The 41,911-nt window shown below is 31.6% G+C and carries 38 protein-coding genes, 6 tRNA genes, 1 pseudogene and 1 other annotated feature; of the genes and pseudogenes, 11 read left to right on the top strand and 34 right to left on the bottom strand.

What is annotated here, in order from left to right; genetic code table 11:
• Window positions 1-33: 33 nt before the first annotated feature.
• The 8 genes from B5E79_RS09090 (at window position 34) to B5E79_RS09055 (ending at window position 4,158) form a co-directional block, all read left to right on the top strand.
• Window positions 34-117: transfer RNA gene (locus tag B5E79_RS09090), tRNA-Tyr, on the top strand.
• Window positions 118-124: 7 nt separating this feature from the next.
• Window positions 125-200: transfer RNA gene (locus B5E79_RS09085), tRNA-Lys, on the top strand.
• Window positions 201-214: 14 nt separating this feature from the next.
• Window positions 215-303 (top strand) — tRNA-Leu (locus tag B5E79_RS09080).
• A 7-nt stretch (window positions 304-310) separates the two neighbouring features.
• Window positions 311-384 (top strand) — tRNA-Gly (locus B5E79_RS09075).
• Between the two features lie 3 nt (window positions 385-387).
• Window positions 388-463: transfer RNA gene (locus B5E79_RS09070), tRNA-Asn, on the top strand.
• 7 nt (window positions 464-470) lie between these two features.
• Window positions 471-546 (top strand) — tRNA-Glu (locus B5E79_RS09065).
• A gap of 106 nt (window positions 547-652) precedes the next feature.
• Complete coding sequence (locus tag B5E79_RS09060; RefSeq protein WP_087297763.1) at window positions 653-2,290, top strand: AAA family ATPase; 1,638 nt, start codon at window positions 653-655, stop codon at window positions 2,288-2,290.
• Window positions 2,291-2,301: 11 nt separating this feature from the next.
• Window positions 2,302-4,158, top strand: a complete 1,857-nt coding sequence (locus B5E79_RS09055; RefSeq protein WP_087297762.1) for a VWA domain-containing protein — start codon at window positions 2,302-2,304, stop codon at window positions 4,156-4,158.
• A gap of 22 nt (window positions 4,159-4,180) precedes the next feature.
• On the opposite strand, the gene B5E79_RS09050 is transcribed toward B5E79_RS09055, so the two are convergent.
• The 12 genes from B5E79_RS09050 to B5E79_RS09000 form a co-directional block, all read right to left on the bottom strand.
• The gene (locus tag B5E79_RS09050; protein WP_087297761.1) at window positions 4,181-4,459 is read right to left on the bottom strand and encodes a hypothetical protein; all 279 of its coding nucleotides are present in this window, start codon (window positions 4,457-4,459) and stop codon (window positions 4,181-4,183) included.
• Window positions 4,456-4,770 carry a hypothetical protein gene (locus tag B5E79_RS09045; RefSeq protein WP_087297760.1) on the bottom strand — a complete coding sequence of 105 codons (315 nt, stop codon included), beginning with the start codon at window positions 4,768-4,770 and terminating at the stop codon, window positions 4,456-4,458. The genes B5E79_RS09050 and B5E79_RS09045 overlap by 4 nt, the downstream gene beginning before the upstream one ends.
• A gap of 294 nt (window positions 4,771-5,064) precedes the next feature.
• Window positions 5,065-7,062 (bottom strand): penicillin-binding transpeptidase domain-containing protein, encoded by a 1,998-nt coding sequence (locus B5E79_RS09040; protein ID WP_087297759.1) that lies wholly within the window; start codon window positions 7,060-7,062, stop codon window positions 5,065-5,067.
• A 100-nt stretch (window positions 7,063-7,162) separates the two neighbouring features.
• Window positions 7,163-7,573 carry a hypothetical protein gene (locus B5E79_RS09035; protein WP_087243703.1) on the bottom strand — a complete coding sequence of 137 codons (411 nt, stop codon included), beginning with the start codon at window positions 7,571-7,573 and terminating at the stop codon, window positions 7,163-7,165.
• Window positions 7,574-7,630: 57 nt separating this feature from the next.
• The gene (locus tag B5E79_RS09030; RefSeq protein ID WP_087297758.1) at window positions 7,631-8,323 is read right to left on the bottom strand and encodes a tRNA threonylcarbamoyladenosine dehydratase; all 693 of its coding nucleotides are present in this window, start codon (window positions 8,321-8,323) and stop codon (window positions 7,631-7,633) included.
• Window position 8,324: 1 nt separating this feature from the next.
• Window positions 8,325-9,161, bottom strand: a complete 837-nt coding sequence (locus tag B5E79_RS09025; protein WP_087243701.1) for a tRNA 2-thiocytidine biosynthesis TtcA family protein — start codon at window positions 9,159-9,161, stop codon at window positions 8,325-8,327.
• Window positions 9,162-9,222: 61 nt separating this feature from the next.
• On the bottom strand, window positions 9,223-9,510 hold the full coding sequence (locus B5E79_RS09020) for a hypothetical protein (protein WP_087297757.1): 288 nt from the start codon (window positions 9,508-9,510) through the stop codon (window positions 9,223-9,225).
• 15 nt (window positions 9,511-9,525) lie between these two features.
• A complete protein-coding gene (locus B5E79_RS13935) occupies window positions 9,526-9,660 on the bottom strand; it encodes a hypothetical protein (protein WP_255376348.1) in 135 nt (44 codons plus the stop codon).
• 81 nt (window positions 9,661-9,741) lie between these two features.
• On the bottom strand, window positions 9,742-11,154 hold the full coding sequence (locus tag B5E79_RS09015; RefSeq protein ID WP_087297756.1) for an amidophosphoribosyltransferase: 1,413 nt from the start codon (window positions 11,152-11,154) through the stop codon (window positions 9,742-9,744).
• Between the two features lie 128 nt (window positions 11,155-11,282).
• Window positions 11,283-11,720: a PH domain-containing protein gene (locus tag B5E79_RS09010; protein ID WP_087297755.1), complete on the bottom strand. Its 438-nt coding sequence runs from the start codon at window positions 11,718-11,720 to the stop codon at window positions 11,283-11,285.
• A 12-nt stretch (window positions 11,721-11,732) separates the two neighbouring features.
• The gene (locus tag B5E79_RS09005; RefSeq protein WP_087297754.1) at window positions 11,733-13,028 is read right to left on the bottom strand and encodes an N-acetylmuramoyl-L-alanine amidase; all 1,296 of its coding nucleotides are present in this window, start codon (window positions 13,026-13,028) and stop codon (window positions 11,733-11,735) included.
• Between the two features lie 64 nt (window positions 13,029-13,092).
• Complete coding sequence (locus B5E79_RS09000; RefSeq protein WP_087297753.1) at window positions 13,093-14,211, bottom strand: aldo/keto reductase; 1,119 nt, start codon at window positions 14,209-14,211, stop codon at window positions 13,093-13,095.
• Between the two features lie 278 nt (window positions 14,212-14,489).
• Here B5E79_RS09000 and B5E79_RS08995 point away from each other — a divergent pair.
• Window positions 14,490-14,843: pseudogene (locus B5E79_RS08995) on the top strand (GNAT family N-acetyltransferase); the annotation flags it as partial.
• 20 nt (window positions 14,844-14,863) lie between these two features.
• Here B5E79_RS08995 and B5E79_RS08990 read toward each other — a convergent pair.
• The 19 genes from B5E79_RS08990 to kdpF all read right to left on the bottom strand — a co-directional run bounded on the left by B5E79_RS08990 (window position 14,864) and on the right by kdpF (window position 36,325).
• Window positions 14,864-16,765, bottom strand: a complete 1,902-nt coding sequence (locus B5E79_RS08990) for an FtsX-like permease family protein (RefSeq protein ID WP_087297752.1) — start codon at window positions 16,763-16,765, stop codon at window positions 14,864-14,866.
• On the bottom strand, window positions 16,762-17,523 hold the full coding sequence (locus B5E79_RS08985; RefSeq protein WP_087243694.1) for an ABC transporter ATP-binding protein: 762 nt from the start codon (window positions 17,521-17,523) through the stop codon (window positions 16,762-16,764). The genes B5E79_RS08990 and B5E79_RS08985 overlap by 4 nt, the downstream gene beginning before the upstream one ends.
• A gap of 100 nt (window positions 17,524-17,623) precedes the next feature.
• Entirely contained in the window at window positions 17,624-18,610 is a 987-nt protein-coding gene (locus B5E79_RS08980) for a sensor histidine kinase (RefSeq protein ID WP_158095492.1), read from the bottom strand.
• A complete protein-coding gene (locus tag B5E79_RS08975) occupies window positions 18,607-19,284 on the bottom strand; it encodes a response regulator transcription factor (protein WP_224762493.1) in 678 nt (225 codons plus the stop codon). The genes B5E79_RS08980 and B5E79_RS08975 overlap by 4 nt, the downstream gene beginning before the upstream one ends.
• A gap of 145 nt (window positions 19,285-19,429) precedes the next feature.
• On the bottom strand, window positions 19,430-19,975 hold the full coding sequence (locus B5E79_RS08970; protein WP_087297750.1) for a hypothetical protein: 546 nt from the start codon (window positions 19,973-19,975) through the stop codon (window positions 19,430-19,432).
• 102 nt (window positions 19,976-20,077) lie between these two features.
• On the bottom strand, window positions 20,078-21,070 hold the full coding sequence (gene argF / locus B5E79_RS08965; protein WP_087297749.1) for an ornithine carbamoyltransferase: 993 nt from the start codon (window positions 21,068-21,070) through the stop codon (window positions 20,078-20,080).
• A 9-nt stretch (window positions 21,071-21,079) separates the two neighbouring features.
• The gene (gene argB, locus B5E79_RS08960) at window positions 21,080-21,940 is read right to left on the bottom strand and encodes an acetylglutamate kinase (protein WP_087297748.1); all 861 of its coding nucleotides are present in this window, start codon (window positions 21,938-21,940) and stop codon (window positions 21,080-21,082) included.
• A gap of 12 nt (window positions 21,941-21,952) precedes the next feature.
• Window positions 21,953-23,170 carry a bifunctional glutamate N-acetyltransferase/amino-acid acetyltransferase ArgJ gene (argJ, locus tag B5E79_RS08955; protein ID WP_087297747.1) on the bottom strand — a complete coding sequence of 406 codons (1,218 nt, stop codon included), beginning with the start codon at window positions 23,168-23,170 and terminating at the stop codon, window positions 21,953-21,955.
• A 12-nt stretch (window positions 23,171-23,182) separates the two neighbouring features.
• Window positions 23,183-24,217, bottom strand: coding sequence for an N-acetyl-gamma-glutamyl-phosphate reductase (argC, locus tag B5E79_RS08950; protein ID WP_087297746.1), 1,035 nt, complete (start codon window positions 24,215-24,217; stop codon window positions 23,183-23,185).
• The gene (argH, locus tag B5E79_RS08945) at window positions 24,210-25,595 is read right to left on the bottom strand and encodes an argininosuccinate lyase (RefSeq protein ID WP_087297745.1); all 1,386 of its coding nucleotides are present in this window, start codon (window positions 25,593-25,595) and stop codon (window positions 24,210-24,212) included. Before argH ends, argC begins: the two co-directional genes overlap by 8 nt.
• A gap of 11 nt (window positions 25,596-25,606) precedes the next feature.
• Complete coding sequence (locus tag B5E79_RS08940) at window positions 25,607-26,827, bottom strand: argininosuccinate synthase (RefSeq protein ID WP_087297744.1); 1,221 nt, start codon at window positions 26,825-26,827, stop codon at window positions 25,607-25,609.
• 114 nt (window positions 26,828-26,941) lie between these two features.
• Window positions 26,942-27,146: a binding site (T-box leader), on the bottom strand.
• Window positions 27,147-27,239: 93 nt separating this feature from the next.
• Window positions 27,240-27,602 carry a tetratricopeptide repeat protein gene (locus B5E79_RS08935; protein ID WP_087243685.1) on the bottom strand — a complete coding sequence of 121 codons (363 nt, stop codon included), beginning with the start codon at window positions 27,600-27,602 and terminating at the stop codon, window positions 27,240-27,242.
• 93 nt (window positions 27,603-27,695) lie between these two features.
• A complete protein-coding gene (locus tag B5E79_RS08930) occupies window positions 27,696-28,406 on the bottom strand; it encodes a response regulator transcription factor (RefSeq protein ID WP_087297743.1) in 711 nt (236 codons plus the stop codon).
• A complete protein-coding gene (locus tag B5E79_RS08925; protein WP_087297742.1) occupies window positions 28,399-30,933 on the bottom strand; it encodes a sensor histidine kinase in 2,535 nt (844 codons plus the stop codon). Before B5E79_RS08925 ends, B5E79_RS08930 begins: the two co-directional genes overlap by 8 nt.
• Window positions 30,934-30,938: 5 nt before the next feature.
• Window positions 30,939-31,652, bottom strand: a complete 714-nt coding sequence (locus B5E79_RS08920) for a response regulator transcription factor (protein WP_087243682.1) — start codon at window positions 31,650-31,652, stop codon at window positions 30,939-30,941.
• Window positions 31,653-31,771: 119 nt separating this feature from the next.
• Window positions 31,772-32,395: a potassium-transporting ATPase subunit KdpC gene (kdpC, locus tag B5E79_RS08915; RefSeq protein WP_087243681.1), complete on the bottom strand. Its 624-nt coding sequence runs from the start codon at window positions 32,393-32,395 to the stop codon at window positions 31,772-31,774.
• A gap of 10 nt (window positions 32,396-32,405) precedes the next feature.
• On the bottom strand, window positions 32,406-34,463 hold the full coding sequence (gene kdpB, locus B5E79_RS08910) for a potassium-transporting ATPase subunit KdpB (protein ID WP_087297741.1): 2,058 nt from the start codon (window positions 34,461-34,463) through the stop codon (window positions 32,406-32,408).
• A gap of 20 nt (window positions 34,464-34,483) precedes the next feature.
• On the bottom strand, window positions 34,484-36,232 hold the full coding sequence (locus B5E79_RS08905) for a potassium-transporting ATPase subunit KdpA (RefSeq protein ID WP_087297740.1): 1,749 nt from the start codon (window positions 36,230-36,232) through the stop codon (window positions 34,484-34,486).
• 15 nt (window positions 36,233-36,247) lie between these two features.
• Complete coding sequence (kdpF, locus tag B5E79_RS14035) at window positions 36,248-36,325, bottom strand: K(+)-transporting ATPase subunit F (RefSeq protein ID WP_143746615.1); 78 nt, start codon at window positions 36,323-36,325, stop codon at window positions 36,248-36,250.
• Between the two features lie 278 nt (window positions 36,326-36,603).
• On the opposite strand from kdpF, the gene B5E79_RS08895 reads away from it, so the two are divergent.
• Complete coding sequence (locus tag B5E79_RS08895) at window positions 36,604-38,562, top strand: DUF4118 domain-containing protein (protein ID WP_191492496.1); 1,959 nt, start codon at window positions 36,604-36,606, stop codon at window positions 38,560-38,562.
• Between the two features lie 190 nt (window positions 38,563-38,752).
• Here B5E79_RS08895 and B5E79_RS08890 read toward each other — a convergent pair whose 3' ends face one another.
• The gene (locus B5E79_RS08890; RefSeq protein ID WP_087243677.1) at window positions 38,753-39,442 is read right to left on the bottom strand and encodes a response regulator; all 690 of its coding nucleotides are present in this window, start codon (window positions 39,440-39,442) and stop codon (window positions 38,753-38,755) included.
• On the bottom strand, window positions 39,417-40,880 hold the full coding sequence (locus tag B5E79_RS08885; RefSeq protein ID WP_158095491.1) for a sensor histidine kinase: 1,464 nt from the start codon (window positions 40,878-40,880) through the stop codon (window positions 39,417-39,419). The genes B5E79_RS08890 and B5E79_RS08885 overlap by 26 nt, the downstream gene beginning before the upstream one ends.
• Window positions 40,881-41,359: 479 nt before the next feature.
• Here B5E79_RS08885 and B5E79_RS14030 point away from each other — a divergent pair, with 479 nt between their 5' ends.
• Complete coding sequence (locus B5E79_RS14030) at window positions 41,360-41,455, top strand: AraC family transcriptional regulator (RefSeq protein ID WP_087297738.1); 96 nt, start codon at window positions 41,360-41,362, stop codon at window positions 41,453-41,455.
• A gap of 99 nt (window positions 41,456-41,554) precedes the next feature.
• Here B5E79_RS14030 and B5E79_RS08875 read toward each other — a convergent pair whose 3' ends face one another.
• Window positions 41,555-41,779: a hypothetical protein gene (locus tag B5E79_RS08875; RefSeq protein ID WP_241146945.1), complete on the bottom strand. Its 225-nt coding sequence runs from the start codon at window positions 41,777-41,779 to the stop codon at window positions 41,555-41,557.
• Window positions 41,780-41,911: the final 132 nt, after the last annotated feature.

Here is a 41,911-nt window from a genome sequence, read left to right as displayed (position 1 = left end):
GAGGGTTCAAGTCCTTTAGCCGGCACCATATACGGGGAGGTAGCGAAGTGGCTAAACGCGGCTGACTGTAACTCAGTTCCTTTCGGTTCGGTGGTTCGAATCCGCCCCTCCCCACCATTCTTTTGACCCGCTAGCTCAGTAGGTAGAGCATCTGACTTTTAATCAGAGGGTCAGGCGTTCGAGTCGCCTGCGGGTCACCATTAAAAGCACATATGCCCAGGTGGCGAAATTGGTAGACGCACAGGACTTAAAATCCTGCGGACCTTAAAATCCGTGCCGGTTCGACTCCGGCCCTGGGCACCATTCTTTTGCGGGTGTAGTTCAATGGTAGAACTTCAGCCTTCCAAGCTGACTACGTGGGTTCGATTCCCATCACCCGCTCCATACGCTTGAATAGCTCAGTTGGTAGAGCAATCGGCTGTTAACCGATCGGTCGTAGGTTCGAGTCCTACTTCAAGCGCCATTTTTATGGCCTGTTGGAGAAACGGTTAACTCACATGCCTTTCACGCATGCATTCACGGGTTCGAATCCCGTACAGGTCACCATTTTTCAAGCAAACGATCTTATGATCGTTTTTTTATTTATATAAGCACATAATTTGTGATATGTCTGATACATGTTATAATATGAAACAGAAAAGGAGTAAGATATATGATACTTGATACACTTAAACAATTTAAACCCTATTCGATCTCACCAGGATATCATAGTGACATGATTCTATATGGGACTGAAAGCACAGATGAGCTCATCCCTCACACAACATATCCTTATCAACATGATACTGCTAAAGCTATACAAGGTATTGTTCATAGTCACTATCAACATGATTTTGTTTTTGTTTTTATCCATGAGCATTCTCTTTTATTTCAAATCACTCATCAAAATAAAATAGAAGCTTATTTAGAATATTCTTTTCATGAGCATCGTTTTATTATGGCAACTATCAATGAAGAAAGCGATAGTCTATATCGTTTACTTTTAACAGCTATTAATTACTTATATAATCAATATCAGATTGAAGAATTTGCTGATATTTATGAAAATTGGCGTCATATTGATATGTCACAACATGAGCATGGTCAACAATGGGATGCCAATGAATATAAATATGTTTTACATATAGCAAATAGGCTCATTGAACTTGTAAAAGAAATGATGAATCAACCTGACTGTTTCTTATCTTTACATTATGATTCTGTTGAAGAATTTATGCAACATCAACATATTACATTTAACACACAATCATTATGTGAAACCTTTCTGTTTCAAAAAGATCCTCAAAATCTCTTACTTGATTTACAATCTCAAGAAAAATTTTATGAATCTTTATCCACAGCTTCTTATACTATTTTAGATATCAATCCTCTTTATAGTGATCAGGAAAAACAAAAGCTTCCATTATTTTTACAGGAATCTATCAAAGATAATGAACACTTATATATGCAGAATCGTCATTTTTTAGATCAAAATGATTTTGATTTAATCAAATCATTTCAAAGAGGAAAAACTTGGTCTTGTTTATACTATGGTCCTTCAGGAACAGGTAAAACAACAAAATTACTTTGTGTTGCTGGGGCATTAGGTTTACCATCACTGAAAATGGTTGGAAGTCGTTCTATTGATGAATCAACATTATTTGGAAAATATGTTTTAAGAAATGGTGAAACTGTTTTTGAATATGGTCCTTTAAGTTTAATGATGAAATATGGTGGAATGTTTATTTTTGATGAAATTAATATGGTTGATAGTGATATTATTTCTTCATTAAATGATGTTCTCGATGGTACAAAGCAAAAAATACTAGATAATGGTGAAATTATTCATGCACATCCTTTGTTTAGATTTGCTGAAAGTATGAATATTGGTTATGCTGGAACGAATGAAATGAACCTTTCTCATAAATCACGTATTCAAAATAAAATAAAAATCAGTCAATTACCTATTGATAAAATGGCACAAATTATTGTCAAGGAAACAGATATCGACTTAAAAACAGCAACTCAAATGGCATCATTACTCGATGCTTTCAATAATGTTATTATAAACGAAGGAAATGAAACAACACAAAGAATTGACTTGAGAACCTTATTAAACTGGGCTAATAAAACAGTTGACTTAGATGGCGATGTATTACGTGCCAGTCTAGTCACTATTATTTCTGAATTAGCTGAGGAAGATGATGAAATTCTTAATCTGGAAGATGTTCGTCAAATTTTATCAACAAACGGTGCTGCTTCTTCAGTGATGTCATTAATCGTTCATGAATTTGTTGAACAGGAAGCATAAAGGTATAAAATATGTTATCACAAGATGAAAAAAGAAAACTTAAAAAAAATGCTGCTCTCTATGCCAGAATGCCTGTTCAATTACAAATAGATACAAGCAATCAGCATTATTCACAAATCCAAAATCAAAAAGCACTCATTATTTTAGGTGAACAAGCCCCTTATCGTTATCTTGCAAACTTTCATCCTCAAGGTTATGCCATGTTTATGGAAGGTCTGGAATTACACGAACTGGCTTCTTTGTTATATACTGATTTTCAAGTGCTATCCCATGTCTATCAAAAAGCCACTGAAGCTTTAGATATGGCCAATCAGAGTGCCAAAGCATATTTAAATAAAGAAATCAAATATCGTGATTTGAAAGATATTCTTTTCCATTATGTCTATCAAACCAATCTTCCATTAGTCTTAAAAGCCATTGAAGAAGGTGCAGTTGAAAATGCTATGGGAATAGAATATCCTGAAACATGGAATGCTTTAATGTATGCCAGACAAGCCATCATACTGGCTTTTATGAAAGAAAACCATAATCATCATGACACCTCATTTCTTATGGATAAAATCATTAAAGAAATAATGGCTATCTGCACTTATGGTTATCGCTTTAAATTAAATGATAGCATTGTTTATCTGCCACGCTATTTGCATCAGCATTTTAATGAAATAAGAAAACTTGCTATTAAGGGACGTTTACAAACCCATAATACAACTGAGCGTTTAGAAATAGCTCAAATGATTTTACAGCTCTGTTCCCCTATTATGGAAGAAACTGTCAAAGAAATCATTGATACTATTCAAAACGGCTCTAAAATATCTGGCATCTCTAACAGTCTTTTTTCTCAAATGTCCAGTGAAATTGCTGTTCAATTTCAAAAAAGTACTTCCAATGATACTCAACCGCAAGAAACACCAACAAAGTACAAAATGAATCTTTCTGATGAAGAATTTCAACGTATTGAATCTCTAGAAAATGAAGCAGAAAAAACAAATAATCATCAAATTTTACAAGATATTCATAGACGTGAAGAAAAACAAAGAAAACAATCAGAAAAAAGGCTTCAAACCCAAACATATCAATCAACTATTGAACAATCTATTGTTTTATCTCCTTTAGAAAGAACAACACCAACTCAATATGGTATTATTGCTTTAAGAAGTCAACATGAAAGTATAGTCCGAAGTAATAAACTGGCAAGACTGTTTAAACGTGAAAGAATGTATGCTTCTAAAAGTCGTACAAAACATAGATTAGAATATGGTAGACATTTAGATCAGCAAAATCTTTACCGTGCTACTTTAGATGGTCGTGTTTTTAAGGAACATAAACAAGGCCAAAAGAAAGATTTATGCGTTTATATTCTTGTCGATACAAGTGAATCAATGAGCGGAGAAAAAATAATCAATACTATGAAAGGCTGTTTTGAACTGGCAAGAGTATTACAAACTTTAAAAATCCCCTTTTGCATCTCATCTCATAAAGCTTTAGGACAAACCAAAGTACAACTCACTGAAATTATATCTTTTCAAGACTGTCAAAAAAGATATATGTTAGATCGTATCTTTGCAATGCATACATCTGGTGGAACACATGAGGATATAGCTTTAGAATATGTATTAAAAAAACTTGCTGAATATAAAAGACAAAGAAAAGGTTTTGTTTTTGTATTATCTGATGGTGATACTCATGGTGTTGAACATATTCATGAATTAACACATCTTTATAAAAAAGATAAGAATATAGATGTCATTGGAATTGGTATTCAAACTGCCCCATTAATTACAAAAACATATCCTAACAGTTTATTTATAGAAGATATACAAACTTTACCTGATATGCTCATTAATAAATTAAAAGAAATTGCAATATAAAAACATCTCATTTGAGATGTTTTTATATTGCATATCCAATAACGAATAATGACATCATCACAACCAACAGCATTCTGATGGCTAACCAAATTGTTGGATAGCGACGAAATAAACGAAAATAAGTATATTCTACATTTGCAATACGACTTCCTCTTGCCCAAAAAGCATTGCATAATATGGAAAATATCCATATGATAATGACTAAATTCTGATGCGCTCCATGAAGCAATAAAAATATACCTGCTATCAAAATAATAAACCATTGTATCTTTATAAATAATTGATCTATTTTCCTATTCATTTTCCATAAACTCCTACATAAGAAATCTTTCCATTATTTTCCTGCATTCTTAAAATAACTTCTCCCTGTTTTTGGTTTTGATCTTTGAATTTAACTGTCAAAACTTGACTATCACCTTCTTCAATAGAAACAGATTGAATTGTGACAGGTAATGAATACGATGATAACTCATTCATGATAAATGTCACAATTTTTATTTGGACATCTTTAAGTGTATCTTCTTCCATGACATCTTGAAATTCAGCTTCCATATCCTGATAGATTTGTTCTTGTGATGCAATATCACTGGGATCTTCTTCTGCCTTTTGCATGACTTCTTGTGAATAACTGACTCATTTTTCTGCCACCTCTACCATATCAACCTGATTGTCATTGACTTGACATCCACTCATAGCAAAAGCTAAAACTGCACTCAATATAAACATTCCTATTCTTTTCATACCTTTTTCACCTACCTTATCTTTATAATATATTATTTGATATGAAAATAATTTAAATATTTAAAATAATATCTCTTCTCACTATCAGTATAACATATTCATTTTTATAGTAAAGCTATTTTATATTTTCAAAAAAAGTATTTAAAAAACGGAGTCATCACTCCGTTATTTTTGTAAATATGACATCAGTGGCTGTTTAACACCATTAACAACATAATTACTTCCACCACGACCTTTGACATCTTCTACCATTGTTGTAATGACAATTGGTTTTGATGAATCAGTAGAAGCAACAGATAACCATCCAAGCTCTGTTCCTGTTGTATCATCTTGTGAATTCTTAATCTCTCCTGTTCCTGTTTTTGCAGCTAACTGATATTGACTGTTATTTAAAGCATGTGCTGTTCCATTATTGTCTTCAACAACTTGAATCAAATCAGATTTGATTTCATCCGTTGTTTCTTTAGAAAATGGTTCTGCCCAAACTGATGTTTCTGTTGATTTCACAACATGTGGTGTCATCATTTTACCATCATTCATAAAAGAACTATAAATAGATGTCATTTGAACTGGATTCATAAGAATCTGGCCTTGTCCATATCCACTATCTGCAATCAGTATTTCATCATCAAATGAATCACTTGTATATTGTGATTTTGTAAGAGCCAATTCAAAAGGAATATCTTCTCCAATCATTAAAGATTTATATCCTTTTTCAAGATTATCTTTTCCAATTTCTAATGCTGCTTTCGCAAAATAAACATTATCAGAATAAATTAAAGCATTTCTTAAATTATTTGGATTTGGTGCATGTAAAGTTGTGACAAAATAATCTCCCCAACTAGAATCTTTTTGCCATTTCATTTCAGCTCCAAAATCTTTAGATGCATCTAAAGAATCAGTTTCCAATCCAATGGCTGCTGTTATAGCCTTCATTGTTGAACCAGGCACCCAAGTCGCTCTAAAACGATTTGTTAATGGTTGATCTTCATCATTGTTTAAATCATCCCATTCTTCCGTTGAAAAACCATAAATAAAATCATTGCTGTCAAAAGATGGTGTGCTGACTAAAGCCAAAACTTCACCATTTGTTGGATTCATCGCAACTGATGCACTTTGATCTTCATCAAACGCATTATATAAATCTCTTTGTAAATCAACATCAATCGTTAATGTGATATCCTGTCCATCCTGTTTTTCCTGCGTAGCAACTGTACTCTTTGTACTTCCATTTTCATCAACAATAGAAATTGTTGCCCCATTCGTTCCTTTTAACTGTTTTTCATATGCTGCTTCAATACCGCTTCTTCCAATCATTGATGTTTCTGTATAACCTTCACCTTGATGTTTTTCTAAATCTTCAGCAGTCACCTGTTGCATATATCCAGTTAAATGTGATGTCACTTCACCATATGGATAAGTACGAACTTCAACTGTATTGAGCTGTACTCCTGGAATTTGTAGTAATTGGTTTTCTAACTGTGTATCTGTTGATGGAATTGTTGTTAATGGAACAAAGGAATCATCTTGAATCCATGATGCACTCATTGTTTTTTGAATGCTTTCTTTTGTTAAACCTAACAACTCAGCCAGTTGGTCGTAATCATTTTCACCATTCAGTTTACCTCTTACTAAACCAACAGAATAAGCTTCTCCTTGTCCTGCCAACATTTTTCCATTACGATCTAAAATTTGTCCTCTGATTGCTTCATCTTCTGAAACTCTCACTCTATCATTTTGTGTTAAATCTGGAAAAATAAATGAATCATCCCACACAATTTTTCCATCTTCAATCGTTGTTTTATTTTCAAAAGTAACTTCTCCAGCAATTGTATTCATTTTCACATTATACGTTAATTCATTATCAGTTTCATCTGTAACTTCAATTTGAAAATCACTTGCTTCAATACCTTCATAAATATTCTGATTTCTTTCCACAAATGTTTGCTGATCATAAGATTTCTGTGATTCGCTACTTAGACTATTGTACATATCTTCATATTTCTTTTCAGATATTTGTGCATAAAAATTCTTTAATGTGGATTCATTATTATTCCCTGATAATAAAAAGAATAACACTACTGCTACAATCACAACAATCGCTACAAGACCTCCAATAGCAATATATTTCTTTCGATTACGATTCGTATATACGACTCCCATATCTTCTCCTCCTTTGCAAGCTTAGTATATCACTTTTCAAAAATAAAGAAAATATTTAGTCAATATTTCTAAAAGAATACAAAAATGACTAACAAAACTGTTAGCCATTGGTCTGTGGAGTATTCAAATTCGTAATAATTGCTAAAACTGTTAAAATATGTCCAAGCTTTGTATCAGAAATAGCTCTCACTGTTTCTCTAAACTCATTGTTACTTTGATTGTATGTGAGTTTACGATATTCAAGATAAGAACTGATTTCAAGTTTCAATATTTCATTTAATACTGCCCTGTATCCTCCCTGTAAATTAATCTCTGGGACCATTGGATCAAAGTTAACACCATATTCTAACTTATAAAAATAATTCAAGTAATTGGCATTTGTTTCAGCATTTTGAGCAAAAGCCAATAATGCATTTTTTTCTTCCTGTGATGAAGCTAAAGCTGCTGCTCGACGATAAAGTTGAGCTAAAAATTTTTCTGTATAAATATAAGATTGAAGTTGTTCACGCATGTTTTACACCTCAATTTAACATATGTCAATAATCCATAAATGTGAAAAAAGATTTGTTTATTTCAACAAATCTTTAACAACTTCACTGGCAATTAAAAGTCCCGCACTAGAGGGTACAAAAGCTGTACTTCCTGGGATAGCTCTTTTATGGGTTATTTCATCTGATGCATAAGGTTTCATTGGTAATTCTTGAGAATAAACAACTTTCAAGTGTTTGACACGACGTTTCTTCAATTCTCTACGCATCACCTTAGCAAGTGGGCAAACAGATGTTTTATAAATATCACTGACTTGTAATAATGCTGGATTCATTTTATTTCCTGTTCCCATTGAACTGATCAAAGGTATCTTTTGGTCACAACGAACAGCTAATTCTATTTTAGAAGTGATTGTATCTATGGCATCAACCACATAATCATATTGTGATAAATCAATTTGATTAGCTGTTTCAGGTAAATAAAACATATCCAATGTTGTCACGTCACACTCAGGATGAATTGATAATATTCTTTTTTTCATCACATCAACTTTCTTTTGACCAATGGTTTCCTGTGTTGCGATAATTTGACGATTTAAATTCGACAAAGAAATAACATCATTATCCACAATCGTGATATGTCCAATACCACTTCTCACCAGTGCTTCAACAACATATCCACCAACACCACCAACACCAAATACAATGACATGAGCCTGATTTAACTTTTGGATATTATCTTCTCCTATTAATAATTCAAATCTTGAAAACATTTTATTCTCCTTTATCATAATCATCTAAAAAATGATGTCTTCCTGATTCATCGCTATATGAAATAATGGTTGCCAAATTCACATTTTCTACACTTTTAAAAACATTCTTTTTCACATTAGGATTCATTGTTTCTAAATATTTTAATAAGTTTTTCATTTCTTCTCGTTTAGAAGTATGATGCACTTCTCCTAATTCTTCCATTTCTTCAGTAAAACGACAGGCACATTGAATAAAAGACAAATCATTATATTTACACCAATTGATAATATCTTTTTCTTCTATTAAATACATCGGTCTAATTAATTCCATTCCTTCAAAGTTTGTACTATGTAACTTAGGCATCATCGTTTGTATTTGTGAACCATAAAACATTCCCATAAGAATTGTTTCAATGACATCATCAAAATGATGTCCTAATGCGATTTTATTGCATCCTAATTCTTTGGCTTTCGCATATAAAAAACCACGTCGCATTCTTGCGCATAAATAACATGGTGATTTTTCGATATTTGTGACAACCTTAAAAATATCTGATTCAAAAAACTGAACAGGTATTCCCATAATTTTTGCGTTCTCTTCAATTTTTTTACGATTTTTTTCATTATATCCTGGATCCATTGATAAGAAAACCAATCCAAAATCAAACTGTCCATGACGTTTAATTTCCTGTAGTAACTTAGCCATTAACATAGAATCTTTTCCCCCAGAAATGCATACTGCAATATTATCACCTGGTTGAATAAGATCATATGTCTGAATAGCCTTCACAAATTTTCTCCATATTGGTTTTCGATATTTCTTTATAATACTTTGTTCAATCTGTTTTGTTCTATCCATGTATTTCTCCTTTAATTTCACACATCCAAACTATATCAAACATCTTATCATTTGACAATTTTTATTTATTTTTATTGTCACAAACTGGTAACGTTCCTTCTGGAAACCAATCTTTATAAGAAGATTCATAAAGTGCATCAGATTTTTCCTTAGCCAAACGTTGTTCTCTAACAAAATCCAAGTCCATTGTATCACCAAAGAATTGAAGTGTCATAGCATAAAAATCATCAGGAGATATACGCGTTATAATCGCACCTATGCATCTTACATTTTGATATCCTGCATCTCTATATTTTTCTCTTGCGTCTTCTACATTCTTTTTATATACTGGTTGAATTTCACCAGTCAATTGATGATTGACAGTTCAATCTTCTAATCCAAGTGTTTTAAATGGAATGTCTGCCTTTTTTAAATAGGGCGTTATCAGAGGAATTAATAAAACGGGTAAAAAATGTGTATAAACTGATTTTGTTTGTGTTATATTCTCAAATGTAATCATTGTTTCACCTCTTTATTCTTTATATATTATATTTTGAAAATAATCAAATAAAAATGATTAAAGCATACGCTCTAATCACTTTTATTCTTTTCCATCCCAACAATAAGTACATAACTTACAAGGTTCAATACCAATAGATTCAATCAAATCATCTAAACGATGATATCTTAAAGATGTGAATTTTAATCTCTTACAGATTTCATCTAACATTTGTTGATATTTTTCACTATCAGGATTTGCATATTCAGCTAATATTTCATCAGTGACATCACCTTGTTCTAAATCTTTAATCACACGACGTGTAATTAAATCTAATTCTGAATTAGAACGTGAGAAATTCAAATATTTACATCCGTATAAGATAGGTGGACAGGCTGGTCTCACATGAACTTCTTTAGCCCCAGATTGATATAAAAACTCTGTTGTTTCTCTTAATTGTGTTCCTCTGACAATAGAGTCATCAATCAATAATAAACTTTTATTTTTAATTAATTCTTTTACAGGAATGAGTTTCATTTTTGCGATTAAATTTCTTTGACCTTGACTTTGCGGCATGAATGAACGTGGCCAAGTTGGTGTATATTTAATAAATGGTCTTGCAAATGGGATACCAGATTCATTAGCGTAACCAATCGCATGTGCCAATCCTGAATCAGGAACTCCAGCGACACTATCAGGCTCAACTGTTCCTTGATCACGTTTCGCTAACATACTTCCACAATCATAGCGCATCTTTTCAACATTGACTCCTTCATATGTTGAAGTTGGATATCCATAATAAACCCATAAGAATGAACAAATTTTCATTTGATCGTTTGGTTTAACTTTTTGTGTAAATCCATGAGGATAAATAAATCCAATTTCTCCTGATCCTAAATCTTTATAATGATGATAACCAAGATTTAAGAAAGCAGAACTTTCAAAAGTGACACAATAAGCATCATCTTTTCTTCCAATAATAACAGGCGTTCTTCCTAATTTATCTCTTGCACAATAAATCCCTTCATTCGTCATTACCAATATACTCATTGATCCTTTGACTAATTTTTGAGCATGTTGAATTCCTTCCACAATTGACTCTTTTTGATTAATTAATGCAGCCACCATTTCTGTTGGATTGATTTCTCCCCCGCTCATTTCCAAGAAATGTGTCTTTCCCTGTTCAAAGCATAACGTTCTTAATTCATCTAAATTATTAATTCTTCCAACTGTTGTAATCGCAAATGACCCTAAATGCGAATTCACCAACAATGGCTGTGCTTCACTATCAGAAATACATCCAATTCCAATATTTCCAGCAAATTCTTCAACATCTTTTTCAAACTTTGTTCTAAAAGGTGAATTTTCTATATTATGTATAGAACGTTGAAAACCATCCTTTCCATAAACAGCCATACCACCTCTTCTTGTTCCTAAATGTGAATGATAATCTACTCCAAAAAACAAATCCATGACACAATCATTTTGTGACGCTACCCCAAAAAAACCACTCATACTGTTCCTATCTCCTTTGTCTTCTAATTTACATCCCTATTCTAATCAATTTCATAAAAAAAGTCTACAAACTTTTTATTATTTTACGACTTTTTTATCGCAACTAAAAAATAGTCATTTTTTCATGACTATTTTGATAAAAAGATTCGACTACGTTTTTCTAATTCTTGAATAAACTCTTGCTTTTTAACTGGTGAAATCAAGACTTCACTATTTCCATTTCTCCCCTTTTGTGCTTTATATATGATATCAAGACGATCAAGTGATAAACCACAGGAACCCAGTGGATTATGCGTTTCTTTAAAAGAACGGATATCATGATATAGGATATCTTCATGAAAGAAATAACCATTTCTGACTTCCAAATAATCATCATGAAACTCATAATATGTCCAAAAAGTACATATCACAAATAAAACATCAATAGGAATGAAAATGAGTAATGTTAACCACATACCCCAATCATCTAATCGCCATGTAACTGGCTTTAGTAACATATAATTGCACCAAACAATAACAGCGATAGCTATCATCCATATAACTCCAATCTTTGAATAATAACGCATATGTTATCCTCCTTAAAAATAAGCATCTATTCCATCAGCAATACCTTGTGCACATTTTGTTTGAAAAGCATCATCATTTAAAAGTTGATCTTCTGTTGGATTCGTAATAAATCCCATTTCAATATAAATAGCTGGGACTTCACTCCAATTTAATCCAGACAAATCATTACGATAAGATACTCCACGACTTTTAATTCCTGTCTTGGCACAATAAGAACTAATCACATTTTGGGCTAGTCTTGATGAAGCACTATAAATAGATGAACAATAAGGATTATCACTTGCAGGTGCAATCGTATGTGCTCCTCTGGCACTTGATCCAGCTCCATCACAATGTAAATGAATCACTGCTGCAGCATTATTGTTGTTACCAATCATAGCACGCTCTTTATTAGAAATATTAACACCTTGACTTGTTCTTGTCATAATGACAGTATAGCCTCTACTTTGTAATTCATTTCTTAATTTGAGACCAATTTCCAATGTTGTCTGTGATTCAGGAATACCTGTTGATGTTCCTGTTGCTCCACCAGCAACTTTTGCTTTCTTTGTTGATGCTCCTGGACCAATAGGTTCTAAAGAGCTGTTCCCCTGTCCCTGATGTCCCGGATCAATGACAATCACTTTATTATTGGGTGAAGCGACATATTGTTTTGATGAAGATGAAGAAGATGTTGTTGATGATGAACTTTGAGGTTTTATTACTTCTTCTTTAACTTCCTCTTTTACTGTCACTTTCAATGTTTTTTCAGCTTTGTTTTGATTTTTATCGACTGCTTTCAAAACAACTTTATATGTTCCAGCCTTCTTTGTATTGACATTACTTTCATATGTATAGTAGTTATTTTGATCATCTTTAACTTTATCTTGGCTGACATATGTTAAATCGCCATCTACTTTATCCCTCACCGATTCAATATATTGTTTCATATCAAATTGATCACCATAATCAAGTGTTACAGACTCTTTTGTCAATTTAATTTCTGGCAACTGTGTATCCTTCACTTCTATTTCATGTGAAAATGTTTTACTTAATTCACCTTTAGAAACTTTATATTCCAAAGTCTGCTTTCCTATTGTCATTGTATCCATTTGAGGAACTGATAATTGTCCACTTTGTTTTGCGACTAAATCCTCTGCCTGGCAATCACTTCCATACTCAATTACTGTCTGATCAGTAAAAGTCAGTTGAATAGAATCGAGTATTTTTTGTTTTTGACCATTTTGATACCAGATATATCCACCAATTCCTCCTGCAACGACAATCACAATAGATAAAATCAATATGATCCATTTCTTTTTCGTCATAATACCTTCTCCCTTCAGTATATTCATTTTATCATCTTTCCGATATAAAAAAAAGAGAGATGGATTATCTCTCAAAATCTTGTACAACACGTTTTAAATCCTTTCTAATTGGTAATTGTTGTGGACACATTCTTTCACATGCTCCACATTGCTGACAATGACTGGCCTTAGCCTGATCTTCCATTTTCTCATATTTTCCTTTAAATAATTTTTCATCATCATAAACAAAACAATTATTCCAATATCTAAAGTTAGCAGGTATATCAACACCAAAAGGACAAGGCATACAGTATCCACAACCTGTACATCCATTTCTTGTACGAGCATGTAATGTATCTGCAACTTTTTGAACGATATTCATTTCTTCATCATTTAAATTCTGATAATCTTCAAAAGTTTTTAAATTATCTTCAACCTGTGATAATGTTGACATCCCACTTAAGATGACTTTTACACCAGGCAAAGTTCCTACATATCTTAATGCCCAAGATGCTAAAGTTCTGTTTGCATCATAATCCTTAAACATTTGTGTCACATCTTGTGGTAAAGTAGCCAAACTTCCACCCTTAATAGGCTCCATAACAACAATAGGTACTCCTAATTGGTTGGCTAAATCAACACCCTTTTGTCCAGCTTGAATATTCATATCCATATAATTTAACTGTAACTGACAAAAATCCCAATCATGAGCTTTTAATATTTTTTCAAAAACAGGATATTCATCATGGAAACTAAATCCTAAATATTTAATTTTTCCTTCCTGTCTTAATTGTTCACATAATTCAATAATATGATATTCTAATACTTTTTCCCATTTCTTTTCATCTAAAGCGTGCAACAAATAAAAATCTACATATTCCACATCTAATCTTTGTAGTTGTGATTCAAAGATTTCTCTGGCTTCCTGTTGACTATTGACATTCCAGATTGGCAATTTTGTCGCTAATGTATATTGATGTCTATCATATTTTTTCAAGACTTTCCCAACAAATGGTTCACTATCTCCATTATGATATGGATATGCTGTATCAATATAAGTGACTCCATTTGCAATCGCCATGTCTAACATCTGTTCAGCTTCTTTTTCTTCAATATTCCCATTTTCATCTAAAGGAAAACGCATGCATCCAAAACCTAGTAACGATGATTCAATCCCTAATTTTTCAAACTTCCTTTTTTCCATCCTATTTCACCTCTATGATTATCATACTACTTTTTTATCAAAACATATAGCTTTAGATTTTATTTTTTTATATGCCATATATATTTTCAAAATAAAGTTAACACTTTATAATCAATATAAATCTATTAAATATGAGGAGAAACTTTATGATGATACGTCATGCTCGTCTAGAAGATTTATCTATGCTTGTGCAAATATGTAATGAGTGTTATCCGCCTGAAGAAAGAATATCAGAAATTGAATACAAACACAGATGAGAAACATATCCTCAACACTTTTGGATTATGGAAGAGCAAAAAGAAATCCTTGCTTTTATCAACGGTCCTGTGACTGATCATTCTCGCATTCAGGATGTTATGTTTCATGATCCTCGTATTCATAATGAAAATGGAAAGTGGCAAGCTATTTTAGGTGTCAATACATCATTAAAGCACCAAAATCATGGTTATGCTTCAAAGCTGATGTATCAGCTGATTGAGGATGCAAGAAAACAAAATCGCAAAGGTTGTATTTTAACTTGTAAAGAGGAACTCATTCATTATTATGAAAAGTTTGGATTTATGAATCTTGGTCTATCTCAATCAACACTTGCGAATGAAACTTGGTATGATATGGTTTTATATTTTGAATAAAAAAGATTCTAGATGAGATACTAGAATCCTTTTTCATAAATACCTGCATTTTGACAGTATATAACAACTGATAAGCCATAACATACAACAAAGAATATAGCAATGACGCCTACACTCAATATATTGACCGATAACAAATCAGTCTGCATCATATTAGCCAATGCATGCACTGAAAAATAAGAAGAAAGACTCATAAGTAAAAATGGGACAATATATGTCAATAACAATTCTTTTTGGACACCTGCTCTTAATGTTTTTGAGCCAATCCCTATTTTTCTTAGAACACGATAACGTTCTTTTTCTTCAAAAGCATCATTATAAAGTTTCATAAAAATGATACTTCCACTCGCAAAAATAAAGACCATAAACATAAAGATACAAACAGGATAAAGCATTTGAATCCATTGCGTAGAATCATTTTGAGGATCAATTTTAATGAGACCTACACAATCCTGATGTTGTTGAATATCATCAACAGATGCATTTAACATTTTGGTATTCTCAATCTTATAATTATAGACATATAAAGATGCTCCTGCAGATTTCAATCTTTCATATTCTTCATCACTGACACAGTAGAAAGAAACTTGTTCCTGTAAATAACCTAAATATGGTACTGTTGTTCTTTGAATTGTATCATAGACTTGATTTTGTATCTGAATATCTTCTAATTCATCCGTTGTAATTAATGAAAGGATATATTGATGAGCTAAATCAATCACTTCATCATTTTGTGGCTGTTTAAGTTCAAATGTCTGATGAGAATCCTGGGCTAATTTTTTGAGTTGAGAATAAGGAATCAAAGCAAATGTATTCTTTTGATGGGTTGTACTGGCATAACTCCCTTCAATCTGCAACATTTCAATATAGGAACTATACTGCACATCATTATGTTCTTCTATCACTTGCATAAATTCATTTTGGAGATTAGCCTGTTGAGAAAAAATCTGATACGTATAGACATTTTCAAAATCATGTATCATCTGACAACGTTCATGCATAGCCACACCTGTAGCTAATGCTGTGAGGGCACATATCATTAATACTGTCACAATCGCATAAGTACGATAATTTTTCTTCATACGAAAGATAATCTGATTGATCCATAAAGTTCTTTGTTTCTTGTATAGAAATCTTTTATTGGAAGCCAATGTCTGATAAATCAATGGAATGAAACCACCAAAGAGCAAATAGACACCAATGATGACCAAAATAACTGCTAATAAGGCATTAGCCATTGTTTCCATGCCACCTTCTTTAATGGCATAATAATATCCTAAAACCAGAATGATAATTCCAAGTATGGCTTTTAAAAAGAGAATCACTTTATTTTGTTTCACATATTCATTTTGACGATTGGCACTGACCATATCTAAAACACTGCTTCTTACTAAATTGATATATCCTTTGAAAACAAAAATCATATAAACAATAAAGTAAATCAAACTGCTCCATAAAACGGCTGACAATGAAATTTCAAAAGAAAGATTGACTTCGATATCAGAAATCGTTACTAAAGTCATTGTAAACAACTGAGATATTAAAATGCCAAAACCGATTCCCATAACCAAAGCAACAAGACCAATCAGCATTGTTTCCAACATATAAAGTTTTCCAATTCTTTGATTTGTGAGTCCCATAAAAACATAGACACCAATTTCTTTTTTACGTTTGGTTAAAAAAACGTTTGTAGCATACCAGATAAAGAAAAACATAAAACAGCTTAAAACAACAATCATACATTGAATGACAATCTTTATATTTTGACTATTTATTTTTCCTAATGATTCCATAATAGAAGAATCCATAAGATTAAAGAAATTAAAAATAATAAGAACTGTAAAAGCTAATGATATAATCAGTGAAACATAGTTTTTAAAACTTGCTTTGAAGTTCATGATGGATAATTTGGCTAAGCTCATGAAAAATCACTTCCCATAGACACTTGCATATCAATGATACGATCATAAAATTCTTTACGAGAATCTCCTCGCGTTAAACGACATTTCATCATACCATCACTTAAAATATAGACATCTTTAGCATACGAAGCACTTAAAGCATCATGTGTCACCATTAAGATAGTGGCTTTTCCTTCATCATTGACCATTTTAAGACGTTCCAGTAAATCACGACTTGATTTTGAATCGAGAGCGCCCGTTGGTTCATCTGCAAATATGATTTCAGGTTCACTGATTAATGCACGACAAGTGGCTCCTCTTTGTTTTTGTCCGCCTGATAATTGGTAAGGATATTTCTTTAAATGCTCCTTTAATCCAAAAACCTGTGCTAAAGCCTGGCATTTTGATATACATTCCTGAGAAGAAACACCATTTAATGATAATGGCAAGGAAATATTATCTTGTAAAGTCATTGTATCCAACAAATTATAATCTTGAAAAATAAAACCAATCTTATCTCTTCGTATCTGAGATAATTCTTTATTTTTTAACTTTGTAACATCTTTACCATCCAATAGTACTGTTCCTTGTGTCGGTTTATCAATCGTTGATAAAATATTCAACAACGTTGTCTTTCCACTTCCACTCGGTCCCATAATCGCAATAAAATCATTTTCATAAATGGTTAAATCAATACCTTTTAAGACTCTTGTTTGAAAACCTCTTGTTCCATAGTTTTTGACTAATCCTTTGATTTCAACAACTTTTTTCTTATCCATAAATCATTCCTCCTAACACTTTCCATTTTAAGATATCATTGATGAGAAATCCTTACATCTTGATAACAATATCTATTTATATCTTACATTGACTGAAAGGTTAGCGATAAAAATAATCTCTTTGATCCCGAAATGTTATATGAACACGGGTAAACTTTTGAAAAACACTATCTACTTCAATAGAATGACCTAATTGAGAAATGACTTTTTCCACCATATATAATCCCATTCCAGTAGATTTATATTGTCCATTATGATGATTTTGACCAGTAAATCCTTTTTCAAAAATTCTAGGCAAATCTTGTGATTGAATACCTTCTCCATTGTCTTCAATATATAAATCTATCTGCTCTTCATGATGTTCACTCCAGATTTTTAATTGAGGTGACTCTTTGGCATATTTAATGGCATTATTAATAATCTGATCCAAGACATAGATGAGCCATGTTTTATCACTATATATCTGTAAATTCTCTACATTTACATCCATTTCAAAATGCTTATTAATCAAAAAGAATTGATTATTCTTGATGGATTGATAAACACTGTCTTTTAATGAAACAGGTTTAATGTATATATCATGAATCTGACTTTGAATACGACTCACTACCATGATTTGATTCAGATACTGGTTCATTTTTTCTAACTGTTCCTGCATATTTTGTTTTTGTTGATAATCTGTATTTTTCTGATTGATCAATAAACTAGCTGATAATGGAATTTTAATTTCATGGCACCATTTTGTCATATAATCCTGTAAATCATTATTGACTTGATATATTTCATCTAGCTGCTTTTGAAGAACATGAACATCGTGATAAGCAATATCAATATTATCAAAATGATCAAACTCAAAACAAATGACTTCTGTTGATTTTAAATAATCCTTTTTCTTATCTAAACGGTTTTTTTCATGCATAAAGTCTAAAAAAATGAAAGAAAGAAGACATAGCCCTACAACAACATCAAAATAAATCAGATATTGTGTATTAGCTCCAGGAACAAGATAAATAAAATAGAGATTATACGCCAATATAATCAAGGTTATGACAAGGATATAGCGACTATATTTTCGTAAATAAATCATGATATATAATATCCCTGTCCTTTCTTTGTACAAATAATATCCTGATGACATTCATCTTTTAATTTTGTACGCAATCTGGAAATAAGCACTGTTAAAGAATTATCTGAAATAAATTCATCGGTATTCCACAACGCTTCCATTAATGCCTGTCTTGTGACTATGGCTCCTTGAGATTCTAATAAAAGACAAACTATCTGACTTTCTGATTTTGTCAGATGAATCTCATGTTCATGATAAAACAAGCTGCCCTTTGTTTTATCATAATAAATATCGGCATTGATTCTCATTTGATCTTTAACTTTATATTGATATGTTCTTCTTAAAATAGCTTCAATCTTAGCCTTCAACAATTCCAAATGAAATGGCTTATCGACATAATCATCACCACCTTGAAGAATGGCTCTGATTTTATCATGATCATCATTACGACTGCTTATAAAAATCAAAGGAACTTGTGATGTATTTCTAATTTGTGTACACCAGTAAAAACCATCATAATACGGTAAATTAATATCCATTAAAATAAGATGAGGTTTATAATTATAAAAATCTTCAACAATATTTTCAAAATGTGTTGCGATAACAGCATAATATCCCCATCTCATCAAAAAATCTTTTATTTCTCTAGCAAGTGTTTCATCATCTTCTACAATCATGATGTGCATTTTTTCCATTTCCATCACCTCTTAAAAATATTATATATTTTTCAAATCTTCACGAAAAGAAAAAAGCACAACATTACAAAAATGTAACATTATGCTAAGTCTATTCATAGATCTTCTTGGCTATCAATATTGAAAATATAATAAGTTTCCTTTATCATGAATTTTCATTATATTTCAATAAAACATTAATATTTAATGCCACAAGATATGTGTGATGATTCTCGTCTTTAAATGTTATATATTGGTCAGTGTCATAGCCACTTAAAGCTGTTGTTTTTTGTAACTTGACATCTTGATTCAAGAAAACTTTCGCAAAAGTCTTTGCTGTTTCTTTGGCTTGCTGTTCGCTTGTCATACGTGTTGGTAATGTATCTAAAAAACCATATTCCTTATTAACAAATTGAACCAATTGACCATCCTGATAAGCAAAATCCAAGCGTAAAGTAGGGTTATTTTGATCATTGCCAATTGTGATGATATCATCTATTTCATAAACCACTTTTTTATTTGTTAACTCCTGATATATCTCTTCAGGCATTGTCTGTTTTATCCCATCCATAAGCTGCTTTTTTTCAGCTTCTACAACTTTTTGTTTGTCATCTTGTTTTATGGATTGACTATTTTTTAACGGATCATTTTGAATTGTTTGTGTACACCCACTTAAACAAACAACAAGTAATACTAACAATAATTTTTTCATTTGTTTATTCTCCCATCTTTTATACACTATGATTATAAGTCTTTGATGTGGATAATATATGAAAAAACTGTTAATCAGTTTAGAAATTAACAGTTTCTTTTTCTAATAATTACCAATTGTGGCTACCATGACAGCTTTAATTGTATGCATTCTATTTTCAGCTTCATCAAAAACAACAGATTGTGATGATCTGAAAACTTCATCTTCAACTTCTCTAATATCAATTCCCTGTTCATACTTAGCCTTAGCGACTTCTGTTTCAAAGTCGTGAAATGATGGTAAACAATGCATAAAAAGTGTAGACTCTTTTCCCGTTTTTTTCATCATTTCTGTTGTCACTTTATAAGGTGATAACATTTTGACTCTTGGTTCATATAAAGCTTCATCTTCTCCCATGCTAACCCAAATATCTGTATAAATGACATCAGCATCTTTCACCGCTTCATCAACATTATCTAAAACCTCAATTTTTCCACCTGATTTTTGTGCTTCCTGTTGACAATACGCTAAAACTTCAGGATCAATTTGTAAATCTTTGGGTCCTAAACATACAAAATGCATTCCCATTTTCATTGCACCATACATCAGCCCATAACAGACATTATTCCTAATATCTCCTGTAAAAACAAATTTGACTTCTTCTAATGGTTTATTCAAATGTTCTTCAATAGTCATAAAATCAGCCAATGTCTGAGTTGGATGATCGACATCCGTTAATCCATTCCATACAGGAACACCTGAGTATTTGGCTAAATCTTCAACAGTCTTTTGTTCAAATCCTCTAAATTCTATACCATCATACATTCTTCCTAAAACTTTCGCTGTGTCTTCTAAAGATTCTTTTTTCCCCATCTGTGAATTGCTTAAAAAAGTCACATGTCCACCTTCATCTAAAGTGGCAACTTCAAAGGCACAACGTGTACGTGTTGATGTTTTTTCAAATAATAAGACTACATTTTTTCCTTTTAATGCTGTTCCAACTCTTCCATTTTTCTTTGCTTTTTTTAAACGATGTGCCATATCTAATAAATAACGAATTTCTTCTTTAGAATAATCTTTTAATGTTAAAAAGCTTCTATTTTTTAAATTGACCATATAATCCTCCTATCTTGTAAACATTGTTCCAATACCATCTTTAGATAACATTTCAATTAAAATAGAATGAGGAATACGACCATCAATAATCACTGCTTTTTTTACATTTTCACGAATGGCCCTCACACAACATTCTACTTTAGGAATCATACCACCACTAATAATCCCTTTATCTGTTAATCCTTTCACTTCATAGACATGAACCAAAGGAATCAATGTTGATTCATCATCTTTATCCATTAATAATCCTGGTATATCACTCACCAAAATCATATTCTCTGCTTGGATTTGGGCTGCAATTTCAGCAGCTGCCGTATCAGCATTAATATTATAAGTCTGTCCTGTTTCATCAGTCCCCACACTTGAAACAACTGGAATATAGCCTTTATCTAATAAATCTATAATGATATGAGCATTAATTTTGACAATATCTCCTACATATCCTAAATCATCTTGAGATTCATGTTTTTTCGCAACTATCAGTTGATTATCAATACCACTGATTCCTACTGCATTACCACCTTTTTGCATAATTAATTTTACAAGATCTTTATTTGTTTTACCTGCCAAAACCATCTGCACAACATTCATTGTTTCATCATCCGTATATCTTAAACCATGAATAAACTGAGATTCAATATTCATCTTCTTTAATGTCTGATTAATTTCTGGTCCACCACCATGTACTAGAATGACTTTAATCCCAATTTCTGATAATAACACGACATCCTGAATCACATTCATCTTTAATTCTTCATTAATCATGGCATTGCCACCATATTTAATCACAACAACTTTATCATGATATTTTTGAATATATGGTAATGCCTGAGATAAAATTTCTGCTTTAATCACTGCTTTTTGATTCATAATTATTCCCCTTTATGTGCGATAATCGCCGTTAATTTTGACATAGTCATAAGTTAAATCACATCCCCAGGCAGTTGCCTGATCATCTCCATCATGTAAATCTATGATTATTTCTATCTCATCTTCACTTAAGATCTGAGCAGCTTCTTCCTCACTAAAAGGATATCCACCACCATTTTGACAAACACAAATTTTCCCCTTTTTACTTTTAAAATCAACATCAATTTTTTGAATATCATAATCAGCATCACTATAACCAATAGCACATAAGATACGTCCCCAATTTGCATCTTCACCAAACATAGCAGCTTTCAAAAGTGAACTTGTAATAACAGATTTAGCAACAATCTTTGCATCCTTTTTTGTCTTTGCATGTAAAACGCTACAAGTTAAAAGTTTTGTTGCTCCTTCACCATCTTTCGCAATCGCTTGAGATAATTTCGTACAAATATACATCAATGCTTCTTTAAAAACATAATAATTTTCATCTTTTTGCGTAATTTCATTATTTTGAGCTAGACCATTACACATTAATGTCAACATATCATTAGTAGAAGTATCCCCATCAACACTCACCATATTAAATGTATCATCAACAACTTCATGAATAACCTCATTTAACATGTCTTTAGAAATCGCAACATCACTTGTCACAAAAGCTAACATTGTTGCCATATTGGGATGAATCATCCCACTTCCCTTTGCGATTGCTCCAATATGACAAGTCTTGCCATCAAGTTCAAATTCAACCGCATATTCTTTTTTCACAGTATCTGTTGTCATAATACCTTCACAGGCATCCTGACTTCCCTTCGTTGATAAAGCATTGATTAAATCTGACATATGATTTTGAAAAGGTGTCAGACTTAAAGGCTGGCCAATGACTCCTGTTGAAGCCACAACAATGTCATTTGCATCAATATGAAGTTCATTTCCACATAATTGACAAATTTGATCTGCTATTTCAATGCCATTAGGATTACATGTATTGGCATTACCACTATTACAAATAATAGCTTTGGCTTCAAGATTCTTTAAATGCTGTTGTGTGACATAGATGGGTGCCCCTTTCACCTTGTTTTGAGTATAGGTACTCGCACAATGACACATAACATCACTGACAATTAAAGACAAATCTTTTTTACTTTTATTTTTTCTAATACCACAATGGATTCCAGAGGCTTGAAATCCTAGAGGGGCACACACCCCTCCATCAATATCTTTAAACATATATTTTCCCCCTTAAAATGATGCTGGTACCATCATTAATCCTTCTTTTTCATCAAAACCATACATCAAATTCATATTTTGGATAGCTTGTCCAGCTGCCCCTTTCACCATATTATCTATTGTTGAAACAACAATCAGCTGATGATATCTCTCATCATAATGTAAAGATATATCACAGAAGTTAGAATATTGGACAAATTTTAAATCAGCAACTTGCCCTTTTGGTAAAACTCTTACAAAATACTCATCCTGATAAGTCTTTTGATAGATATCATAAACATCATCAAAATCAACATTATCTTTTAATGGAACATATATTGTTGAAATAATCCCACGATTAACAGGTAATAGATGTGGTGTAAACATGACATGAACAGCCTGATGAGCCATCTTTGATAATTCCTGTTCAATTTCTGGTGTATGACGATGACTTGCTATTTTATATGGATGAAATGATTCATTACATTTAGGAAAATGGGTATCTTCTGTTAAAGACTTTCCAGCTCCTGTTGTTCCAGATTTGGAATCAATGATAATCTTTTCATCTTTATGCATATGATTTTTTAATAATGGATATAATCCTAAAGTAATGGATGTTGGATAACACCCTGGATTTCCAATAATTGATGCCTGTTTAATCTGTTCACGATTGACTTCACTTAAACCATAAACCTGTTTTTCATGTAATTGTGGATATTGATAATCATGTTGATACCATTGTTGATAATCTTTTTCTTGATCCAAACGAAAATCTGCACCTAAATCTATAAACTTCTTTCCTTGTTCATCACATTGTTTAGCATATTTTTCACTGAGACCATGAGGCAATGATGCAAAAATCATATCAGCTTTTTCAATGACTTCCTGATCATTCGTGAATGTCATATCAAAGACTCCATAAAATGATGGATATAAATGTGAAATCATCTTTCCTTCATAACTTTGAGAGCTGATTGCAACAATTTCAACATGTGGATGATTCAACAACAAACGATATAACTCTGCCCCAGCATATCCACTGGCACCGATAATTCCTACTTTAACCATGATTCAACGCCTCCAATTGTTTTTCCATTCTTGCGATTGCTTTTTGGCATGTTTGAGGAGCAGGTCCTCCATCAACAAGTCTATTTTCAACGCAGGTTAAAAGTGATATAGCCTGATAAACATCTTTTTCAAAAACTTCATCAAAAGACTTATAGATATCAAGTGGAAGAGTTTCAAGAACTTCATCATGATCAATGCAATAAGCAACAAGCTCTCCTGTTGTTTTGTAAGCATCTCTAAAAGCTTTTCCTTTTTTCACAAGATAATCTGCACAATCCGTTGCATTAATAAATCCTTTAGCTGCACATTCTTGCATACGCTGTTTATTCACTTTCATTGTGTTGATCATATCACTAAAGACTGGTAAACATAATTTCACCTGATCAATCGCATCAAATAAAGTTTCCTTATCTTCCTGCATGTCCTTATTATAAGCAAGCGGTAAACCTTTCATCATTGTCAGTAATGTAGAAACATCATTGATGACTCTGGCACTTTTTCCTCTGACCAGTTCAGCAATATCTGGATTTTTCTTTTGTGGCATGATGCTTGATCCTGTCGCATAAGCATCATCCAGTTCAATATATTTGAATTCCCATGAACACCATAAAATGATTTCTTCACTTAAACGTGATAAATGCATCATAATCATAGCCAAATCATTGGCTAGTTCAATTGCATAATCACGATCACTGACACCATCTAATGAATTATACATAATATCATTCATATGAAGTTCCTGTGCTACAAAATGACGATCAATAGGATATGTTGTCGTCGCTAATGCCCCACTACCTAATGGTGAAACATTGAGTCGTTTCATGCAGTCATCCAATCTTGTATAATCACGATAAAACATTTCAACATAAGCCATTAAATGATGGGCAAATGTTATGGGTTGAGCACGTTGCAAATGTGTATAACCACACATAATGGTATGTGTATGCCCTTTAGCCTGATTGATAAGCACTTGCATCAATTCCATTAACATACCCTGAATATCTTTGATTTCATCACGTGTATATAACCTTAAATCTAAAGCAACCTGATCATTACGTGATCTGGCAGTATGAAGTTTTTTACCACTTTCTGGGTATCGCTTTGTGAGTTCTGCTTCAATAAACATATGAATGTCTTCAGCATGAGGATCAAACAGCAAATCACCATTTTCTAATTCACATAATATGTCATCCAATCCTTTTAATATTTCAGTTAAATTCTGCCTAGAAATAATGCCTTGTTTCGCTAACATTTTAGCATGTGCCTGACTCCCCATAATATCATGTTTATACATTCTTGCATCAAATGATATAGATGAATTAAAAGCATTCACATTAGCATTGATTTCTTTTTTAAATCTCCCTGCCCATAACGCCATATTTTCAACTCCTATTTCTTTCTTTGTTGGTCTAATAAAGCTTTCACTTTAATAGGTAAACCATATAAATTAATAAATCCTTGAGAATCCATTTGATTATAATCTTCATCTTCTCCAAATGAAGCTGTCTGTTCACTATATAAAGTATCTGGTGAAGTCATACCAGCACCCATAATATTTCCTTTATATAGTTTTAATTTCACCTCTCCATTGACTGTCTTTTGTGTTTCATCAATAAAAGCAAGTAATGCTTTTGTTAGTGGTGTATACCATTGACCGTTATATAAAATATCGGCTAGCTTTTGAGAAACCTGATATTTGAAATGTTGTGTTTCTTTATCAATTGTGATTTCTTCCAAATCAGCATGTGCTTTATAAAGAATTGTTCCACCCGGTGTTTCATAAACACCTCTTGATTTCATACCAACTAATCTGTTTTCAACCATATCAATGATGCCAATACCATTTTCTCCACCAATTTTGTTTAAAGCAGTAATCAAATCAATACCATTCATTTTTTCACCATTTAAAGCAACAGGTACTCCTTTTTCAAAAGTTAAAGTAATATATGTTGGCTTATCTGGTGCTTTTTCTGGTGTGACACCTAATTCAAGAATCTTATCATACATTGGTTCATTTGCAGGATTTTCTAAATCCAATCCTTCATGTGATAAATGCCATAAGTTTTTATCCTTAGAATAATTTGTTTCTTTATTGATTTTTAAAGGAATATTTCTCGCTTGGGCATATTCAATTTCATCTTCTCTACTCTTTAATTCCCATACTCTCCATGGTGCAATAATATCTAATTCTGGCGCAAAGGCTTTAATTGTGAGTTCAAATCTGACCTGATCATTTCCTTTACCTGTACAACCATGACAAATGGCATCTGCCCCTTCTTTTTTAGCAATCTCTACTAATTTTTTCGCAATGATCGGTCTTGCTAGAGAAGTTCCTAGTAAATATTTTCCTTCATACACAGCATTGGCTTTAATAGCTGGAAAAATAAAATCATTCACAAACTCTTCCTTGCAATCAGCACAATAATATTTAGATGCTCCTGTAGCTAAAGCTTTTTCTTCTAATCCTTCAAGTTCATCTCCTTGACCAACATCCCCTGCTACAGCAATCACTTCACAACCATAATTTTCTTTTAACCATGCAATAATAATTGATGTATCTAATCCCCCTGAGTAAGCTAATACGACTTTTTTATATTGTTTCTTTTCCATTGTTCATTCTCCTTTTCATTATTTTGTATTTCTCTTTTATTATATTTATTCATTCTTTCTATCAATCGCCGCAATTCAATCACCCTCTCTATAAACAAAAAACCTCTGGATTTCTCCAGAGGTGCATATACACGGTACCACTCTAGTTGTTAGAAAAACTAACCACTCTATCCCTTAACGCAGGTTACGTTCCATTATACTCCTATTTCCAATGGACTCTCACAGGTGCGTTTCATTCCTTTCCACTTAGTAGCCTTCCACTCTGTACTACCTCGCTTGAAGCGTTCAAGAAATTACTCTTCCTGATCAACGATTTTTTAAATATGCGTTTATGATACATGGATAGCTTTCTTTTGTCAATATATTTTTTTATTTTTTCCAAATATAACAAGTTTTTTTATGAAAATGCAAATTATATAATAATTTTTCTTTTAAACAATCCTTGAGAATCTTGCGTTTCCATCTCACAACACTCTTGATCATAATAATAACATTGAAAACTTGATAAAGATACCAATCGATCAATATTTTTTCTTGATGGTCGGTAATTAGGAGATAATGACCAAGCTGCACGATAATGTTTCATTGCTAGGGCTAAATCTCCTTGTTTTTCTGCTAAAATGCCTAGTAAATTCTGTGGTTGAGGTGCATGTGGATAATTCACTAATGCCTGAACAACTAACTCCTGACATTCAGAACGATCCTTTTCAATAAGACTTTTAACCTTTTCTCCTAATTTTTCTAAAACTATATATTCATTTCTATTTTGTTTCATATAACTCACTCCTTATCTTCACTATTATTATAAGAAATATATTGTGAAGTGAGTGTGAGAAAACAAAAGCTTGTGTGAGAATGCTGTGAGAATTTAATCACTCTTTTCAATCTTCATCATACGATAACCTATCCCTACATGTGTCTGAATATAACTCACACCACTTTTTTCCGGTTCAATCTTTTTACGCAAATTAGCCATAAAAACACGTAACGAAGCGACATCGCTATCAAAAGCACTTCCCCATATTTCTCGTGTTAAATAAGTATGCGTTAAAATTTTTCCGATATTTTTTGATAACAAATTTAATATCTTATATTCAATAGGTGTTAAATGAATTTCTTCTCCCTTAAGAGTCACACAACTTGAAGCATAATCAATTTTTAAATCTCCATTTTCAAATATATGGTTGTTTTTTGCATCACTATTCCATATATATTCTGTTCTTCTTAATGCGACACGCAATCGAGCCAATAATTCTTCTACCGAGAATGGTTTTGTCAAATAATCATCTGCTCCAGCATCAAGAGCTGCCACTTTGTCACTTTCTTCTCCTCTGGCACTAAGAATAATGATTGGAATTTGTGATTTTTCACGAATTTTTTGAATCACTTCCATTCCATCTATATCAGGTAATCCCAAATCTAGAAGGATAACATCAGGATGTTCAGAGGCAAACTCTAGAAGAGCTGATTCTCCACTATCAGATAATATATATTTATAATTTCTTGTCTGTAATGTAATAGCAATCAAATTACGAACGGCTTTATCATCTTCCACAACTAATATTTTTGGACTATTCATGTATTTCTACCTCCTGTGCCGGTAAAGATATCTGAAAAACTGTTCCATGAGGCGAATTATCATAAACTTTAATTTCCCCATGATGTGCCTGTATAATGGACTGACAAAGAGATAATCCCAATCCTAAACTTCTGCGACTATCTGCGACTTGACGATTAACAGTATAAAACATATCAAAAATATGCTTCTTATCCTTATCATTAATGCCATTTCCTTCATCAGCAATATCAATATAGATGTTTTTATCTTTAAGATAACTCTGTATAGTTATTGTTGTATGATCAGGTGTATATTTGATAGCATTATCTAAGATATTCATAATGACTTGAACAATCAGTCTAGCATCTATTTTAGCAAGTAATATATTTTCATCTTGAATAACTTGAATATGATGTTGTATTCTGCGTGTATTGATATGCTTAAGTGCTTCATTAATCACATCTTCTATTAATTCTACTTTTAGATTCAAATTCATTGATCCATTTTCTATACGAGTTACAGACAATAAATTTTCTACAAGATTAATAAGCCATAAAGAATCATCATAAATATCGCTGTATAACTGCTTTTTTTTATCTTCATCTAAGATTGTACCCGTACTTAATAAAATTCCTGCATTACCAGAGATAGAAGTCAGAGGAGTTCTCAAATCATGAGATATAGAACGTAAAAGATTAGCTCTGAGTTGTTCATTTTTGGCTTTTAAATCTGCGGTTGCTTTTTCCTTAATAACACTTTCATTTTCTAAAGAAAGAGCTAATTCTCCTAAGATAGAAAGCATAATATTATTTTCATATGAATCTAAGGGTTTGTCATCTATATATATACCGATAATACCATAAATTTTTTCTCCAATACGTACTGCTAAATAAAGGCATAATGCATTGGATAATGTTTTCGTTGTCGCTCCAGCATGTTTATTATTTTTGAGAACCCATTTTGCAACAGCTTCTTCATTTTGAAATATGGATCTATCCTTTGGCGATTGGCAAAAAATAAGTGGTTTTTCTAAATTATTCTTTGAAACAGGATAGAAAATAATATCCCTTTGTAATAATTTCATAAGTGAATGACATGTTACAGAAATAATTCCTTCTTTATTTTTTTCCTTCTGTAGTTTCTGATTTGTTTCTAATAATATTTTCATACGATAAGCATTTTGTGCTGAATCTTTTGCACTTGTTTGTAACTTATTTGTCATACTGCTTGTAATAAAAGCAACAATAAACATGATTATAAATGTCACGATATACCTTGAATCATAAGCTCTCAATGTTAATCTTGGACTTGTAAAAAGAAAATTAAAAATCAAGACACTAATGAATGAAGATGCTAAACTATAAATTCTTCTTGTCGTAATCAATGCAGTCATTAAAACACCTAAAATATAAATCAGTATAATATTAGATTCTTTAAAATCAAGATAATAAAAGATTCCACCAATCAATGTGGACAAAATCAACATACCTGCTGTTCGCATGAAATCTTGACGATTAAGTGTTAATTGTGGTCTTACTAACTTAAAAATAGACCTTTCATCAATATAAGGTATAACATATATTTCTAGTTGTGGTGCTAATCGAACTAATTGCTCAGATAATGAAGAACGTTGAAAAAAATGCGTTGGACTTTGACCTAGCACAATTTTGGTAACCCCAGAGATTCTAGCATATTCAGCTATTTCAAATACAACCTTATTATCATTAAGCACTTCAATTTGTGCTTGTAAGTCTTTTGCTAGAGATATATTTTCTTGTAGATACTGATATTCTTTTTTAGAAAGCTTTTTATCCAATGGTGCAATATATAAAGCTGTTAATCTTGCTTGATATGTATTTGCAAGTTTTGCTGCTGTTCTTATGACTTTCGCATTTGAAGGTGATGGTGACAAGCAGACTAAGATATGCTCAGAATTTATAAAATGAGATTTAGAAGGTAAGGAAGTTAACTTTTTTATTCTTTGTGCACAACATTTGATTGCTAACTCTCTTAATGCTTTTAAAGTTTCTACTGAATAATGATGCTCATATTGTGGCTCATTATCAATAAACTTAACTTGATGTGCTTGTTCAAAAAGATAATCAGGTATTGTTTCACTTGAATGCTCTCCAGTTATCTTATTAATATCATCTTGTAAGCTCACTATATCTTGTACATTGGCAGTTGTATAAACATCAATTCCTGCTTCAAGTATTTCAAGAATATCTTGATAACGTTTTAAATGCCTAGAGCCATTTCTATTTGTATGAGCCATATGATCAATCAATACTATATGTGGATGTCTCGCTAAAATAGCATCTATATCTACCTCTGGTGAAGATAGCATTAACTGACGATTGGGAACACATTCCAACCCCTTTAAAATCGTCTCTAACCCTTCTACATTTTCTATATACCCCACAACCACATCATTAGACATATCCGTCAATTCCTTAGCTTCTTGTAACATTGCATATGTTTTTCCAGTATGCATTGCATAGCCAAAAAATATTTTTAAACGCCCTTGATGTTTTTTTTCTTCATTCATGAATATTATTCACCACTCTTTTTTTGTCTAACCATACGATAACCAATACCTATATGCGTTTGAATATATTTTTGATCATCCGCATACTGTTTATCAATCTTTTTTCTTAATGTTGTCATATAAACACGTAATGAGGACAAATCTGATTCCAATGCATTTTTCCATATTTTATCTAAAATAAACTGATAAGTTAAGACTTTACCAACATTTTTTGCTAAAAGGCAAAGCAAATTATATTCTATTGGCATTAAATGTATTTCTTTTCCTTTTAAAGATACTGTCGCTGATAAATAATTAATTTTTAAATCACCATTTTCAAAAACCGTTTCTTCTTGAGTCGTCATATTTTGTAAATATTCAGCTCTACGTAAAGTTGAACGAACTCTTGCTAAAAGTTCATCAATATTAAATGGTTTTGTTAAATAATCATCTGCTCCTGCATCCAATGCAGCTATCTTATCTTCATTACTACTTCTTGCACTTAAAACAATGATGGGAATAACCGAAAACGTACGAACTGTTTTGATAATATCTATACCATCTTGATCAGGTAATCCTAAATCTAATAAAATAATATCGTAATGATGTGATGTCATAGCCAATAAAGCACTCTCACCATTAATCATAGCATCAAATTGATATCCATGTGTCTGCAAAGTTGTAGACACAAGATTTCTAACTGAATGATCATCTTCTACAACCAATATATTCGCCTGCATATTTTCTTCCTTTTCCCCTTTAAATATATTTATATTTTACTATATAGCTATTACGAAAAAAAGTCTTTTCTATATAAACAAGACCAAAAAACTCCACTTGGATAAAGTGGAGTTTTTCATTAAATCATATCTATTTCTTGTGCAACCATTAAGTTTAATTTTAAAACATTGACAGTTTCTTCTCCAAAAATACCTAAGAATTTTCCTGAAGTATTTTCTTCAATCATTTTTTCTAATTGTTCTTGAGATAAACCTGTATTTTTAGCAACTCTATCCATTTGTACTTTAGCAGCTTCTACTGAAATATGTGGATCTAATCCTGATCCTGATGCAGTAATAATGTCAGAAGGAATATCTTCTTTGCTTACTGTAGGATTTTCTTCTAAGAATTTTTCAATATCTTCATCTAATCTTTCTTTCAAAGCAGGATTACTTGGTGCATAGTTGTTACTTCCAGATGATAAACCTGCATATTCTCCACTATCTTTTTGTTCTTGTGTATAAGTATTGTAGTTGTAAGCTGAAGGTCTGCAATGGAACAATCTTTCATCAGTAAAATCTTGTCCAACAATTTCAGAACCCACTGCTTTTCCATCTACTTCAACAAGACTTCCATTTGATTGACTTGGAAATACAACTTGTGAAACTCCTGTTAATACCATGGGATAAATAAATCCACATATCACAAACATTGCTATTGCAAATAGAAACGCCAATCTAAAGTGTCTTAAAAACTTTTTCATAGTTTACCTCCTATAATCCTAATAAAACTAATAATGGTGCAATAATCATATCAATAATCTTAATTCCTAAAAATGGACAAATCACTCCACCTAATCCATAGATTAGCATATTTCTTCCAAGCATTTTAGATGCACTCATAGGTTTATACTTAACACCTTTCATTGCTAGTGGAATCAAACATGGAATAATCACTGCGTTAAAAATCAATGCAGATAAAATAGCACTTTCAGATGTTTGTAATCCCATGATGTTAAGAACACTTAATTGTGGTATAACAGCTTGGAACATGGCTGGTATAATTGCAAAGTATTTTGCAATATCATTAGCAATTGAGAAAGTCGTTAATGATCCTCGAGTAATTAACAACTGTTTACCAATTTCTACAACTTCCAAGATCTTTGTAGGGTCAGAATCTAAATCAACCATGTTTGCAGCTTCTTTGGCAGCAGATGTCCCACTATTCATAGCAATACCAACATTAGCTTGGGCAAGTGCGGGTGCGTCATTTGTTCCATCACCAGTCATGGCTACAATCTTTCCTTCAGATTGTTCTTTTTTAATTGCTTCAATTTTATCTTCTGGTTTACATTCCGCAATATAACCATCAACACCTGCTTCAGCAGCAATAGTCGCAGCAGTTAATGGATTATCTCCAGTACACATAATAGTTTTAATACCAATTTTACGCAAACGTTCAAAACGTTCTACTAAACCAGGTTTTACAGTATCTTTTAAATAAATAACACCTAAAATTCTATAATCTGCACATACAACCAAAGGTGTTCCACCAAATTTTGAAACTTCATCTACTTTTAATGTTAAATCATCTGGTACCTTACCACCATTTTCTTTAACATATTGAATCATAGCGTCACCGGCACCTTTACGAACAACATGTCCATCAGTCGTATTCACACCACTCATTTTACTAGCAGCAGTAAATTCAATAAATTCAGCATTTTCATAATTTTTTCTTTGTAATTGACAACCGAATTTTTCTGCCAATTCAACAGTAGATTTTCCTTCAGGTGTGTCATCACCTATAGATGCAATCCAAGCGTATTCAGTGAGTTCTTCTTTTTTAATACCTGATACAGGGATAAAATCACTAGCCAAACGATTTCCAAAAGTAATAGTTCCTGTTTTATCAAGAATCATTGTATCAACATCACCACATGCTTCAACTGCTTTTCCTGACATAGCAATAACATTAAAACGTGTTACTCTATCCATTCCCGCAATTCCAATAGCACTTAATAAAGCTCCTATTGTTGTAGGAATCAAACATACAGTTAATGCGATTAATGTTGAAATTGGTATTTGTACTTCTGAATAATTAGCCATTGGATAAAGTGTTACAATAACGATTAAGAAAATAATTGTTAATGAAACTAATAATGTGTTTAGAGCTATTTCATTAGGTGTTTTTTGACGTGAAGCCCCTTCAACTAAAGCAATCATTTTATCCAAGAATGAATGCCCTGGTTCAGAAGTAATTTCCACTTTAATCCAGTCTGAAACAACCGTTGTTCCTCCAGTGACTGAAGCAAAATCTCCCCCACTTTCCTTAGTGACTGGTGCCGATTCACCTGTAATCGCAGATTCATCAATACTCGCAATTCCTTCGATGATTTCACCATCATTTGGAATTAATTCTCCAGCTTTTACGAGAACAACATCACCTTTTTGTAATTCACTAGCTGAAATCATTTCTTCTGATCCATCCTCGTGGATAAGACGAGCTTTTGTATCTTTCTTTGTTTTCTTTAATGTTTCAGCCTGTGCTTTTCCTCGTCCTTCTGCAACAGATTCAGCAAAGTTAGCAAACAATAAAGTAATAAACAAAATAATCGCAACAATCGCATTATATAAACTTAAATTATCTCCTTTATCATTAAATAAATGTGGGAAAAAGACAAGAATAGTACAAATGACAAATCCAACTTCAACAACAAACATAACTGGATTTTTCATCATATACATAGGATTTAATTTTACAAAAGCCCCTTTGATAGAAGAACCAAGAATATCTTTTGTAATAAATTTTGTTTTTTCTTGACGACTCATATATTAAACTAAACCCCTTTCTATAGACCTAAGGTCAATCCCTCTGAAATTGGTCCAAGAGCTAAAGCTGGTAAGAATGTTAATGCTGCAAAAATATAAACAACAAAAACTAAGATAATAGCGAAAGTCCAAGTATTTGTTTTTAATGTACCAATTGACTCGTTCACATCAATTTTATTGAATAAACTTCCAGCAATAGCTAATTGAATAATAATTGATAGATAACGTCCTAAAAACATAACTAAACCACAAGTAACATTCCAAAATACTGTATTATCCGCTAATCCTTCAAATCCAGAACCATTGTTAGCTGCAGATGATGTAAATTCATACAATACCTGTGTTAATCCATGAAAACCAGGATTTGTAATTCCATCTAATCCTGCTTGAACTGAAACAGCTAAAGCACTAAATCCTAATATTAATAAAGGATGAATAATAATACATAGTGCTGCTAATTTCATTTCTTTTCCTTCTATTTTTTTACCTAGATACTCTGGTGTACGTCCAATCATTAAACCACAAATAAATACACCAATAATTGCATAAATCAGCATATTCATAAGACCTGCGCCAACACCACCAAAGACAACATTTAACATCATATGCAATAATGGAACTAATCCACCTAATGGTGTTAATGTATCATGCATATTGTTAACTGTTCCTGTTGTAAATGATGTCGTTACAGTTGTAAAGAGCGAAGACTGGGCAACTCCAAATCTTACTTCTTTACCTTCCATATTTCCAATTGTTTGAGTAATTCCAGCTGATGCAACTGCACTATTTCCTTGACTTTCACTAAAGAAACATAGTGCTAAACCAATAACAAACAAAATTGACATTGCCGCAAAAATTGTACGTCCTTCTTTACCTAACCAAACTTTAGAACTTGGTTTATCAAATTCTTTTGAAGCTGTTGTATCCAATTTTTTAGCTTTTCTTTCTTGATATTTATCATAAACCATATGACCAAATGTGAATACACAAGCTGCTGGTAAGAACATCATTGAATATAATTCAGCAATATTTGATAAAACTGTTGGATTTTCAAGTGGTGTTGATGAGTTTGCCCCTAAGAAACCTCCACCATTTGTTCCTAAGTGTTTAATTGATTCCAGTGCCGCTATTGGTCCAGAAGCAATATCTTGCAATTTTCCTTCAATTGTTGTTAGTGTTATATTTGGACTCAAATTTTGAGGTACTCCTTGAGATACAAGGAACAATCCAACAATGAAAGCCATAGGAATCAAGAAACGTGTTGTAATTCGTGTCACATCACAATAGAAGTTACCCATTCGTTTACCTAAGATTCCTCGAACCATTGCAACACATGCAGCATATCCAGATGCTGCAGATGTAAACATCATCATAATGATGACAAACATTTGTGATAAATAAGATAAACCTGATTCACCAGAATAATGTTGTAAATTTGTGTTTGTCATAAACGAAATAATTGTATTGTAAGATAATGTTGCTTCCATCCCTTCAATACCATTAGGATTGAATATACCTATTGATTGAATTCTTAAAATAAGATAACCAACAAAAACTAAACATGCATTAAATAACAATAAAGATAATGCATACTTTTTCCACCCCATATTTGATGTATCAATTTTTAATATCTTATATATTCCATTATCAATACGATCAAAAAGTGGATCTGCAAATGTCTTCTTGTGAGTTGTTATATGATAAACATACTTTCCAATAGGAAAAATAATCACCATGAAGACAAGTAATGTACATACTATTTGTAACATAAACTCTCCTCCAAATTAAAATTTCTCAGGATTGATCAACGCATAAACCAAATAACTTGCTAATGCTACAATCACAATCGCTAATAACCACATATTCTTCCCTCCGTTACTTTTTATTGATCTGTTTATCATTCCAATCTACAAAAAGTTTCATAAGCAGAAAACCTATAGCTAATACAGCTACCATAATTATGTCCATCATCATAGCGTTTCCCCCTTTTGTCTTTTTTAGACGTATATATCTTAGCATAGATAAAATAAAGAAAGTGTTAAAACACCAAACCCCCATATTAAAATCATATTAAAATTTTTATTAAAACTTTTTTATTTATAAAATTTATGTACAATAAAAAAATAAGGAAGTGGTAGATATGGAAACAATAAAAAAAGGACGTCTAAAAATATTTTTCGGTTATTGTGCTGGTGTCGGTAAAACATTTGCGATGCTTGAAGCTGCTCATCAAAAATCTGTACAAGGTGTTGATGTTGTTATAGGGTATATAGAGCCGCATGATCGTAAAGAGACTACCGATCTTATTTATGGTCTAGAACAGATTCCTAAAAAGAAAATTATTTATCGCGATCGTCTTTTCTATGAATTTGATTTAGATGGTGCTTTAAAAAGACATCCTCAACTTATTCTAGTCGATGAATTAGCTCATACCAATGTTCATGGTTCAAGACATCAAAAACGTTATAGTGATATTGAAGAATTATTAAGAGCGGGTATTGATGTTTATACAACAGTGAATGTACAACATTTAGAAAGTCTACATGATATTGTTGAAAGTATTACAAGAATCAAGGTTAATGAAAGAATACCTGATCATGTTTTTGATGATGCTGATGATGTCAAATTAGTAGATATTGAAATTGATGATTTAATTGAGAGATTAAAAGAAGGGAAAATCTATCATAAACAACAAGCCAAAAGAGCTTTGGAACATTTCTTTATTAGAGATAATCTGACAGCTTTAAGAGAGATTACATTAAGACGTTGTGCTGATCGTGTTAATATCGTAACAGCCAAACAAAATCAACCTTTTGCTAAAGAGCATATTCTTGTTTGCATTGGAAGTTCTCCAACTAATCAAAAAGTTATTCGTACAGCTTCACGTATGGCTCAGGCTTTTCATGCAGATTTTACAGCTTTATATGTTGAAACTTCAAAAAGTAATAATCTCTCTAAGAAAGCCTTAGCTCAACTTCAGTCGAATTTAAATTTAGCCAAACATCTCAAAGCAGATATTGTTTCTACATATGGGGATGATGTTGCATTTCAAATAGGTCAATATGCCAAAACAAGTGGTGTCTCTAAATTAGTGTTAGGTCGCTCTTATCAAAAACCAACTTTAATCAAAAGAAGTACCATTGTCGATCAATTAACGATGAATGCTCCAAACCTAGAAATTTATATTATTCCAGATCATCGTTCAACGGCACAAAAGAAATCTGTAGATTTATCAAAATTTATCAAATTTTCATTAAAAGAAACAATTTTAGCTCTATCTATTTTTCTCATTACTACATTACTAGGTTTTATTTTCTATGAAATACATGTCAATACAACAAATATTATTTTACTCTATGTTTTAGCTTCATGTTTCATTGGTATTGTCACATATTATCCAATATACAATCTCATCTCAACCTTTTTAAGCATTATTGCTATTAACTACTTCTTCATAGATCCAAGATTTACCTTTAATATGTCCTCATCTGATTATCCATTCATTTTTATTGTCATGTTCATTGTATCAATATCCATTAGTACAATGGCTCACAAATTAAAGAAAGAAAACCTTTTAGCCTCTATTCATGCACATAGTATGGATATTCTATTAGAAACAAGTCAAAATTTACAAACGAGCAATTCTTATCAAGATATTATGAATATTACATGTTTTCAACTATATAAAATGTTAAATCGTATAATTATTTTTTATCCCGTTAAGAACAACACACTCCAAAAACCTATGATTTATGGTCCACATATCACTTCAGATATTAAAAGAGAATACATTAATCATAAAGAGTTAGCTGTAGCCCAGTGGGTTCTTGTCAACAATAAAAATGCCGGTGTTTCAACCAGCACTCTTCCCGCTGCTAAAGGATTATATCTTGCTGTTAGAAAAAAGGACAATATTTTTGCAGTGATTGGTATTGCTATGGAACAAGGTGAGGATTTAGCACCTTATGAAAAAGCTTTATTGAAAGCTATTTTAAATGAAATCGCTTTAGCTATTGATGCAATTTATAAACAAGAATCTCATAATGAAATGATTTTAAAACAACAATTAAATGAATCTTTGGAACATGAAGATATGTAACATCATAACCATATTCTTAAATATTCTTCTCAAGATAATTCTATTATAAAATCATTAAGCCAATAGACACTATAAAAACGTCAATAACAATCTTTTATGATATTTACTGACGTTTTTATAATACCTTCATTGTTTTATTGTAAATAATCATTATAAACTTAGCCAAATATACTTTCATTTATACATACAGTTATTCATCAACCATTCTATATCCAACACCTATTTCTGTAAGTATATATTGTGGTGTTGCAGGATTTTTTTCAATTTTTCTTCTTAATCCTGCCATAAGAGCTCTCAGTGCCTGTGTATCATGTCCATACCCTTTTCCATATATTTCTTCAATAATCATATCTGTTGTTAAAACTTTTCCTGCATTCTTAAAAAATAAAACAAGTAATTGATATTCTAATGGTGTTACATGAATAGGTTGATCATTTAAATAGACTTGCCTTTTATCTAAGTCAATAGATAAATCCTTGACTTTATAATATGTTTGAATTTGAACTTGATTATAACGATAAAAATGTCTAAAAGCCACTTTAATCCTTGCCACTAATTCCGTTGCTGAAAAGGGTTTGGTTAAATAATCATCTGCCCCTAATTCTAATGCATCTGCTTTGTCTTTGTCTTTATCTCTAGCAGAAACAACAATAATAGGAATTTCTGAGAATTCTCGTAATCTTTGAATAATATCTACTCCATCCATATCTGGCAATCCCAAATCAAGTAATATTAAGTCTATATTTTCGTAAAAAATTTTTCGTAACGCATCTTGTCCGTTGCTGGCAGTAATGTATTGATAATTGTTATTTTCTAAACAATAACAAATAAATTTTCTAATTTGTACATCATCTTCAACAACTAATATTGTTTGATTCATATTCATCCTCCATTGGTAATGTTATTATAAATTGTGCTCCTTGATGATTCAGACACTCTTTGGCTTCAATAGTTCCTTGATGTGCCTCTATAATAGCTTTGCATATTGTTAAACCAAGTCCTACTCCCTTAAAGGAATCAGAATAAGACTGATGTTGTGTATAGAACATTCCAAAAAGTTTTTGAGGATCCTCACCAAGAAAACCATCCCCGTAGTCCTCTACAACAAGATAACATTGATGATCTTGTTTGTAAGCATTAATGACTATTTTTTCATTATTTGAAGTATGTTTAAAGGCATTATCCAGTAAATTAATAATGACTTGCTGAATCAGTTGTGCATCCATTGCAACCATCATGACTTCGTCAGGAACATGAACCTCAATCTGCCTCTCAGACATATTTTTTTGCACATGGGAAATAGCACTTCCTATAACTTCTTCTATCGCTTCATATTCTTTATGAATCACAAGTTTTCCTTCTTGTACTTTAGTTAAACTCAAAATATTTTGTACCATAAGATACAACCAATCAGCCTCTTGATAAATATCCTGTGCTAAATGATATGAGGAACTTGTTGGTTGGTTGATTCCCATAATCATTTCTGACGTTCCCATAATACCAGATAACGGTGTTCTTAAATCATGAGAAATGGAGCGTAAAAGATTGCTGCGATAATGTTCTTTAATACTTGCTTCATTTAATTTTAACTGTTCCTCTATTGAATAAATACGATCTAAGGCTAATGAAATATTATCTATCATAAGATAAAAGATATGTTTTTGGGTTTCATCCATATGTTGAAAATTATCATCTTTAAAAAAGAGAATTCCCAATAATCGTGAAACACCATATAAAGGAAAGAAAATATACATATCTTTGATAATATATTTTTGATTTTCATTACGAAAACAGTCAATAATATCTTGATGTTTATGTTCATTATGATAATCTAAAAAGATGAAATCTATTGGATAATGAAAATATTGATTTAATATATGATAGACTTCATCATAAAGTCTCTGTTTGTCTGTAATCTTTGAAAGATGATTTGTCAATTCATAAAGCATTTTCATATTTTGAGCATTTTTATATGCCTGATTCTGGGAAAGTTGGATACGTGAGGTTAATGTACTGACAATAATAGAGGTCAATGTCATAGATATAAAAGTTATAAAATATCTGGAATCATAAAATAATAATGTATAATAAGGTGCTGTAAAGAAATAATTAAATAAAAATGTTGCAATAATAGAACTAATTATTCCATAGATATATCCTTTTGTTAATAAGGAGATGATCAGTATAGAAATAATATAAATTAAAACAATCGTTATTTCAGACCAGTCTAAATATTGAAAGAACAAGCCTACACAGGATGCTATAACTAATAATATAACTGTAATCAACAATGAGTGAATATAAGACTTGAATTTCATTTTCATTTTCACCTCTTGCTTTTATTAAATAACATATATCCATAGAAAGCAATCTTTTTATGATTATCTTTCCACGCAAAAAAGAATCACAATATTTTATAAGTGATTCTTTTTTTAGTAATAGATTGTTATGTATCATTTCATAATAATTGTAATAAATCTATTGGTTTATCAAAAATATAAGTATAATAATCAATTCCTATATCTGATGTACTCCCTCCTCCACTTCGCATATTCAAAATCAATGTGAGCATTCTTTGAAGCTAATTATATAAATGACTTCATCTGGCTATAATTTTAATTTCTTTAAACATTCCAATAATGGTGCAGGATTTGGTTTATGTTTATCTGTATCTTCTGCTAATACCTTTGCTTTCATATATTTATCTTCATCAATCATCGATCCAATATTTGATTCAATATCGTTGAAGTCAGACAAAAAATGTTACAATATTCAGATTTTTCCACTGATGAAATAAATGGAAAAATGTGATTTTCAAACATCAAGTTACTTTAGAAAAATATTTCATCAAAACACAGGTATGACTCCCTCACAATATAGATCAACTCGATAAATTCATTTTCAAGATAAAAGAAGCTGTTACAAAAACAGCTTCTATCATTTTTGATATGCTCATTTTTAATATAATAAAACGAGCACATATATAAAGATCCTATTCTTCTAATTCATATCCTATATCTGTTAAAGTCATCTGTAATTTTTTTCTTTTGTTGTATTGATTATAGTGAAGATAATGTGCATAGAGTATATCTACCATAATCAATGCTGGTATTTGTGGCGATATCTTATCTGAAACTGCCAAATTCTTTAGACCACTCATCAAAATAAATTCATCATAATAATCACGATACTTATGTCTATTATAAGCTGACAACATGACTGTTTTCGCTCCAATGTCATTAAGTTAAGATGACAATATTTAACCAGGAATTGTATGGAAATATATTTTTCCTGGTTTTTAATATTTACTCAAGCTCAAAAAGTGTAGTCTTGAAACTACATCTGTCAA

The organism is Massilimicrobiota sp. An134, from assembly GCF_002160815.1.
In the GTDB taxonomy this organism is placed as follows: domain Bacteria; phylum Bacillota_I; class Bacilli_A; order Erysipelotrichales; family Coprobacillaceae; genus Allocoprobacillus; species Allocoprobacillus merdigallinarum.
The sequence above is the reverse complement of the archived record's forward strand: the minus strand, read 5'-3'. Positions and strand labels throughout refer to the sequence as shown.

Bases quoted from the DNA above. Each gene is read 5' to 3' on its own strand.
- B5E79_RS09060 (WP_087297763.1), top strand. From the start codon at position 653: ATGATACTTGATACACTTAAACAATTTAAACCCTATTCGATCTCACCA.
- B5E79_RS09055 (WP_087297762.1), top strand. From the start codon at position 2,302: ATGTTATCACAAGATGAAAAAAGAAAACTTAAAAAAAATGCTGCTCTC.
- B5E79_RS09050 (WP_087297761.1), bottom strand. From the start codon at position 4,459: ATGAATAGGAAAATAGATCAATTATTTATAAAGATACAATGGTTTATT.
- B5E79_RS09045 (WP_087297760.1), bottom strand. From the start codon at position 4,770: ATGCAAAAGGCAGAAGAAGATCCCAGTGATATTGCATCACAAGAACAA.
- B5E79_RS09040 (WP_087297759.1), bottom strand. From the start codon at position 7,062: ATGGGAGTCGTATATACGAATCGTAATCGAAAGAAATATATTGCTATT.
- B5E79_RS09035 (WP_087243703.1), bottom strand. From the start codon at position 7,573: ATGCGTGAACAACTTCAATCTTATATTTATACAGAAAAATTTTTAGCT.
- B5E79_RS09030 (WP_087297758.1), bottom strand. From the start codon at position 8,323: ATGTTTTCAAGATTTGAATTATTAATAGGAGAAGATAATATCCAAAAG.
- B5E79_RS09025 (WP_087243701.1), bottom strand. From the start codon at position 9,161: ATGGATAGAACAAAACAGATTGAACAAAGTATTATAAAGAAATATCGA.
- B5E79_RS13935 (WP_255376348.1), bottom strand. From the start codon at position 9,660: ATGATTACATTTGAGAATATAACACAAACAAAATCAGTTTATACACAT.
- B5E79_RS09015 (WP_087297756.1), bottom strand. From the start codon at position 11,154: ATGAGTGGTTTTTTTGGGGTAGCGTCACAAAATGATTGTGTCATGGAT.
- B5E79_RS09010 (WP_087297755.1), bottom strand. From the start codon at position 11,720: ATGCGTTATTATTCAAAGATTGGAGTTATATGGATGATAGCTATCGCT.
- B5E79_RS09005 (WP_087297754.1), bottom strand. From the start codon at position 13,028: ATGACGAAAAAGAAATGGATCATATTGATTTTATCTATTGTGATTGTC.
- B5E79_RS09000 (WP_087297753.1), bottom strand. From the start codon at position 14,211: ATGGAAAAAAGGAAGTTTGAAAAATTAGGGATTGAATCATCGTTACTA.
- B5E79_RS08990 (WP_087297752.1), bottom strand. From the start codon at position 16,765: ATGAGCTTAGCCAAATTATCCATCATGAACTTCAAAGCAAGTTTTAAA.
- B5E79_RS08985 (WP_087243694.1), bottom strand. From the start codon at position 17,523: ATGGATAAGAAAAAAGTTGTTGAAATCAAAGGATTAGTCAAAAACTAT.
- B5E79_RS08980 (WP_158095492.1), bottom strand. From the start codon at position 18,610: ATGATTTATTTACGAAAATATAGTCGCTATATCCTTGTCATAACCTTG.
- B5E79_RS08975 (WP_224762493.1), bottom strand. From the start codon at position 19,284: ATGGAAAAAATGCACATCATGATTGTAGAAGATGATGAAACACTTGCT.
- B5E79_RS08970 (WP_087297750.1), bottom strand. From the start codon at position 19,975: ATGAAAAAATTATTGTTAGTATTACTTGTTGTTTGTTTAAGTGGGTGT.
- argF (WP_087297749.1), bottom strand. From the start codon at position 21,070: ATGGTCAATTTAAAAAATAGAAGCTTTTTAACATTAAAAGATTATTCT.
- argB (WP_087297748.1), bottom strand. From the start codon at position 21,940: ATGAATCAAAAAGCAGTGATTAAAGCAGAAATTTTATCTCAGGCATTA.
- argJ (WP_087297747.1), bottom strand. From the start codon at position 23,170: ATGTTTAAAGATATTGATGGAGGGGTGTGTGCCCCTCTAGGATTTCAA.
- argC (WP_087297746.1), bottom strand. From the start codon at position 24,217: ATGGTTAAAGTAGGAATTATCGGTGCCAGTGGATATGCTGGGGCAGAG.
- argH (WP_087297745.1), bottom strand. From the start codon at position 25,595: ATGGCGTTATGGGCAGGGAGATTTAAAAAAGAAATCAATGCTAATGTG.
- B5E79_RS08940 (WP_087297744.1), bottom strand. From the start codon at position 26,827: ATGGAAAAGAAACAATATAAAAAAGTCGTATTAGCTTACTCAGGGGGA.
- B5E79_RS08935 (WP_087243685.1), bottom strand. From the start codon at position 27,602: ATGAAACAAAATAGAAATGAATATATAGTTTTAGAAAAATTAGGAGAA.
- B5E79_RS08930 (WP_087297743.1), bottom strand. From the start codon at position 28,406: ATGAATAGTCCAAAAATATTAGTTGTGGAAGATGATAAAGCCGTTCGT.
- B5E79_RS08925 (WP_087297742.1), bottom strand. From the start codon at position 30,933: ATGAATGAAGAAAAAAAACATCAAGGGCGTTTAAAAATATTTTTTGGC.
- B5E79_RS08920 (WP_087243682.1), bottom strand. From the start codon at position 31,652: ATGCAGGCGAATATATTGGTTGTAGAAGATGATCATTCAGTTAGAAAT.
- kdpC (WP_087243681.1), bottom strand. From the start codon at position 32,395: ATGAAAAAGTTTTTAAGACACTTTAGATTGGCGTTTCTATTTGCAATA.
- kdpB (WP_087297741.1), bottom strand. From the start codon at position 34,463: ATGAGTCGTCAAGAAAAAACAAAATTTATTACAAAAGATATTCTTGGT.
- B5E79_RS08905 (WP_087297740.1), bottom strand. From the start codon at position 36,232: ATGTTACAAATAGTATGTACATTACTTGTCTTCATGGTGATTATTTTT.
- kdpF (WP_143746615.1), bottom strand. From the start codon at position 36,325: ATGTGGTTATTAGCGATTGTGATTGTAGCATTAGCAAGTTATTTGGTT.
- B5E79_RS08895 (WP_191492496.1), top strand. From the start codon at position 36,604: ATGGAAACAATAAAAAAAGGACGTCTAAAAATATTTTTCGGTTATTGT.
- B5E79_RS08890 (WP_087243677.1), bottom strand. From the start codon at position 39,442: ATGAATCAAACAATATTAGTTGTTGAAGATGATGTACAAATTAGAAAA.
- B5E79_RS08885 (WP_158095491.1), bottom strand. From the start codon at position 40,880: ATGAAATTCAAGTCTTATATTCACTCATTGTTGATTACAGTTATATTA.
- B5E79_RS14030 (WP_087297738.1), top strand. From the start codon at position 41,360: ATGGAAAAATGTGATTTTCAAACATCAAGTTACTTTAGAAAAATATTT.
- B5E79_RS08875 (WP_241146945.1), bottom strand. From the start codon at position 41,779: ATGTTGTCAGCTTATAATAGACATAAGTATCGTGATTATTATGATGAA.